Source organism: Priestia sp. JNUCC 25, assembly GCF_053667915.1.
Genome location: NZ_CM132211.1, coordinates 4,891,106 through 4,948,776, shown reverse-complemented (window position 1 = coordinate 4,948,776; position 57,671 = coordinate 4,891,106). Strand labels below are relative to the sequence as shown.

60 protein-coding genes and 1 pseudogene (2 of these 61 running past the window's edge) are annotated in these 57,671 nt (G+C 38.0%); 52 read left to right on the top strand and 9 right to left on the bottom strand.

Going from position 1 to position 57,671, the window contains the following annotated elements:
* The 41 genes from JNUCC25_RS25995 to fabZ all read left to right on the top strand — a co-directional run.
* Nucleotides 1–148, top strand: the 3' end of a protein-coding gene (locus JNUCC25_RS25995) for a response regulator (protein WP_087944205.1). It extends 227 nt beyond the left edge of the window; only the last 148 of its 375 coding nucleotides appear in the window; its start codon lies off the left edge, out of view; the stop codon is at nucleotides 146–148.
* A 224-nt stretch (nucleotides 149–372) separates the two neighbouring features.
* On the top strand, nucleotides 373–1,230 hold the full coding sequence (locus JNUCC25_RS25990) for a class II fructose-bisphosphate aldolase (protein ID WP_013059826.1): 858 nt from the start codon (nucleotides 373–375) through the stop codon (nucleotides 1,228–1,230).
* Between the two features lie 137 nt (nucleotides 1,231–1,367).
* Nucleotides 1,368–2,012 carry a fructose-6-phosphate aldolase gene (gene fsa / locus JNUCC25_RS25985; protein ID WP_013059825.1) on the top strand — a complete coding sequence of 215 codons (645 nt, stop codon included), beginning with the start codon at nucleotides 1,368–1,370 and terminating at the stop codon, nucleotides 2,010–2,012.
* Between the two features lie 207 nt (nucleotides 2,013–2,219).
* A complete protein-coding gene (locus JNUCC25_RS25980; protein WP_013059824.1) occupies nucleotides 2,220–3,506 on the top strand; it encodes a UDP-N-acetylglucosamine 1-carboxyvinyltransferase in 1,287 nt (428 codons plus the stop codon).
* Between the two features lie 527 nt (nucleotides 3,507–4,033).
* A complete protein-coding gene (gene rho, locus JNUCC25_RS25975; protein ID WP_013059823.1) occupies nucleotides 4,034–5,308 on the top strand; it encodes a transcription termination factor Rho in 1,275 nt (424 codons plus the stop codon).
* Between the two features lie 154 nt (nucleotides 5,309–5,462).
* Complete coding sequence (gene rpmE, locus JNUCC25_RS25970) at nucleotides 5,463–5,663, top strand: 50S ribosomal protein L31 (protein WP_013059822.1); 201 nt, start codon at nucleotides 5,463–5,465, stop codon at nucleotides 5,661–5,663.
* Between the two features lie 204 nt (nucleotides 5,664–5,867).
* Nucleotides 5,868–6,482 (top strand): thymidine kinase, encoded by a 615-nt coding sequence (locus JNUCC25_RS25965; RefSeq protein ID WP_153252841.1) that lies wholly within the window; start codon nucleotides 5,868–5,870, stop codon nucleotides 6,480–6,482.
* A gap of 138 nt (nucleotides 6,483–6,620) precedes the next feature.
* Nucleotides 6,621–7,688 carry a peptide chain release factor 1 gene (gene prfA, locus JNUCC25_RS25960; protein WP_013059820.1) on the top strand — a complete coding sequence of 356 codons (1,068 nt, stop codon included), beginning with the start codon at nucleotides 6,621–6,623 and terminating at the stop codon, nucleotides 7,686–7,688.
* Nucleotides 7,688–8,539 (top strand): peptide chain release factor N(5)-glutamine methyltransferase, encoded by an 852-nt coding sequence (prmC, locus tag JNUCC25_RS25955; RefSeq protein ID WP_029319407.1) that lies wholly within the window; start codon nucleotides 7,688–7,690, stop codon nucleotides 8,537–8,539. The genes prfA and prmC overlap by 1 nt, the downstream gene beginning before the upstream one ends.
* Before the next feature lie 120 nt (nucleotides 8,540–8,659).
* Nucleotides 8,660–9,550 (top strand): stage II sporulation protein R, encoded by an 891-nt coding sequence (gene spoIIR, locus JNUCC25_RS25950; RefSeq protein WP_029319405.1) that lies wholly within the window; start codon nucleotides 8,660–8,662, stop codon nucleotides 9,548–9,550.
* Between the two features lie 85 nt (nucleotides 9,551–9,635).
* A complete protein-coding gene (locus tag JNUCC25_RS25945) occupies nucleotides 9,636–10,082 on the top strand; it encodes a GNAT family N-acetyltransferase (RefSeq protein WP_029319403.1) in 447 nt (148 codons plus the stop codon).
* A gap of 192 nt (nucleotides 10,083–10,274) precedes the next feature.
* Nucleotides 10,275–11,315 carry an L-threonylcarbamoyladenylate synthase gene (locus tag JNUCC25_RS25940; protein ID WP_025601926.1) on the top strand — a complete coding sequence of 347 codons (1,041 nt, stop codon included), beginning with the start codon at nucleotides 10,275–10,277 and terminating at the stop codon, nucleotides 11,313–11,315.
* Nucleotides 11,316–11,382: 67 nt separating this feature from the next.
* A complete protein-coding gene (locus JNUCC25_RS25935; RefSeq protein WP_013059815.1) occupies nucleotides 11,383–11,943 on the top strand; it encodes a manganese efflux pump MntP in 561 nt (186 codons plus the stop codon).
* Nucleotides 11,944–11,965: 22 nt separating this feature from the next.
* Nucleotides 11,966–12,121: a hypothetical protein gene (locus JNUCC25_RS25930; protein ID WP_155660731.1), complete on the top strand. Its 156-nt coding sequence runs from the start codon at nucleotides 11,966–11,968 to the stop codon at nucleotides 12,119–12,121.
* 50 nt (nucleotides 12,122–12,171) lie between these two features.
* Complete coding sequence (locus tag JNUCC25_RS25925; RefSeq protein ID WP_013059814.1) at nucleotides 12,172–12,600, top strand: low molecular weight protein arginine phosphatase; 429 nt, start codon at nucleotides 12,172–12,174, stop codon at nucleotides 12,598–12,600.
* A gap of 80 nt (nucleotides 12,601–12,680) precedes the next feature.
* Nucleotides 12,681–13,142, top strand: coding sequence for a ribose 5-phosphate isomerase B (gene rpiB / locus JNUCC25_RS25920; RefSeq protein ID WP_025601414.1), 462 nt, complete (start codon nucleotides 12,681–12,683; stop codon nucleotides 13,140–13,142).
* A 35-nt stretch (nucleotides 13,143–13,177) separates the two neighbouring features.
* The gene (locus tag JNUCC25_RS25915) at nucleotides 13,178–13,729 is read left to right on the top strand and encodes a TIGR01440 family protein (protein WP_029319400.1); all 552 of its coding nucleotides are present in this window, start codon (nucleotides 13,178–13,180) and stop codon (nucleotides 13,727–13,729) included.
* Nucleotides 13,730–13,846: 117 nt separating this feature from the next.
* Nucleotides 13,847–15,091, top strand: coding sequence for a serine hydroxymethyltransferase (locus JNUCC25_RS25910; RefSeq protein WP_013059811.1), 1,245 nt, complete (start codon nucleotides 13,847–13,849; stop codon nucleotides 15,089–15,091).
* Nucleotides 15,092–15,304: 213 nt separating this feature from the next.
* A complete protein-coding gene (gene upp / locus JNUCC25_RS25905) occupies nucleotides 15,305–15,934 on the top strand; it encodes a uracil phosphoribosyltransferase (RefSeq protein WP_013059810.1) in 630 nt (209 codons plus the stop codon).
* 22 nt (nucleotides 15,935–15,956) lie between these two features.
* Nucleotides 15,957–17,108, top strand: a complete 1,152-nt coding sequence (gene wecB, locus JNUCC25_RS25900) for a non-hydrolyzing UDP-N-acetylglucosamine 2-epimerase (RefSeq protein WP_025601419.1) — start codon at nucleotides 15,957–15,959, stop codon at nucleotides 17,106–17,108.
* Between the two features lie 68 nt (nucleotides 17,109–17,176).
* On the top strand, nucleotides 17,177–19,369 hold the full coding sequence (locus tag JNUCC25_RS25895; RefSeq protein ID WP_064472200.1) for a S8 family serine peptidase: 2,193 nt from the start codon (nucleotides 17,177–17,179) through the stop codon (nucleotides 19,367–19,369).
* A 297-nt stretch (nucleotides 19,370–19,666) separates the two neighbouring features.
* Nucleotides 19,667–19,888: an AtpZ/AtpI family protein gene (locus JNUCC25_RS25890; RefSeq protein WP_013059807.1), complete on the top strand. Its 222-nt coding sequence runs from the start codon at nucleotides 19,667–19,669 to the stop codon at nucleotides 19,886–19,888.
* Nucleotides 19,889–19,894: 6 nt separating this feature from the next.
* On the top strand, nucleotides 19,895–20,266 hold the full coding sequence (locus JNUCC25_RS25885; RefSeq protein WP_013059806.1) for an ATP synthase subunit I: 372 nt from the start codon (nucleotides 19,895–19,897) through the stop codon (nucleotides 20,264–20,266).
* Between the two features lie 18 nt (nucleotides 20,267–20,284).
* A complete protein-coding gene (gene atpB, locus JNUCC25_RS25880) occupies nucleotides 20,285–20,995 on the top strand; it encodes a F0F1 ATP synthase subunit A (RefSeq protein WP_013059805.1) in 711 nt (236 codons plus the stop codon).
* A 90-nt stretch (nucleotides 20,996–21,085) separates the two neighbouring features.
* The gene (atpE, locus tag JNUCC25_RS25875) at nucleotides 21,086–21,298 is read left to right on the top strand and encodes a F0F1 ATP synthase subunit C (protein WP_013059804.1); all 213 of its coding nucleotides are present in this window, start codon (nucleotides 21,086–21,088) and stop codon (nucleotides 21,296–21,298) included.
* A gap of 102 nt (nucleotides 21,299–21,400) precedes the next feature.
* Nucleotides 21,401–21,919, top strand: a complete 519-nt coding sequence (locus tag JNUCC25_RS25870; RefSeq protein WP_013085463.1) for a F0F1 ATP synthase subunit B — start codon at nucleotides 21,401–21,403, stop codon at nucleotides 21,917–21,919.
* On the top strand, nucleotides 21,916–22,461 hold the full coding sequence (locus JNUCC25_RS25865) for a F0F1 ATP synthase subunit delta (RefSeq protein WP_013059802.1): 546 nt from the start codon (nucleotides 21,916–21,918) through the stop codon (nucleotides 22,459–22,461). Before JNUCC25_RS25870 ends, JNUCC25_RS25865 begins: the two co-directional genes overlap by 4 nt.
* 15 nt (nucleotides 22,462–22,476) lie before the next feature.
* Complete coding sequence (gene atpA, locus JNUCC25_RS25860) at nucleotides 22,477–23,985, top strand: F0F1 ATP synthase subunit alpha (RefSeq protein WP_013085461.1); 1,509 nt, start codon at nucleotides 22,477–22,479, stop codon at nucleotides 23,983–23,985.
* Between the two features lie 105 nt (nucleotides 23,986–24,090).
* Nucleotides 24,091–24,948 carry a F0F1 ATP synthase subunit gamma gene (locus JNUCC25_RS25855; RefSeq protein ID WP_013059800.1) on the top strand — a complete coding sequence of 286 codons (858 nt, stop codon included), beginning with the start codon at nucleotides 24,091–24,093 and terminating at the stop codon, nucleotides 24,946–24,948.
* A 36-nt stretch (nucleotides 24,949–24,984) separates the two neighbouring features.
* Complete coding sequence (gene atpD, locus JNUCC25_RS25850; protein WP_013059799.1) at nucleotides 24,985–26,406, top strand: F0F1 ATP synthase subunit beta; 1,422 nt, start codon at nucleotides 24,985–24,987, stop codon at nucleotides 26,404–26,406.
* A 26-nt stretch (nucleotides 26,407–26,432) separates the two neighbouring features.
* Entirely contained in the window at nucleotides 26,433–26,837 is a 405-nt protein-coding gene (locus JNUCC25_RS25845; protein WP_013059798.1) for a F0F1 ATP synthase subunit epsilon, read from the top strand.
* 274 nt (nucleotides 26,838–27,111) lie between these two features.
* Nucleotides 27,112–27,348, top strand: coding sequence for a DUF1146 family protein (locus JNUCC25_RS25840; RefSeq protein ID WP_013059797.1), 237 nt, complete (start codon nucleotides 27,112–27,114; stop codon nucleotides 27,346–27,348).
* 160 nt (nucleotides 27,349–27,508) lie between these two features.
* Nucleotides 27,509–28,249, top strand: coding sequence for a YwmB family TATA-box binding protein (locus tag JNUCC25_RS25835; RefSeq protein ID WP_013059796.1), 741 nt, complete (start codon nucleotides 27,509–27,511; stop codon nucleotides 28,247–28,249).
* Nucleotides 28,250–28,280: 31 nt separating this feature from the next.
* The gene (gene murA / locus JNUCC25_RS25830) at nucleotides 28,281–29,585 is read left to right on the top strand and encodes a UDP-N-acetylglucosamine 1-carboxyvinyltransferase (protein ID WP_013059795.1); all 1,305 of its coding nucleotides are present in this window, start codon (nucleotides 28,281–28,283) and stop codon (nucleotides 29,583–29,585) included.
* A gap of 162 nt (nucleotides 29,586–29,747) precedes the next feature.
* Nucleotides 29,748–30,770, top strand: coding sequence for a stage II sporulation protein D (spoIID, locus tag JNUCC25_RS25825; protein ID WP_029319387.1), 1,023 nt, complete (start codon nucleotides 29,748–29,750; stop codon nucleotides 30,768–30,770).
* 162 nt (nucleotides 30,771–30,932) lie between these two features.
* Nucleotides 30,933–31,763, top strand: a complete 831-nt coding sequence (locus JNUCC25_RS25820) for a M23 family metallopeptidase (protein WP_028409695.1) — start codon at nucleotides 30,933–30,935, stop codon at nucleotides 31,761–31,763.
* Nucleotides 31,764–32,038: 275 nt separating this feature from the next.
* Nucleotides 32,039–32,302, top strand: a complete 264-nt coding sequence (gene spoIIID, locus JNUCC25_RS25815; protein WP_013059792.1) for a sporulation transcriptional regulator SpoIIID — start codon at nucleotides 32,039–32,041, stop codon at nucleotides 32,300–32,302.
* 186 nt (nucleotides 32,303–32,488) lie between these two features.
* The gene (gene mreB, locus JNUCC25_RS25810) at nucleotides 32,489–33,490 is read left to right on the top strand and encodes a rod shape-determining protein (RefSeq protein WP_013059791.1); all 1,002 of its coding nucleotides are present in this window, start codon (nucleotides 32,489–32,491) and stop codon (nucleotides 33,488–33,490) included.
* A 114-nt stretch (nucleotides 33,491–33,604) separates the two neighbouring features.
* Nucleotides 33,605–34,429 carry a flagellar hook-basal body protein gene (locus tag JNUCC25_RS25805; protein ID WP_029319385.1) on the top strand — a complete coding sequence of 275 codons (825 nt, stop codon included), beginning with the start codon at nucleotides 33,605–33,607 and terminating at the stop codon, nucleotides 34,427–34,429.
* Nucleotides 34,430–34,452: 23 nt separating this feature from the next.
* The gene (locus JNUCC25_RS25800) at nucleotides 34,453–35,274 is read left to right on the top strand and encodes a flagellar hook-basal body protein (RefSeq protein ID WP_029319382.1); all 822 of its coding nucleotides are present in this window, start codon (nucleotides 34,453–34,455) and stop codon (nucleotides 35,272–35,274) included.
* An 83-nt stretch (nucleotides 35,275–35,357) separates the two neighbouring features.
* The gene (fabZ, locus tag JNUCC25_RS25795) at nucleotides 35,358–35,792 is read left to right on the top strand and encodes a 3-hydroxyacyl-ACP dehydratase FabZ (RefSeq protein ID WP_013059788.1); all 435 of its coding nucleotides are present in this window, start codon (nucleotides 35,358–35,360) and stop codon (nucleotides 35,790–35,792) included.
* 28 nt (nucleotides 35,793–35,820) lie between these two features.
* On the opposite strand, the gene JNUCC25_RS25790 is transcribed toward fabZ, so the two are convergent.
* Both JNUCC25_RS25790 and JNUCC25_RS25785 read right to left on the bottom strand, forming a co-directional pair.
* A complete protein-coding gene (locus JNUCC25_RS25790) occupies nucleotides 35,821–36,243 on the bottom strand; it encodes a helix-turn-helix domain-containing protein (protein WP_013059787.1) in 423 nt (140 codons plus the stop codon).
* A gap of 523 nt (nucleotides 36,244–36,766) precedes the next feature.
* Nucleotides 36,767–37,204: a YwpF-like family protein gene (locus JNUCC25_RS25785; protein WP_014457773.1), complete on the bottom strand. Its 438-nt coding sequence runs from the start codon at nucleotides 37,202–37,204 to the stop codon at nucleotides 36,767–36,769.
* A gap of 96 nt (nucleotides 37,205–37,300) precedes the next feature.
* Here JNUCC25_RS25785 and ssb point away from each other — a divergent pair, with 96 nt between their 5' ends.
* Nucleotides 37,301–37,663 (top strand): single-stranded DNA-binding protein, encoded by a 363-nt coding sequence (gene ssb / locus JNUCC25_RS25780; protein WP_013059785.1) that lies wholly within the window; start codon nucleotides 37,301–37,303, stop codon nucleotides 37,661–37,663.
* Nucleotides 37,664–38,200: 537 nt separating this feature from the next.
* On the opposite strand, the gene JNUCC25_RS25775 is transcribed toward ssb, so the two are convergent.
* The 3 genes from JNUCC25_RS25775 to JNUCC25_RS25765 all read right to left on the bottom strand — a co-directional run bounded on the left by JNUCC25_RS25775 (nucleotide 38,201) and on the right by JNUCC25_RS25765 (nucleotide 43,730).
* Entirely contained in the window at nucleotides 38,201–39,247 is a 1,047-nt protein-coding gene (locus JNUCC25_RS25775) for a C40 family peptidase (RefSeq protein ID WP_029319380.1), read from the bottom strand.
* Nucleotides 39,248–39,544: 297 nt separating this feature from the next.
* Nucleotides 39,545–42,175 carry a DEAD/DEAH box helicase gene (locus JNUCC25_RS25770; RefSeq protein WP_064472198.1) on the bottom strand — a complete coding sequence of 877 codons (2,631 nt, stop codon included), beginning with the start codon at nucleotides 42,173–42,175 and terminating at the stop codon, nucleotides 39,545–39,547.
* Nucleotides 42,168–43,730, bottom strand: a complete 1,563-nt coding sequence (locus tag JNUCC25_RS25765) for a replication initiation protein (protein ID WP_098277599.1) — start codon at nucleotides 43,728–43,730, stop codon at nucleotides 42,168–42,170. The genes JNUCC25_RS25770 and JNUCC25_RS25765 overlap by 8 nt, the downstream gene beginning before the upstream one ends.
* A 241-nt stretch (nucleotides 43,731–43,971) precedes the next feature.
* Between JNUCC25_RS25765 and galU the strand changes: the two genes are divergently transcribed.
* The 3 genes from galU (at nucleotide 43,972) to JNUCC25_RS25750 (ending at nucleotide 47,158) form a co-directional block, all read left to right on the top strand.
* The gene (galU, locus tag JNUCC25_RS25760; RefSeq protein WP_029319374.1) at nucleotides 43,972–44,856 is read left to right on the top strand and encodes a UTP--glucose-1-phosphate uridylyltransferase GalU; all 885 of its coding nucleotides are present in this window, start codon (nucleotides 43,972–43,974) and stop codon (nucleotides 44,854–44,856) included.
* Nucleotides 44,857–45,100: 244 nt separating this feature from the next.
* Nucleotides 45,101–46,384 carry a nucleotide sugar dehydrogenase gene (locus JNUCC25_RS25755; RefSeq protein WP_013059780.1) on the top strand — a complete coding sequence of 428 codons (1,284 nt, stop codon included), beginning with the start codon at nucleotides 45,101–45,103 and terminating at the stop codon, nucleotides 46,382–46,384.
* A 66-nt stretch (nucleotides 46,385–46,450) separates the two neighbouring features.
* The gene (locus JNUCC25_RS25750) at nucleotides 46,451–47,158 is read left to right on the top strand and encodes a WecB/TagA/CpsF family glycosyltransferase (protein WP_013059779.1); all 708 of its coding nucleotides are present in this window, start codon (nucleotides 46,451–46,453) and stop codon (nucleotides 47,156–47,158) included.
* A gap of 36 nt (nucleotides 47,159–47,194) precedes the next feature.
* Here JNUCC25_RS25750 and JNUCC25_RS25745 read toward each other — a convergent pair whose 3' ends face one another.
* Together JNUCC25_RS25745 and JNUCC25_RS25740 are read right to left on the bottom strand one after the other, a co-directional pair.
* The gene (locus tag JNUCC25_RS25745; protein WP_013059778.1) at nucleotides 47,195–48,724 is read right to left on the bottom strand and encodes a flotillin family protein; all 1,530 of its coding nucleotides are present in this window, start codon (nucleotides 48,722–48,724) and stop codon (nucleotides 47,195–47,197) included.
* Between the two features lie 20 nt (nucleotides 48,725–48,744).
* The gene (locus JNUCC25_RS25740) at nucleotides 48,745–49,278 is read right to left on the bottom strand and encodes an NfeD family protein (protein ID WP_013059777.1); all 534 of its coding nucleotides are present in this window, start codon (nucleotides 49,276–49,278) and stop codon (nucleotides 48,745–48,747) included.
* A gap of 630 nt (nucleotides 49,279–49,908) precedes the next feature.
* On the opposite strand from JNUCC25_RS25740, the gene JNUCC25_RS25735 reads away from it, so the two are divergent.
* A complete protein-coding gene (locus tag JNUCC25_RS25735; RefSeq protein ID WP_013059776.1) occupies nucleotides 49,909–50,961 on the top strand; it encodes a glycosyltransferase family 4 protein in 1,053 nt (350 codons plus the stop codon).
* Between the two features lie 40 nt (nucleotides 50,962–51,001).
* On the opposite strand, the gene JNUCC25_RS25730 is transcribed toward JNUCC25_RS25735, so the two are convergent.
* Together JNUCC25_RS25730 and JNUCC25_RS25725 are read right to left on the bottom strand one after the other, a co-directional pair.
* On the bottom strand, nucleotides 51,002–52,000 hold the full coding sequence (locus tag JNUCC25_RS25730; RefSeq protein WP_013059775.1) for an LCP family protein: 999 nt from the start codon (nucleotides 51,998–52,000) through the stop codon (nucleotides 51,002–51,004).
* Between the two features lie 196 nt (nucleotides 52,001–52,196).
* Nucleotides 52,197–52,832: a YigZ family protein gene (locus JNUCC25_RS25725; protein ID WP_029319369.1), complete on the bottom strand. Its 636-nt coding sequence runs from the start codon at nucleotides 52,830–52,832 to the stop codon at nucleotides 52,197–52,199.
* Nucleotides 52,833–53,271: 439 nt separating this feature from the next.
* Between JNUCC25_RS25725 and JNUCC25_RS25720 the strand changes: the two genes are divergently transcribed.
* The 6 genes and pseudogenes from JNUCC25_RS25720 to JNUCC25_RS25695 all read left to right on the top strand — a co-directional run.
* Entirely contained in the window at nucleotides 53,272–54,420 is a 1,149-nt protein-coding gene (locus tag JNUCC25_RS25720) for a sensor histidine kinase (RefSeq protein ID WP_013059773.1), read from the top strand.
* A 77-nt stretch (nucleotides 54,421–54,497) separates the two neighbouring features.
* On the top strand, nucleotides 54,498–55,181 hold the full coding sequence (locus JNUCC25_RS25715; RefSeq protein WP_013059772.1) for a response regulator: 684 nt from the start codon (nucleotides 54,498–54,500) through the stop codon (nucleotides 55,179–55,181).
* Between the two features lie 423 nt (nucleotides 55,182–55,604).
* A pseudogene (gene fliS / locus JNUCC25_RS25710) lies at nucleotides 55,605–56,036 on the top strand (flagellar export chaperone FliS).
* A gap of 119 nt (nucleotides 56,037–56,155) precedes the next feature.
* A complete protein-coding gene (locus JNUCC25_RS25705; RefSeq protein ID WP_013059770.1) occupies nucleotides 56,156–56,593 on the top strand; it encodes a YaaR family protein in 438 nt (145 codons plus the stop codon).
* 106 nt (nucleotides 56,594–56,699) lie between these two features.
* Nucleotides 56,700–57,545 (top strand): DegV family protein, encoded by an 846-nt coding sequence (locus JNUCC25_RS25700; RefSeq protein ID WP_029319365.1) that lies wholly within the window; start codon nucleotides 56,700–56,702, stop codon nucleotides 57,543–57,545.
* Nucleotides 57,546–57,624: 79 nt separating this feature from the next.
* A protein-coding gene (locus JNUCC25_RS25695) for a DEAD/DEAH box helicase (RefSeq protein ID WP_098196942.1) crosses the window boundary here: on the top strand, nucleotides 57,625–57,671 show its beginning. 1,462 nt of this gene lie beyond the right edge of the window; 47 of the gene's 1,509 nt are visible here — the first part of the coding sequence; the start codon lies at nucleotides 57,625–57,627; the stop codon falls past the right edge of the window.

Sequence of the window (57,671 nt, the reverse complement as noted above, 5' to 3'; positions counted from 1 at the left end):
TAAAGTCATCATTATGACCGCTTATGGTGAATTGGATATGATTCAAGAAGCAAAAGATTTAGGAGCATTAACACACTTTGCAAAACCGTTTGATATTGATGAAATCCGAAAAGTTGTTAGGGAATATATACCAGTAAAGTCGAATTAAGGTTTTGGTAGGGTTTTCATCCTAACAAATTTTGAATATCAGCCTAAAAATGTTGCTGTTTTCATTGTTAGTTGGTATCCTAATTACTGTATTCATAATTCGACAATCTATTATGTAAAGATGCGCGTTGTTTCTACATGAAACACTCAATTCAAGAGCATACTATTTGAGTGTGCCTTTTGGTTAGCATCTAATCTAAGGTTGATTTTAAGGAGGATTTCAATATGCCTTTAGTATCAATGAAAGAAATGCTTATTACAGCAAAAGAACAAGGCTATGCAGTAGGTCAATTTAACTTAAATAACTTAGAGTTTACTCAAGCTATTCTTCAAGCAGCAAAAGAAGAAAACTCTCCAGTTATTCTTGGTGTATCTGAAGGTGCAGCACGCTACATGGGCGGTTTCAAAACTGTTGTAGCAATGGTTGAAGCTCTAATCGAAGATTACGACGTTCAAGTACCAGTTGCAATTCACTTAGACCACGGTTCAAGCTTTGAATCATGTGCAAAAGCAATCCATGCTGGATTCACTTCTGTAATGATCGATGCTTCTCACCACCCATTTGAAGAAAACATTGCAATTACTTCTAAAGTAGTTGAACTAGCTCACTTCCACGGAGTATCTGTAGAAGCAGAACTAGGAACTGTTGGTGGACAAGAAGACGACGTTATTGCTGAGGGCGTTATCTATGCAGATGCTAACGAGTGTGAAGAACTTGTTAACCGTACAGGTATCGATTGCTTAGCTCCAGCATTAGGATCAGTTCACGGACCATACAAAGGTGAACCAAACCTAGGTTTTGCTGAAATGAAAGAAATCGGAGATCGTACAGGCTTACCATTAGTTTTACACGGTGGAACTGGTATTCCAACAAAAGATATCCAAAAATCAGTTTCTTTAGGTACTGCTAAAATCAACGTAAACACTGAAAACCAAATTGCTTCAGCTAAAGCTGTTCGTGAAGTATTAGCTGCGCAACCTGAACAATATGATCCACGTAAATACTTAGGACCTGCTCGCGAAGCAATCAAAGAAACGGTTCAAGGTAAAATGCGTGAATTCGGTTCTTCTAACAAAGCATAATTTGAAATCTTCGGATTGCCTGTTTGCAGTTAGTTGAGTCTGAAAAATAAAACCGTCTTATTTTTATTGTAAGGCGGTTTTATTTTTACTATAATTTTCTTATCATTCTGAATACATAACACAGGGGGATGGCATTCATGAAGTTTTTTATTGATACGGCTAATTTAGACGAAATTAAGGAAGCGCATTCATTAGGTTTGTTAGCGGGGGTTACAACAAATCCTAGTTTAGTAGCTAAAGAGAACATCACGTTTGAAGATCGTCTTCGTGAAATTACAGAGTTCGTTGAAGGATCTGTAAGTGCAGAAGTGATTGCGCTTGATGCAGAAGGCATGATTCGCGAAGGAAAAGAGCTTGCTGCGATTGCGCCGAATATTACAATCAAGGTACCGATGACTCCAGATGGCTTAAAAGCAGTAAAAGAATTTACTAGTTTAGGTATTAAGACAAACGTTACGCTTATTTTCTCAGCTAACCAAGCGTTAATGGCAGCAAGAGCAGGTGCTACTTACGTATCACCTTTCTTAGGAAGATTAGACGATATTGGTTTTAATGGTCTCGATTTAATCTCAGATATCGCAGATATTTTTGCGATTCATGACATTCCATCAGAAATTATTGCAGCATCTATTCGTCATCCGATGCACGTAACAGAAGCTGCAAAAAATGGAGCACATATTGCGACAATTCCTTACAAAGTTTTAATGCAATTGTTCAAACATCCGTTAACAAACGCAGGGATTGACCAATTTTTGGCAGATTGGGAAAAACGAAATGTCTAAACATGTATAAATTTGTGTGGCATTTACCATCCTGACAGGTGAATGCCATATTTTTCTTTTATCTTGTCGAAACTATACATGATTTTTTCATTTTCGTGTACACTAGTAGGTAATAGGAAAAATAACCATTCTTTTAGGTATTCTTTGTACCAAAATTTTCCTCAATTACTAGGTGAGAAACTTTCTTTCACTAGAAGGGAGCTATAAATGGAAAAGTTAAAAATACAAGGTGGCTTTACCTTAAGTGGATCCGTCCGCGTCAGTGGTGCTAAAAATAGTGCCGTTGCGCTTATTCCAGCAACAATTTTAGCCGAGTCACCTGTTACAATTGAAGGTCTGCCCGATATTTCAGACGTGCAGTTATTAGGGGATTTAGTTGAAGAAATTGGTGGGAAAGTAACCATTGATAACGACGAATTAACAGTAGATCCATCCGGAATGGTTGCAATGCCTTTACCGAACGGGAAAGTAAAAAAATTACGCGCTTCTTATTATTTAATGGGGGCGATGTTGGGACGCTTTAAAAAAGCGGTAGTTGGGCTTCCAGGAGGCTGTTACCTTGGTCCTAGACCAATCGATCAGCACATTAAAGGCTTTGAAGCTCTTGGCGCTAAAGTAACAAATGAACAAGGAGCTATTTACATTCGAGCTGAGGAACTGATTGGTGCTCGAATTTATTTAGACGTTGTTAGCGTGGGAGCAACAATCAATATTATGCTCGCTGCTGTAAGAGCAAAAGGGCGTACCGTTATTGAGAATGCTGCCAAAGAGCCTGAAATTATTGATGTAGCTACGTTACTGACAAGTATGGGTGCCCGTATTAAAGGTGCAGGTACAGATGTTATTCGAATTGATGGAGTAGATCAATTAAAAGGATGCCGTCATTCCATCATTCCAGACCGAATTGAAGCAGGCACATATATGATCATGGGAGCGAGTATGGGAAAAGAAGTTGTTGTTGACAACGTTATCCCTCAGCATTTGGAGTCATTAACGGCTAAAATGCGTGAGATGGGTATTCATATCGAAACAAGCTCAGATCAGATTCTTGTAGCGACTCGTCAGCTATTGAAGCCCGTAGATATTAAGACGCTAGTATATCCAGGTTTTCCAACTGATTTACAGCAGCCATTTACGACGCTTCTAACAAGAGCGTCTGGTACAAGCGTTGTGACGGATACAATTTACGGTGCAAGGTTTAAGCATATTGATGAACTGAGACGAATGAATGCATCTGTTAAGGTAGAAGGACGTTCTGCTATTATTAATGGCCCCATTCACTTACAAGGTGCACGTGTGAAAGCGTCGGACTTACGAGCAGGAGCAGCTCTCGTAACCGCTGGCTTAATGGCCAAAGGGATTACAGAGGTAACGGGTTTAGAGCACATTGACCGAGGTTACAGTCATTTAGTAGACAAGCTATCGGATTTAGGGGCAATGATTTGGCGTGAAGAGATGACTCAAGAGGAAATTGAGCAATTTCAAAATTCATAGAGGCAAATCGGTGCCACAGTCATGAAAGCAAAGTTTAGAAATGAGCTTTTTAATAAGCTACACAGGCGTAGGAGCGTTCTTCTATGTCTGTGTAGCTTATATATTTATGAATAGGGGAAATAGATAAAAAGGGAAGCCAAAAGATAAATTTCACTTCTTAATTTTAACGTCCAGTTTATTTCCTTTAATGTGAAATTATGAAAAGGTTTTCCTCGCTTCTCGTAAGCTATTAAATTTCCTTTTTTTTATTCATCTTCTAAAGTAAAAAAAAGATTGATTAAAAAGATAGAAAAAGGTTAGAATATAAATTGCTACGTTAAATTTATCAAGATAATATAAATGGTTTTATGTCGGAATTATTCTTCTAAAAGTGTATAGTTAATCAATTGATTCTACTTATTATACTTCAAAGGTTATATTCTCCATTTTCACAGATTTATTCCATCCATATCATCTCTCAATTTTATATTTGAATTTAATATGGGAGGAACGGTTAAAAATTATTCATTATAAAGCGTGGTGTCCTAATGAACTTAACATTATCCAGTTTAGAAAATATGAAATTAAAAGAGCTATATGAACATGCTCGTGAGTATAAAGTTTCGTACTATAGTAAATTAACGAAAAAAGAACTTGTCTTTGCTATTTTAAAGGCTCAAGCTGAACAAGATGGGCTTTTATTTATGGAAGGCGTTCTTGAAATTATTCAGTCAGAAGGATTCGGTTTCTTACGACCAATTAACTATTCACCGAGTTCAGAAGATATTTATATCTCAGCTTCACAAATTCGTCGCTTCGATCTGCGTAATGGAGACAAGGTATCGGGGAAAGTTCGTCCTCCAAAAGAAAATGAGCGCTACTACGGATTATTACATGTAGAAGCAGTAAACGGAGAAGATCCGGAAACGTCAAAAGATCGCGTGCATTTTCCAGCGCTAACGCCAATTTATCCAAATGAGCAAATGCTGCTAGAAACTCAGCCAAGAAGTTTCTCTACGCGTATTATTGACTTGATTTCACCAATTGGATTTGGGCAAAGGGGACTAATTGTCGCGCCGCCAAAAGCAGGTAAAACGATGCTGTTAAAAGAAATTGCTAATAGCATTACAACAAATCATCCTGATGCAGAATTGATTGTCCTTCTTATCGATGAGCGTCCTGAGGAAGTGACGGACATTGAGCGTTCGGTTGACGGTGATGTTGTCAGTTCTACATTTGACGAAGTGCCAGAAAACCACATTAAAGTAGCGGAACTTGTCCTTGAACGTGCGATGAGATTAGTCGAACACAAAAAAGATGTTGTCATTTTGATGGATAGCATCACAAGACTTGCTCGTGCATATAACTTAGTTATTCCACCGAGCGGTCGTACACTATCAGGGGGTATTGACCCAGCTGCTTTTCACCGTCCAAAACGATTCTTTGGAGCTGCTCGTAACATTGAAGATGGAGGCAGCTTAACCATTCTAGCAACAGCCTTAATTGATACAGGCTCTCGTATGGATGATGTTATTTATGAAGAATTTAAAGGTACAGGTAACATGGAACTGCATCTAGATCGTTCACTAGCTGAAAAACGTATCTTCCCTGCGATTGATATTCGTCGCTCAGGCACACGTAAAGAAGAGCTGTTAATTCCAAAAGAGCATTTAGACCACTTATGGGCAATTCGTAAATCAATGGCAGATGCTCCTGATTTTGCAGAAAAATTCTTAAAACGTTTACGTCAAACAAAGACAAATGAAGAGTTCTTCTCGATGTTAACGGAAGAGAAAAAAACGCTTCTAGCAAATAAACGATAAGTTATAAAACATGTGGTTGCAAAAGCATACAACCCTTGTTATAATTTCATCATGTGTGTTGATAAAGTACACAGTGAAATAGTTATTATTTCATCACTATCTTTATCAATAAACTCTGTTTCAGAATGATTCAGGGCGGAAGGAGATGAAACGAATGAAAACAGGAATTCATCCAAACTATAAAACAGTTATGGTTAAATGTACTTGCGGAAACGAATTTGAAAGTGGTTCTGTAAAAGAAGAGATCCGCGTTGAGACTTGTTCTGAATGTCACCCATTCTACACTGGTCGTCAAAAATTCGCTGAAGCTGGTGGCCGTGTTGATCGCTTCAACAAAAAATACGGTATTAAATAATCACATTGTCGAAACAAACAGGCAAGTAGCTTAACTTCTTGCCTGTTTTTTTGCTTATAAAAGTAGAAAAACAGTGTCTGCTTGATAAAAAAGTGGGTACTTTATCATAAGAATAAGATCTACATAGAAGACGTAGATTAAGTTAGTAGCGGTTCGCTCAGAAACGGAACGAGAAGAAGGGAGAGTCCCGCAGTGGTGTACGTAATGAAACAAAGCGGTTGGATAGAAGTAATTTGTGGCAGTATGTTTTCAGGGAAATCAGAAGAGTTGATTCGACGTGTGCGCCGTACGCAGTTTGCTAAACAAAAAGCACAAGTATTCAAGCCTGCAATTGATAATCGATATAGCGAAGAAGCTGTCGTTTCACATAATGGTACATCTGTTATGGCTTATTCAATCTCGGCATCGCGCGATATTTTAAAGCGAGTAAATGAAGAGACAGACGTAGTAGCGATAGACGAAGTACAGTTTTTTGACACAGATATTTTAGAAATTGTTCAATCTTTAGCAGATCAAGGCTTTCGTGTGATTGTAGCGGGGTTAGATCAAGACTTCAAAGGTGAACCTTTTGGACAAATGCCGCAGTTAATGGCTATTGCAGAGTCGGTAACAAAGCTACAGGCCGTGTGCGCTTCATGTGGCTCTCCTGCGAGCCGTACGCAGCGTTTGATTAACGGTGAGCCTGCTTCTTATGACGACCCTATTATTTTAGTCGGTGCGTCGGAATCGTACGAACCAAGATGTCGTCATTGCCACGTTGTGCAAAAGTCTAAAGGACAAGCTGTGTCTGTGGACTCAAGCGAAATGGTCGAAAAATAAAGCAAGAATTTTATGATGATAAAAACAGAACGCGCAGTTCTGTTTTTTTGTTCATATACGTGTATTAACAAGGTTTTGACTCTATTTTAAAGCTATACTATAATTACAATGTTATGGATAAAGAATGAGGTGAATGACGTGTTTGATCGTTTAGAAGCGGTAGAGGCGCGCTATGAGAAGTTAAACGAACTTCTGAGTGACCCTGAGATCGTAAACAACCCCTCTAAGTTGAGAGAATATTCGAAGGAACAATCAGATATACAACAAACGGTAGCCGCTTATCAGGAATACAAAGATGTAAAAGAGCAGCTATCAGAAGCGAAAACGATGCTTGAAGATAAGCTTGATGCAGATATGCGTGACATGGTAAAAGAAGAAATTGCCGAGTTAGAAACGCAGCAAGAAGAGCTAGTTGAAAAGCTACGTATTTTATTAATTCCAAAAGATCCAAACGATGATAAAAACGTAATCATGGAGGTTCGTGGAGCGGCTGGTGGAGATGAAGCAGCATTATTCGCAGCTAATTTGTACCGCATGTATTCGCGCTTTGCTGAATCACAAGGCTGGAAAACAGAAGTAATGGAAGCAACGACTACTGGAGTAGGCGGTTATAAAGAAATTATCTTTATGATTAACGGTAAAGGTGCGTACTCAAAGATGAAATTTGAAAACGGTGCACACCGTGTTCAACGAGTTCCTGAAACAGAATCAGGCGGTCGTATTCATACATCTACAGCAACGGTAGCATGTCTTCCTGAAGCGGAAGAAGTCGAAGTGGACATTCATGAAAAAGACATCCGTGTAGATACATTTGCTTCAAGTGGACCAGGTGGCCAAAGTGTTAATACGACGATGTCAGCCGTTCGTTTAACGCATTTACCAACAAATACAGTGGTATCATGTCAAGATGAAAAGTCTCAGATTAAAAATAAAGAAAAAGCAATGAAAGTATTGCGTGCTCGCGTGTACGATAAGTTCCAGCGAGAAGCACAAGCAGAGTACGATGCAACGCGCAAACAAGCAGTTGGATCAGGAGATCGCTCCGAGCGTATCCGTACGTATAACTTCCCGCAAAATCGCGTAACGGACCACCGTATTGGTCTGACGATTCAAAAGCTAGATCAAATCTTAGAAGGCAAGCTTGATGAAATTATCGATGCATTAGTCATGGAAGACCAAGCGCGCCGAATGGAAGATTCGAACTAATGAAAGTATTTGAAGCCCTTAAGTGGGCTTCTTCTTTTTTGAAAGAGGCAAAGCGAGATGAAAACGCGGGAGAACTCTTGCTTCGCCATCACTTGCAGATGACGAGAACTCATTTGCTAGGTTCTCTGCAGGAAGAACTAGAAGAAGAAATCCTAAAAAGATTTGAACAAGATGTTCATGCTCATAAAACAGGTATGCCTGTACAATATCTAATTGGGACAGAAGAATTTTACGGGCGTTCATTTATTGTAAACGAACATGTATTAATTCCAAGACCCGAAACGGAAGAGCTGGTATACGGAATGATTTCTCGAATAAAAAAAGAATTTCAACACCAGCCTATTGAGCTTGTAGATATTGGAACGGGAAGTGGGGCAATTGCTATCACTTTAGCTTTAGAGCTTGACAGAGTGGAAGTTACAGCAACAGATATAGCTATAGAATCTTTAAGCGTAGCCAAAGAAAATGCTCAAAACTTGGACGCTGCTGTCACGTTTATACAGGGAGATCTATTACAACCATTTCTATTATCGAATCAGAAATTTGATGTAATTGTGTCTAATCCGCCTTATATTCCAGCAGATGATGAGTTGTCCACAGTGGTAAAAGATCATGAGCCAAACCGAGCTCTTTTTGGTGGAAAAGATGGCCTGGATTTTTATCGACGTTTCATGGAAGAGTTGCCATATGTGACGAAGTCAAATAGTATTATTGGATTTGAAGTTGGGGCCGGACAGACAAAAGATGTAGCTGAGATGCTGCAAAAAACGTTTCCGACAGCTTTTGTAGAATGTGTATATGATATTAATGGAAAAGATCGAATGGTTTTTGCACAACTTCGCGAGAACTAAAAAATCAGAGGGAATAATTTTCCCTTTGATTTTTGAAAATCATGCATTTTTTTACTAAATTACTAGTTTAAGATATCTTGCTTTCGGCCATACTGTTCCTATGAAAGGGCGGTGGCCGAAATGAAGAAATATGCTATCATTTATTTTATTTTATTAATTATTGGAGCAAATGCTCAACTTATATATACACATAACCAAGTGCAGGCAGATCAGCCTGCAGTCATTCCAGACGAGGCAATTCGACTGCGTATTTTAGCAAACAGCGACGGTGAAAAAGACCAGTACGTAAAACGTCTGATTCGTGACCGCGTGAACGAACAAATCACAGAATGGGTAAAAGATTTAACATCTGTAAGTGTAGCTCGAAAAACAATTAAAGAAAATTTGCCGGCGCTTGAAACAATTGCGAAAGAAGTGCTAAAAGAAGAAGGCGTAAATGAATCTGTTCATGTTAAATTCGGAAAAGTAGAGTTTCCTACTAAGTTGTACGGTCAGTTTTTATATCCAGCAGGTGAGTATGAAGCCGTGCTTATTACTCTTGGCAAAGGAGAGGGAGCAAACTGGTGGTGTGTACTATTTCCTCCTTTATGCTTCTTAGATTTCTCAAACGGTGAAGCGGTAAAAGCGCCGGAGCCATCTGAAGAAGAGCCAAAGGAAGAAAAAGAGAAACCAGCAGCTTCTGAATCAAAATCTGCAGACAAAACAGATGACAAATCGGCTGAAAGTAAAGAGCCTGCAGTGAAAACAGAAATTCAATCTGCAACTATTACATCGGATTCTATTGAGCAGAAAGCTGAGGAATCTTCTCAACCAACAGTATCTTCTAAAGAAGCGATTGCAAAAGATACAAGTACAGTAAAGGAAGACACAAGTGCTAAGGCTGAAAAAAAGGAAAGTAAAGAAGCTGAAAAGTCTGTTTCATCTAAGAAAAAAGCTGATTCTAAATCAAAAGAAGATTCTGTAGAAGTTAAGTTTTTTGTAGTAGAATGGGTATCGTCAGTATTTAATTAATAGAATCATTAAAAATAAAATTCAGTTCTACTTTTTTTAATTATCTCATAGATTTGTTACTAGAAAACAAGTTGAGGTGATTAAAATGAGAGAACAATTAAAAATTGCCAGTGAAAATGATTATATTCGAATTCAGCAGTTTTTACAAAAAGCGGGCATCAGCACAGCAGGTGTGGAAGAGCATATTCATCAATTTGTCATAATGGAAAATGAAGAAGGCGAGCTGCTAGCAACAGTTGGGTTTGAAAAAGAAGGTGTGGATGGAATTCTCCGCTCCCTTGTCGTGTCTCCTTCTTTAATTCAATCTGATATTCTGCTGCTATTTAAAAGCATCGTCCAGCTGGCTCAAAAGCATGGCGTGAAGCAACTATATTTACTAACAAATAAGGCATCTTCTCTACATTTTTTTCAAATGATGAATTTTCAGCAAACATCTTACAGTGCACTGCCTGAGTTGTTAAAAGAACATTCTTATTTAAAAAAGTTACCAAACCCTCAGGATGTCTATGTGATGTTTTATGCAGCTAGTTAAAAGAAAATGTGGATAAATCATTTTAATGGGGTATCCACAATGTTATTCACAAAAACATAAGCTTTATCCACATTTTGTGGATAAAGCTTGTTTGTTGATATAATGAATGCATGTATTTTACTATCTTTGATACATATTGTACTTTTAAAGTAAAAAAAACCTAGATATAGAAAGAAAAAGGAGTTGAAGAAGATGGAAACTAAGTTATGGGTTGTGGATAATTTTACGAACGAAAAAGATATTTATCCACAGATAGAAGAAGCAGCAGATTTGCTGCGCAATCACGAAGTGGTTGCTTTTCCTACAGAGACGGTGTATGGATTAGGAGGAGACGCAACATCGGATAAAGCTGTGGATAAAATTTTTGCAGCGAAAGGACGTCCTAGTGATAACCCTCTTATTGTTCATATTGGAGATAAAGAGCAGCTTCATACATTTGTAGAGTCGATTCCTTCAAAAGCAGAGAAAGTGATCGATGCTTTTTGGCCGGGTCCTCTTACAGTAATCTTACCCAAAAAAGATCGAGTTTCAGATAAGGTTACGGCTGGTTTAAACAGCATCGCAGTGAGAATGCCCTCACATCCAGTAGCCCTCGCATTATTAAAAAAAGTGGCTTTGCCTATCGCAGCTCCTAGTGCAAACCTTTCCGGCAAGCCAAGTCCCACTCTAGCTCATCATGTGATGAATGATTTAGAAGGGCGTATTAGCGGAGTTGTAGATGGAGGAGCAACAGGGGTAGGAGTAGAGTCAACTGTCCTTGATTGTACAGAAGAGATTCCTATCATTTTACGGCCGGGCGGCATTACTCAGAAAGAGTTGGAAAATGTCATTGGTCCCGTAAAAGTAGATCGAGCGTTACTAAGTGATAAAGAAGCGCCAAAATCTCCAGGTATGAAATACACGCATTACGCACCTGATTCACCGCTTGTCATCGTTGACGGCAGTTCAGATTTTTTCCAGTCTATTATTGATGGCTATAAAGATCAGGGTAAGCGAGTGGGGGTATTAACGACATCTGAACATGAAGATGCGTATAAAGCGGATGCGGTTATCACATGTGGATCTCGTTCAAATTTAGAGACGGTTGCTAGCCATTTATACGAGTCGCTTCGTTCATTTAATGAGTGTGACGTAGATATTATCGTTAGTGAAAGTTTTTCTGAAGAAGGAGTCGGTCATGCCGTTATGAACCGATTAATGAAAGCTGCAGGACATCACGTGATTAAGCAATAAAATTCATCTTCTAAACCTTTTCGAATGTGCATATTTTGAAATAGGAGCACGTCCGAGGAGGGTAAAGATGAATGTATCTCAGTTAATTAGTGAAATGATCACGTTAGTCATTATGGCGTTTGCCTTAGGAATGGATGCTTTCTCAGTTGGTTTGGGAATGGGATTAATTCGTTTACGCTTTCGCCAAATTTTCTACATTGGTGTTGTTATCGGTGTATTTCATATTTGGATGCCGCTGTTAGGCATGTTTATTGGACGACTTTTGTCTGATAAACTTGGAATGTTTGCTACCTATGGCGGTGGAATTTTATTGCTGATTCTTGGGGCGCAGATGATTTATTCCTCCTTTAAGCATGACGATACGCCGTTTATCAAACCAGTTGGCTTTGGACTGTTATTTTTTGCGCTCAGCGTGAGTCTAGATAGTTTTTCTGTTGGACTTAGCTTAGGTATTTTTGGAGCAAGAACGTTTTTGACCATTATTGTTTTTGGCGTAGTGAGTATGCTATTAACTTGGTTAGGACTGCTGTTAGGCAGAAGAGTGCAAGGCTGGCTTGGTTCATATAGTGAGGCACTGGGCGGAAGCATTTTATTAGCTTTTGGAATCAAATTGTTACTACCTTTTTAACTATATAAATAGGTAAAGGGTCATGACCATTCAGGTTATGGTCTTTTTTTGCTTCTTTTGGATTGCAGCGATAAAAGAAGGAAAGCGAAGTCGTTTTTTCGAGATGGATGAAGCGGTAATGGATAAAAAATACCCGGAAAAGCTAACTGGATTTATGCAAGCAATAGAGATACAATAGGGTGGAATATCAACATAGTCGAACATAGTGAAAGCAAGGGAGGATGTATCTTGAAAAACATCTTATTTGTATGTACAGGAAACACGTGCCGCAGCCCTATGGCAGAAGCGTTGCTCAAAGCTAAAGAGATAGATGGAATAAACGTGAAGTCTGCAGGTGTATTCGCTTCAAATGGAAGTGAAGCTTCTGTTCATGCACAAGTTGCCCTTCACCAGAAAGGCATAGCTTGTTCTCATGCTTCGGCAGCATTAACGGAAGAACAATTGATGTGGGCTACTTATATTTTTACGATGACGGATCAGCATAAAATGCTGATTTTGAACCAAGCTCCATACGTAAGTGATAAATTATTTACGCTAAAAGAATTTGCCGACGAGCAAGGTGAAGTATCTGATCCGTTTGGCGGATCATTGCAGACGTACGAACAGACTTTAGAAGAGTTAGAGCGTATGATTAACAAAATAGTCGACAAATTATAAAAGGTTCCATAAATTTTTGCTGACTTAAAATGAACAGAAATTTAATATAAGACGAAGGTATGTATGAGGAGGAAACAAAGATGAAAGTAGCTATTGCATCTGACCACGGAGGTATAAATTTGCGACAGGAAATTATCTCTTTAATGGAAGAATTAAATATTGAATATGTGGATTTAGGGTGTGAATGCACAGCGTCTGTCGACTATCCGGATTATGCACTTCCCGTTGCTCAAAAAGTGGCGAGCCAAGAAGTAAGTCGAGGCATTCTTATTTGTGGAACAGGCATCGGTATGAGTATAGCAGCTAATAAAGTAAAAGGAATTCGCTGCGCTCTAGTGCATGATACGTTCAGTGCAAAAGCAACAAGAGAACATAATGACAGCAATATTTTGGCAATGGGTGAACGTGTCATTGGGCCGGGACTTGCACGTGAAATTGCGAAAATTTGGTTAATGACAGAATTTGAAGGCGGCCGACATGAAAATCGCGTGAATAAAATTAAACAGTATGAGCAGCAAAGCGATGCAACAGTAACTGTATAATGTGAACGTATTCAATGAAAGAAAGGAAGAAAAACGTGTCTGAACTTACGAAATGGAAAGAGCAGTTGGAAACAGTTTTATCTGATTTTTTAGCACAAGTGCAGTTGTCTTCAGAACATACACTTGTCATCGGATGCAGTACAAGCGAGGTAATTGGTGAAAAAATAGGAACCGCAGGCGCCATGGAAGTCGCAGAAATGATTTTTGATACACTAGCAGATTTTCGAAAAAAAACGGGTGTCCACTTAGCATTTCAATGCTGTGAACATCTCAATCGAGCACTGGTAGTAGAAAGAGAATTAGCTCGCAAAGAGCGTTTAGAAATCGTTAGTGTTGTTCCTATCCATAAAGCAGGCGGAGCGATGGCTACACAGGCCTATGGCCAGCTTAAAGATCCTGTTTTGGTAGAGTTTATTAAAGCTGATGCCGGTATTGATATTGGAGATACATTCATTGGTATGCATTTAAAGCATGTCGCAGTACCCGTTCGTTGTACGTTAAACGCAGTTGGACACGCTCATGTTACTGTAGCAAAGACGCGTCCAAAACTAATTGGTGGAATGAGAGCGTTTTACGAACTTTCGTAATTAAATATATTAAAATAATACACATTTTTTCTTTTTTATTCTAAATAAATCATGTTACAATGTAGTTGAATCAACAAATAACGAACATTGCGAATACGAAATGAGGAGAGGATTTTGATGGAGAAACAACTAATGCAACAAGATCCAGCAGTTTATAATGCGATCAAGGATGAATTACAAAGACAACGTACTAAGATTGAGCTAATTGCTTCAGAAAACTTTGTAACAACAGCGGTAATGGAAGCACAAGGTTCAGTTTTAACAAATAAATATGCTGAAGGCTATCCAGCTAAACGTTACTACGGCGGTTGTGAACACGTAGACGTGGTAGAAGACTTAGCTCGTGATCGTGCAAAAGAAATTTTCGGAGCAGAGCACGTGAATGTTCAACCTCACTCAGGTGCACAAGCAAACATGGCTGTATACTTCACTGTTTTAGAGGCTGGAGACACAGTACTTGGTATGAATTTATCGCACGGCGGTCACTTAACGCACGGAAGTCCTGTTAACTTTAGTGGTGTTCAGTACAATTTCATCGAATATGGCGTAGATCGTGAAACACATCGTATTAACTACGATGATGTATTAGAAAAAGCTCGTACACATAAGCCAAAATTAATTGTGGCTGGTGCAAGCGCATATCCACGCGCAATCGACTTCAAGCGTTTCCGTGAAATCGCTGATGAAGTAGGCGCTTATTTAATGGTAGACATGGCTCATATTGCTGGTCTAGTAGCTGCAGGACTTCATCAAAATCCTGTGCCACATGCTCATTTCGTTACAACTACAACACATAAAACACTACGCGGACCACGCGGCGGTATGATTTTATGTAAAGAAGAATTTGCGAAAAAGATTGATAAGTCAATCTTCCCTGGTATTCAAGGTGGTCCATTGATGCACGTTATCGCTGCAAAAGCAGTAGCATTTGGTGAAGCATTACAAGATGAATTTAAGCACTATGCTCAAAATATCATCGACAATGCTAATCGTTTAGCAGAAGGATTAAAGAAAGAAGGATTTGCTCTTGTATCTGAAGGAACAGACAATCACCTTGTGTTAATCGACGTAAGTTCAATGAATTTGACAGGTAAAGTAGCTGAAAAAGCACTTGATGATGTAGGTATTACAACAAACAAAAATACAATTCCTTACGATGAGCAAAGCCCATTTGTAACAAGCGGTATCCGTATTGGTACAGCTGCGGTTACAACTCGCGGATTTGGCTTAGAAGAGATGGATGAAATTGCTTCTATCATCGGATTAACGCTTAAAAATATTGAAGATGAAGAAAAGCTAGCTGAAGCTAAAACACGCGTTGAAGCTTTAACAAGCAAGTTTGAAATGTATAAATCACTTTAAGAGAGACAGGCCTTTGTGCCTGTTTTTTTATGGAGAAAGTGGTAGCAATTCAATCATTTTTTGAATAATGCTTGAACTCAAAAACTTTTTTCTGTAAAATGAATGCAATGTATAAATTTAATTAGCAAGAGATATGTTTTTACTAGTACGTACCATTCAATTCGTTGAATGGTATTTTAATGTGTACATCTTTATATATAAGGAGAGATATCAATGGGCAAAGTATACGTATTTGATCACCCGCTTATTCAACACAAATTAACTTACATACGCGATGTAAAAACGGGAACGAAAGAGTTTCGTGAATTAGTTGATGAAGTGGCAAGCTTAATGGCTTTTGAAGCGACACGTGATTTACCGCTAGAAGACGTTGAAATTGAAACACCGGTTTGCAAAACAAAGTCAAAAGTTATTGCAGGGAAAAAGCTTGGTATCGTTCCAATTCTTCGTGCTGGTATCGGCATGGTAGATGGATTTTTAAAACTAATGCCAGCTGCTAAAGTTGGACACGTTGGCTTATATCGTGATCCAGAAACATTACAGCCTGTTGAATATTATGTAAAGCTGCCTAATGATGTAGAAGAGCGTGACTTTATTGTAGTAGATCCTATGCTTGCAACAGGAGGGTCAGCTGTAGAAGCAATCAACTCTCTTAAAAAAAGAGGCGCCAAAAACATTAAATTTATGTGTTTAATTGCTGCTCCTGAAGGCGTGGAAATCGTAAAAGAAGCACACCCTGACGTAGATATTTACATTGCAGCATTAGATGAAAAGTTAAATGACCATGGATATATTGTTCCAGGTTTAGGTGATGCAGGGGATCGTTTATTCGGTACAAAATAATTTGTAGATTCGGGTGATGAACATGAAGCAGCCAATTAAAGTAATGACGATATTCGGGACAAGACCAGAAGCAATTAAAATGGCCCCTCTAGTGCTAGAGCTTAAAAAGCGGCCGGAGGAGTTCGAAGCGATTGTTACAGTAACGGCTCAGCACCGTGAAATGTTAGACCAAGTATTGAGCATTTTTGACATTCAGCCTGACTATGACCTTAACATTATGAAAGATCGCCAAACTCTTATGGACGTAACGACCAGAGGATTAGAAGGTTTGGACGACGTAATGAAAAAAGTAAAGCCGGACATCGTACTTGTACACGGCGATACAACTACGACGTTTATTGCCGGACTAGCAGCTTTTTATAATCAAATTCAGGTGGGACATGTTGAAGCAGGTTTGCGCACATGGAATAAATATTCTCCATATCCGGAAGAAATGAACCGTCAGCTTACAGGCGTTCTCGCTGATTTGCACTTTGCTCCGACAGATAAGTCTGCAGCTAATTTGCAAGCAGAGAATAAAAAAGAAGAGCGAATCTTTGTGACTGGAAACACAGCTATCGATGCGTTAAAAACGACAGTAAAAGAGACATATGAGCATGAAGTGTTAACGAAATTGGGAGATGATCGTCTTATTTTATTAACGGCTCATCGCCGCGAAAATTTAGGCGAACCAATGAAAAACATGTTCCGTGCTGTTAAACGTATTGTGGATGAACATGAAGATGTGCAAGTTGTGTATCCTGTTCATTTGAATCCGGTAGTTAGAGAAACAGCAAACGATATCTTAGGAAATGACCCACGCATTCACTTAATTGAACCGTTAGATGTAATTGACTTCCATAACTTCGCTGAGCGCGCTCATATTATTTTGACAGATTCGGGCGGTGTTCAAGAAGAAGCTCCTTCATTAGGCGTACCTGTATTGGTACTTCGTGATACAACAGAGCGACCGGAAGGAATTGAAGCAGGAACGCTCAAACTAGCAGGAACGGAAGAAGAAACGATTTATGCGCTAGCAAAAGAGCTGTTAATAGATGAAGACGTATATAAGCAAATGTCACAAGCATCGAATCCTTACGGAGACGGCTTAGCTTCTAAACGCATTTGTGATGCTATTAGCTACTATTTCAACCGTCGTGAAAACAGACCGGAAGCTTTTAATCCGCTTTCGTAAGATTTCTAAACACCTTTCACATGAAAAGTGTCTCTTTGAGACACGATAGTGTGAGAGGTGTTTTTTTTATGTGGATTAAATGGTTAATGATTAGCTTTATATTGGGAAGCGGGGGAGGGCAAATGTCGCTCAATCCCACATTTCCTTCTATAAAACAAGAAATGCATCATCAAGAAAAATCAATAATTGTCATGATTAAAAAAGAAAAATTCGCCAAATTTAAAAGTCAGTTACAAAAAAATTATCCTAATATAAAGATTAAGAGCGAATTTCATACGGTGTTTACAGGACTTTCGTTAAACGGCTCCATTTCGGATTTGGAAAACCTATCTCATAATCCTTCTATTATTAGTTCACATTCTATTAAAAACTACCAGGTTGCAGAAGAAAATAGCGTAACCTTCATTGGCTCAGAACAGGTAAGAGGCTTATTTGATACTTATAATCAGCGCTTAACAGGAAAAGGGATCAAAGTAGGCGTCATCGATACGGGTGTTGATTATTCTCATCCCGATTTAAAACAAACCTACAGAGGAGGGTATGATGTAATAGATAAAGATTATGAGCCGATGGAAACCACTCGGGAGCAAGGAGAGCCTACTCTGCATGGCACTCATGTAGCTGGTATTATTGCAGCAAATGGAAATATTAAAGGTGTAGCACCTGAAGCAGAGATCTACGCATACCGAGCTCTTGGACCTGGAGGAGCTGGAACGTCTGAAAGTGTTATTCTAGCTATCGAAAAAGCAATTCAAGATGATGTAGATATTATTAATTTATCATTGGGAAATGATGTGAATGGTCCTGATTTACCAACAAGCTTAGCATTAGATCGGGCTGTTGAAAAAGGAATTGTAACGGTCACATCTAGCGGCAATTCAGGTCCAGGTTTATGGACCGTGGGCTCTCCAGGTACAGCGGGAAAAGCTATTTCCGTTGGCGCTTCTGTTTCCCCGACAACAGTTCAATTTCTAACAATTGGATTTAACAAAGAAAAAATTATGATGGCGCCAGTAGAAGGGTCTCGTCCATGGACGTTTAATCAAACGCTGCGTGTAATAAATGAAGAATATTCCAAAGAGCAAAAGCATGCGTTGGGTAACGTCATTTTGCTAAAAGTAGAAGGAAATGCGGTTGAAAAAAAGATTAAACAAGCTGAACAGGCTGGAGCAAAAGCTGTTCTTTTATATAGCCCGACTGAAAAAAGCATAATCGGTAAACTACAAGAGTCAGTAAATATTCCAGTGATATGGGTAAGTAAAAAAAGCGGTGATACCATTAATCAACACATTCAGTCTCAACAGCCATACTTACGCACTGGCAAGCAAGTGGTACAAGACTTGCTCACATCTTTCAGTTCAAGAGGACCTGTAACGACTACTTGGGGAATCAAGCCGGACGTCGTCGCACCTGGTTACTTCATTAATAGTACAGTTCCTGGGGGATATGAACGCATGCATGGAACAAGTATGGCTGCGCCCCATGTAGCTGGAGCGTGCGCTCTTATTTTACAAGCTCACCCGAACTGGTCTCCTGAACAAGTCAAAGCTTCATTGATGAACACAAGTAAAGTAATGCAGCAGCTAAATGGCCAAACGTATCGCGTATATGAACAAGGAGCCGGGAGAATTCAAATAGCAAAAGCTGTCACAGCAGACTCTTTATTTTATCCATCTTCTTTATCTTTCGGTATTTTTACTCGCCCATCAAAGAAAGTCTTATCATTTAAAATTGATAACCAGTCTGATAAAGCAAAAACGTATCGCTTAAACGTTCCAAAAAGGGATGAAGGAGTGAACTGGGATGTTCCATTACCCGTCACGGTGCAGCCCCATCAGACAAAAGAAATAGCTGTCACTTTATCGGTGCAGCCCCGTTTTAAAAATAAAGGTATATATGACGGATATTTGGAAATAAATGATTCACGTGAAACATTTTCGCTTCCTTATATGTACATGGTTAGCATTCCAGATTATCCTCGTGTCATGGGATTGCAAGTAGCAGCGGAAAAAGAGAAAAATACGTATAGCTATGAACTGTTTTTGCCTGAAGGAGCAGATCAGTTAGGCGTGGCTCTTTTTGATAAGCAGTCTTTACAGTTTGTATCGTATTTAGATGTTGACGTTGATGTAGAAAGAGGCATGAGAAAACGAAAAATAACGATTGATGAATCGCTTGTACCGGGGTCGTACCAAATATTTGCATTTGTGAAAAAGCATAGACAAGAGCAGGTTGTACAAAGTACAATAACGATTGAATGAACCTCTTTAAATGTTTTCATTTGAAGAGGTTTTATGTGTGGCAGAAATGTGAACAATAAGAAGAGATTGTGAAGTTTTTAGCTTAAACACATTGACATTAAATATACGCTATTGTATGCTTACAGGGAATATAAATGATAAGGTTTTCAACCTGTGAAAACCGTTGATATTTCTGCGTATTTTATTAGCTGTTTTTACCTTTTTTAGCAATTTTTTTTGCCTTTCTATCATATATTGAGCTATAAAAACGATAGAGAATTCGGAAAAAAGAAAATTTTGCAAAAGGGGTATGAGCTTATGAAAGATCGCAACCGTCATCCTTTGCAAGCGATGGCATTAGTGTCAATCATTCTATCACAGTTAGCAGGTTCAGTCTTAATTGGCTTATTCTCTGGAAGATGGGCTGATCAATGGCTTGACACCGAACCACTATTTTTGATTTTAGGCCTTCTTTTAGGGCTAGCAGCAGGTGTTTTTATGATGCTGCGGACAGTCCACCATTTTTTTTCAGGAGATTAATAATTCATGCAGGATTTGCAGCACGTTTTTCCAAGACTTCGTTCATACATATTGTATTTGTTAGCATTATACGTTCTCGGCTGGGGATTTACAAGTTATAAGGCTGTTTTTGCAGGTTTAATTTTAGGAACCGCCCTGAGTTTGTATAATTTGTGGAACTTAGTAAGAAAGTTTGAGCAGTTTGGACAGGCGTTGGATGAGGGGAAAAAGCCCCGTTCAATTGGGACTGTTGTAAGATTTGCAACAGCTGCTCTCGCAGTTGTGATTACCATCTCTTATCCAAAAACCTTTCATATTATTAGTGTAGTTGTGGGATTAATGACGTATTACGTTGTCATTATCATAGATTTAGTTGTTCAAAATATGCGTAGAAGATAGAAAGAGAGGTGAACACAGTTGGGTCATGAATCACCAACTATAGAGTTTCTAGGCCTTACTTTTAGTCAAAGTAACTTGCTTATGGTTACCGTAGCTTCTGTTATTGTATTCTTAATTGCAGTTTTATGTACTCGTACTCTTGCTATGAAGCCAAGCGGTGCACAAAACTTTATTGAATGGGTCTTAGATTTTGTTAAAGGACTCGTTAATAGCAATATGGATTGGAAAACAGGTGGCCGCTTTTTGACGCTAGGTGTAACTTTACTTATGTACATTTTTGTGTCAAATATGTTGGGTCTTCCATTTGCCATCGTGATTGACCATAACTTATGGTGGAAATCGCCAACCGCTGATCCAGCAATTACGCTGACGTTAGCCGTTATGGTAGTTGTACTATCACATTATTATGGTATTAAAATGCGAGGTTTCTCTGCATACACGAAAGATTACTTCAAGCCAATGGCATTTTTATTCCCGCTTAAGATTATCGAGGAGTTTGCCAATACGTTAACGCTTGGCCTTCGTCTTTACGGTAATATTTATGCTGGGGAAATTTTGTTAAGCTTGCTAGCTGGTTTAGCAACAACAGGCTTCTTAGGTACAATTGGAGCTGCTATTCCAATGCTTTTATGGCAAGGATTCAGTATTTTTGTAGGCGCAATTCAGGCCTTCATTTTCACAATGTTAACGATGGTTTATTTATCTCACAAAGTGAGTAGCGACCATTAATTTATAAAGCTTTGTTCAAGTAATACCCAATTTGGACAAAACAAAAATTAGTTAAACAAAATCATATATATTAAGGGAGGACTTTATAAAATGGGTTTAATAGCATCTGCAATTGCGATTGGTTTAGCGGCACTAGGTGCTGGTATTGGTAACGGTCTTATCGTTTCTAAGACGATTGAAGGCACAGCTCGCCAACCAGAAGCACGTGGTACATTAACTTCAATGATGTTCGTTGGGGTTGCCTTAGTTGAGGCGCTTCCAATTATCGCCGTAGTTATTGCATTCATGGTACAAGGTAAATAATAATGTGTTACATGTGGCGAAGATCATTCAAAAGAACCTTCGCCATTACTTTATGTCTTTAATAAGTAAATTATATATGTGGAGTCTCTGAAGGGAGTGAACATGGCCGTGTCGAACATGTTTGTGTTAGGAGCAGCAGGCATTAATGGTGGAGATATTCTTTTCCAATTAGTGATGTTCCTTATCCTACTTGCGTTACTTCAAAAATTCGCGTTTGGTCCTGTAATGGGAATCATGAAAAAACGTGAAGAGCATATTGCCGGTGAGATTGATGAAGCAGAAAAGCAAAATGAGGAAGCGAAGAAGCTTGTTGAAGAGCAGCGTGAAATCTTAAAGCAATCTCGTCAAGAAGTGCAAGTAATGATGGAAAACGCTAGAAAGTCTGCAGAAGATAAAAAAGAAGAAATCATTGCGGCAGCACGCGAAGAGTCTGAGCGTCTAAAAGCTGCAGCAAAACAAGAAATCGAACAGCAAAAAGATCAAGCAGTTGCTGCGTTACGTGAGCAAGTTGCTTCATTATCTGTTTTAATTGCGTCGAAAGTTATTGAAAAAGAACTTTCTGAACAAGATCAAGAGAAGTTAATTCATGAATATATCCAAGAAGTAGGGGATGTACGATGAGTCAACCAGCTGTAGCCAAACGCTATGCACTAGCTCTTTTTCAATTAGCAACAGAAAAACAGATGATCGATGAAATGCAAGACCAGCTACAAATAGTTGAAGAGGTGTTTGCTAAAACACCTGAATTAATGGATGTATTAACTCATCCAAAAATTACAATTGAGCGAAAAAAACAGTTTGTAAGTGAGGCATTTGCTGAACTTTCACCAACTGTTCAACATACGGTTCTTCTATTATTAGAGCGTCACCGCATTCAAATTGTTAGCGAAATGGTAAAAGAGTATCGTTTCCTAGCGAACGAAGTACGTGGCGTGGCAGATGCAACTGTTTATTCTGTCAAACCTTTAAGTGCAGATGAGAAAAGAGCAATCTCGCAATCATTTGCTTCTAAAGTTGGAAAACATACGTTAAATATTTCAAATATAGTAGATAAAAGCCTAATCGGCGGCGTGAAGCTTCGCATTGGTAATCGTATCTATGATGGCAGCATTAGCAGCAAATTAGAAACGATCCACCGAGGACTTCTTGCACACAGATCGTAGATAGGGGTGAAATTCATGAGCATCAAAGCTGAAGAAATTAGTGCGCTGATCAAGCAGCAAATTGAAAACTATCAGTCTGAGATTAAAGTGAGTGATGTAGGTACTGTTATCCAAGTTGGGGACGGTATCGCACGTGCTCATGGCCTCGACAATGTCATGGCTGGAGAACTGGTTGAATTTTCAAATGGTGTCATGGGAATGGCACAAAACTTAGAAGAAAACAATGTAGGTATCATTATTTTAGGACCATACACGGAAATTCGTGAAGGTGACGAAGTTCGCCGTACAGGACGCATCATGGAAGTTCCAGTAGGGGAGCAGTTAATCGGTCGTGTTGTTAACTCATTAGGTCAGCCAGTAGACGGCTTAGGCCCAGTAGAAACAACAAAAACACGTCCAATTGAAGGTGCTGCACCTGGCGTTATGGATCGTAAATCAGTACATGAGCCGCTTCAAACAGGTATCAAGGCGATTGACGCACTTGTGCCGATCGGTCGTGGACAGCGTGAGTTAATTATCGGTGACCGTCAAACGGGTAAAACATCGGTAGCAATCGATACAATCTTAAACCAAAAAGATCAAGATATGGTATGTATCTATGTAGCGATTGGCCAAAAAGAATCAACAGTTCGTAACGTAGTAGAGACATTACGTAAACACGGTGCTCTAGATTACACAATCGTCGTAACAGCATCAGCTTCACAACCAGCTCCACTATTATTCTTAGCACCATACGCTGGAGTAACAATGGGTGAAGAGTTTATGTATAACGGTAAGCACGTACTTGTTATTTACGATGACTTAACAAAACAAGCATCAGCTTATCGTGAACTTTCATTACTATTACGCCGTCCTCCAGGTCGTGAAGCGTATCCAGGGGATGTATTCTACCTGCACTCTCGTTTATTAGAGCGTGCGGCAAAGTTATCGGACGCAAAAGGTGGAGGTTCATTAACAGCTCTTCCATTTATTGAAACGCAAGCAGGAGACGTATCTGCTTATATCCCAACGAACGTAATTTCGATTACAGACGGACAAATTTTCTTACAGTCAGATCTATTCTTCTCAGGTGTACGTCCTGCGATTAATGCTGGTCTTTCTGTATCACGTGTAGGTGGATCTGCACAAATTAAAGCGATGAAAAAGGTAGCAGGTACACTGCGTCTAGACCTTGCATCGTATCGTGAGCTTGAATCATTTGCTCAGTTCGGTTCTGATCTTGACCAAGCGACTCAAGCAAAATTAAATCGAGGAGCGCGTACAGTTGAAATCTTAAAACAAGGTTTACACAAACCGCTTCGCGTAGAAAAACAAGTAGCTGTGCTTTACGCATTAACAAAAGGCTTCTTAGATGATGTTCCAGTATCAGATATTACACGCTTTGAAGACGAGTACTTAACATGGTTAGAATCAAACCGTAAAGAAGTACTTGAATCAATCCGTACAACTGGTGGCCTTCCTGAAGCTGGCGTATTCGAATCAGCACTTGAAGAATTCAAGAAAACATTTATTGCATCTGAATAATATATTGTCAGCATGGTATGTTAAGACAATCTTTCAATAAGGTGAAGGTGAACATTTGTTCACCTTTCATACCACGTGATCTTCTAAAACAAGGTGGTGAAACCTTTGGCATCATTACGTGATATACAAACTCGAATCACATCGACGAAAAAAACGAGCCAGATTACGAAAGCAATGGAAATGGTTTCAGCTGCAAAGCTGAATAGAGCGGAACAAAATGCAAAATCGTTTGTTCCATATATGGAAAAAATTCAAGAGGTAGTCTCAAGCGTAGCCCTTGGCAGCAGAGGCGCTTCACATCCAATGTTAACTGCGCGCAGCGTGAAGAAGACTGGTTATATCGTAATCACTTCAGATCGCGGTCTAGCAGGAGCATATAACAGTAATATTTTGCGAAAAGTATCTCAAGCTATTGAAGAACGCCATCAATCACCTGATGAATATGGTGTGATTGCAATTGGACGAGTAGGGAGAGATTTCTTCGTAAAACGCGGTATTCCGGTTTTGCTTGAAATCACAGGCTTAGCAGATCAGCCAGCTTTTGCTGACATTCAAGGAATCGCTTCACAAACAGTTCAAATGTTTGCGGACGGTACGTTTGATGAACTTTACTTATACTACAATCACTTTATCAATACGATTTCACAAGAAGTGACGGAGAAGAAGCTATTGCCTCTAACAGATCTTCAACCTTCTGGTAAACTTGTTGGTTATGAATTTGAACCATCACAAGAAGAGATTTTAGAAGTATTACTTCCTCAGTATGCAGAGAGTTTAATTTACGGCGGCCTGCTTGATGGAAAAGCAAGTGAGCATGCTGCTCGTATGACAGCGATGAAAAGTGCAACAGACAACGCAAAAGATCTTATCAATAATCTTACATTGTCATATAACCGTGCACGTCAAGCGGCAATTACCCAGGAAATTACGGAAATTGTTGGCGGAGCGGCAGCGTTAGAATAGAAAGTTTAATGGAAAAGCAAGTTAGGAGGGAACACGATGACAAAAGGACGCGTTACTCAAATCATGGGTCCAGTTGTAGACGTAAAGTTTGACAACGGACACCTTCCGGCAATTTATAACGCCCTTAAAATTTCACATAAACCGAGCAGTGCAAGTGAAGTTGCAATCGAATTAACATTAGAAGTTGCGATTCACTTAGGTGATAACACAGTTCGTACAGTAGCAATGTCATCCACTGACGGCTTAGTTCGTGGATTAGAAGTAGAAGATACAGGTGCAGCAATCTCAGTACCAGTTGGTGACGTTACGTTAGGTCGTGTATTCAACGTATTAGGTGAAAAAATCGACTTAGACGCCCCAATCGATGCAGGTGCACGTCGTGATCCAATCCACCGTCAAGCACCAAAGTTCGAAAATCTATCTACACAAGCTGAAATTCTTGAAACAGGTATTAAAGTAGTAGACTTATTAGCTCCTTACATTAAAGGTGGAAAAATCGGTCTATTCGGTGGTGCCGGTGTAGGTAAAACAGTATTAATTCAAGAGTTAATCAATAACATTGCTCAAGAGCACGGCGGTATTTCGGTATTCGCTGGTGTAGGTGAGCGTACGCGTGAAGGTAATGACTTATACCATGAAATGACAGATTCCGGTGTTATTAAGAAGACGGCTATGGTATTTGGACAAATGAATGAGCCACCTGGTGCACGTCAACGTGTTGCATTAACAGGATTAACAATGGCAGAATACTTCCGTGACGAACAAGGTCAAGACGTATTATTCTTTATCGATAATATCTTCCGTTTCACACAAGCGGGTTCAGAAGTATCAGCATTACTTGGCCGTATGCCATCAGCAGTAGGTTATCAGCCAACATTAGCGACGGAAATGGGTCAGCTTCAAGAGCGTATCACGTCAACAAGCGTAGGTTCTGTAACATCGATTCAAGCGATTTACGTACCAGCCGATGACTATACGGATCCAGCTCCAGCGACAACATTTGCTCACTTAGATGCAACAACAAACTTAGAGCGTAAATTATCAGAGATGGGTATTTACCCTGCGGTAGATCCATTAGCATCTACATCTCGCGCTTTATCTCCTGAAATTGTTGGAGAAGAGCACTATGCAATTGCGCGTCAAGTTCAACAAACGTTACAGCGTTATAAAGAGTTACAAGATATCATTGCAATCCTAGGTATGGATGAGTTATCTGATGAAGATAAACTTGTTGTACAACGTGCTCGTCGCGTTCAATTCTTCTTGTCTCAAAACTTCCACGTAGCAGAACAATTTACAGGTCAAAAAGGTTCTTATGTTCCTGTAAAAGAAACTGTTAAAGGATTTAAAGAGATCTTGGAAGGTAAATACGATCATTTACCTGAAGATGCGTTCCGTTTAGTTGGTCGCATTGAAGAAGTTATTGAAAATGCGAAACGTATGGGAGTAGAAGTTTAATTTAAGGGACATAGGAGGTTTTTTAAATGAAGACAATCCATGTCAGTGTAGTGACTCCTGATGGCCCAGTTTACGAATCAGAAGTGGAAATGGTAAGTACCCGAGCACAGAGCGGTGAGCTTGGTATTTTACATGGCCATATTCCGATGGTTGCTCCTTTACAAATTGGAGCCGTCCGCTTGAAGAAAGCAAGCAGTACAGAACTTGTGGCTGTTAGCGGAGGATTTCTTGAAGTAAGACCTGACAAAGTAACAATTCTTGCACAGGCTGCTGAAACAGCTGAAGAGATTGACGTAGCTCGTGCAGAAGAAGCGAAAAAGCGCGCTGAAATGCGCCTTGATAGCAAACAAGATGACGTTGATGTTAAGCGTGCTGAAATTGCCTTGAAACGGGCAGTCAATCGTTTAGATATTAGTCAACGTAAGTTCTAAAAAAAGCCCTCTCAAACGAATGAGGGGGCTTTTTTGCTCTATTATGCACAAGGGGAAGAGCAAATAGCATTGATCTATGATTATATATTCCATTTAACTAAGCGCATCCATCTTCTTTATTTTGTTCAATAATGGAAAAGGATCTTAAAATAGGGAATAAAATAAATGTTTTTCATGTTACCGTTTACGAATTTGCATAAGTGTGCTTTAATATGAAAAGAAGAGACGATGATCGTCTCTTCTTTTCATATGGTGTTTAAAAGGAGTGCTTTTATTGTTTGGAGGAATTGAACAGCAAACGTTACTAACCATGATTTCACATTTGATTTTTATTGTGATTACTTGGTATGCTTTGCAGGGCTTTCAAATTGAAAAGCTGATGAAACCTAATCATGTGTTTCAAGCAAAATTAATGCTTATTTTATTGACCATTACGATTTCATCAACAGTAAGTAATTTCTTTTTGGATTATTTATTTTGGTCACAGCGCATTCCCTCATTTTTTCAATGATTGGCAAGCTATGAGTCTATGATAAAATAGACGTTCATTCATTGAAGATATACGAATTTATACGCTAATGTATGTCGCTATGTCTAAATATGACGACCCTTTTCATGTATGTATCATCGCCTTCTGGAAAGACTGATGAGTACGGAGAGGGAGTGGCGAAATGTTTAAAAAAATTAGTGTCTTTTTGGCTATTTTCATTACTGGCTTATTCGTATATCATGGAAGTTATGTGAGCAATGCCCAAAACAATGAAACTACTATTGAGAAGATTGTTCACACCTTAAATAAGCAGCATGTTTCGTTAACTGAAGTATCGTTGTATGCAAGAGAAGAAGTAAAAGCTGTTACTGACCAAAAAACCTTTTATTCGCAAGCTAAAAGTATTAAAAGTAATTTTAGAGGTTTTAAATGGGAAGTGAAGAGGGAAAGAGACCTATGGAAAGCAATAGGTACACGCAAAAGTGAAGATGTGAACGAAGTCATTCTGTTAACTTATGCGATCGATGAACACAGCAATGCGTACATATCGTATCATGTAACGGGACAAGGTTTAAAAGAAAAAAATATGACCCATTTTCAAAATGTATTTCAGACAAATTATGAAAAAATTTTCCTATCAGAACCCATAATTTTCTCTTGTGCAACGGGGGAAATCAATGATAAGATGGAAAGTGTTTTGTCTGTTGAAATTCAAGACCTATTACGAGCTTTCAATGCTAAACCAGTGGAATCTCTAGTGGAAGAGTCATTTACCTCTGTTTCAGCATATACTGGACTGTGGAAAGAAGCTCTTCAAACGAAAAAGCAGGAAATGAACTTACAAATTGCATTACGCAAGACAAGAATGGGCGGTCAAACAACCATAGTTGTTGGCACACCTATCATTACGTCTGAATATTAATATAGAGAAAATGGACGCGGAGGGGAATACCTTGGAAAAAATCATCGTCCGCGGTGGAAATAGATTAAGCGGTACAGTTAAAGTTGAAGGAGCAAAAAACGCCGTTTTACCTATTATCACTGCAACCTTATTAGCTAGTGAAGGAAAAACAATTCTAAATGATGTACCAGCTCTCTCCGATGTATTTACGATTGGCGAAGTTTTAAGACATCTGAATGCAGAAGTAGATTTTGAAACAAATCGTGTAGTTGTAGATGCATCAAGAGAGTTAAAAACAGATGCACCTTTTGAATATGTAAGAAAAATGCGCGCTTCAGTACTTGTAATGGGTCCTTTATTGGCGCGTACAGGTGAGGCTCGTGTAGCTTTACCTGGCGGATGTGCGATTGGATCAAGACCGATTGATCAGCATCTTAAAGGCTTTGAAGCAATGGGTGCTAAAGTTCAAGTAGGAAATGGTTTTATTGATGCAAAAGTTGAAGGAAGACTAAAAGGTGCTAAAATTTATTTAGACTTCCCAAGTGTAGGTGCCACAGAAAATATTATGATGGCAGCAGCATTAGCGGAAGGCACTACAATTATGGAAAACGTAGCAAAAGAACCTGAGATTGTCGACTTAGCAAACTTCTTAAACGCAATGGGCGCTAAAGTTCGCGGTGCAGGAACTGGTACGATCCGTATTGAAGGTGTTAATAAATTATATGGTGCAGAACATGCAATTATTCCAGATCGTATCGAAGCTGGAACATTCATGGTAGCAGCAGCTATTACAGGCGGAAACGTACTTGTACGCGGTGCAGTAGCAGAGCACATCAGTTCACTTGTTGCTAAAATGGAAGAAATGGGTGTTGAAATTACTGAAGAAGGCGACGGCTTACGTGTTGTAGGACCTGAAAAGCTAAAATCAGTAGATATTAAAACAATGCCTCATCCAGGGTTCCCTACGGATATGCAATCTCAAATGATGGCATTATTATTAGCAGCAGAAGGCACAAGTATGATTACAGAAACAGTTTTTGAAAACCGCTTTATGCACGTAGAAGAGTTTCGCCGCATGAACGCTGATATTAAAATTGAAGGGCGCTCTGTTATTATTAACGGACCTTCTCAACTACAAGGCGCTGAAGTAGCAGCAACAGATCTTCGTGCAGCAGCAGCGTTAACATTAGCAGGACTTGTAGCAGACGGCTATACGCGTGTAACGGAATTAAAACACCTTGATCGTGGTTATGTAAATTTCCACAATAAATTAGCCGCTTTAGGCGCTGATATTGAACGTGTAAATGACGAAACAAAGCAAGTAGAACAAACTCAACAGGCTTCAGACGTCAAATAAATATGTCATAAAAAAAGCATCTCATAGCGAGATGCTTTTTTTGTCGTTGGACGACCCTTATGGCCGGTTTGCTGTCATAAAAGGTTGTCCACCTCCATACATATGGAATATAGGGATATAGGTGTTCCTTGTCAAAATAATAGATATGGAGGCTAGGCGTTCATGAAACAAGCAAAGCCAATCGTCGTACTAGGAGTCATCTTTTTTTTCGTTGTGTTACTCATCCCAACACTTCTCGTTGTTCCTTTTACTGAAAAGACAGATGGAAAGCTACATGAAAATGTCAAACAGACCCCAAAAACCGGAAAACTACAAAAAGTGACAGCGTCTCCTCTTGACGTCAGTGTTTATCGTACGGAAACGAAAAAAGTAGAAAAACTGCCGCTTGAAGACTATCTTGTAGGGGTAGTAGCAGCTGAAATGCCTGCTACTTTTGAGCTTGAAGCACTTAAGGCTCAAAGTTTGGCAGCCAGAACCTATATTGTGCAAACTATGATGAATGGAAATAGTCATCTTCCCCAAGGAGCGGATGTGACTGATACCGTAGAGTACCAAGTATATTTAAATAAAGATGAGCTAAGAAGCAGATGGAACAAAGACTATGATTGGAAAATCAAAAAAATTCAAGAAGCAGTGAAGGACACCCAAGGTCAAATTCTTACGTATAAAAATAAGCCAATTAATGCTACGTTCTTTTCTACCAGCAATGGTTACACTGAAAATTCAGAAGCGTATTGGAAGAATTCCATTCCTTATCTAAAAAGTGTAGCTAGTCCATGGGATAAAAAGTCCCCTGAATTTACAAATCAGAAAGTAATGTCTGTTGCTAGCTTTGAACAGAGGCTTGGAGTGAAATTAACAAACAGTGGATCAGTAGGTGAAATCGTCTCTAGAACGCCGGGGCAGCGCGTAGATTACGTAAAGATAAACGGCAAAGAACTGTCGGGAAAAGATGTTCGGGAAAAACTGGGTTTATCGTCAGCCGACTTTCATTGGACAAAAAAAGGTAATGAAATTATCATCAACACAAAAGGATATGGACATGGTATTGGGATGAGTCAGTACGGAGCAAATGGTATGGCACTGGAAGGAAAAACGTATAAAGATATTGTTACTCATTATTATACAGGTGTTGCGATTACCCCTAACGATCAGTTTGTTGCACAATTGACAGCTAAACGCTAATTCAAAGACCCTTATAGCAGGGTCTTTTTTTATGGTTTTCACTTTTTTTAAATAAAATGTATATTTTAGATTCATCTGTTGAAAAATAATCGAAAAAAATTTTTTATCGCTGTGTATATATTCATTCAATTGTGTTCAGACTGATTGCTGAGGTGATGATATATGAGAGAGGAAGAAAAGAAACGTACTTCTCCAAAATCGAAAGTTCAAAAATTAGTTAGAAAGCGTTGGGTGTTCCCGGCTATCTATTTAGCGAGTGCAGCAATTATTCTTACAGCAGTCCTTTGGTTTCAAGCTAATGGAAACGATATTAGCAAAGAAGACAAAAGCGGCTATAGCCAAGACGGTACGGCTTATCGAGACGACGCTGTAGAGGTAAATGCTTCGCTTGAAAATTTAAAAATGCCAGTTGCTAGTGAAGCATCAGCTATCGTGAAAAAGCCTTTCTACGACGATCAAGCATCTGAAAAACAGCAAGAAGAAGCACTAGTTTTCTACAACAATACGTATCATCCAAATACAGGTGTTGACTTAGCTGTTAAGGGAGATAAATCATTTGATGTTGTAGCAGCAGCTAGCGGTACAGTAACAAAAGCAACAAAAGATCCTTTACTAGGTTATGTAGTAGAAATTGATCATAAAGATGGTTTAGTCACACAGTATCAATCTCTTGAGAAAGCTGATGTAGAAGTAGGAGATATTGTTAAACAAGGCCAAACGATCGCAAAAGCTGGAAAAAGCTTATATAATCAAGAAGCAAAAACACATGTGCATTTTGAAGTTCGTAAAGATGGTGTAGCAATTAATCCAAGCAGTTATTTTGGAAAATCTGTTAGTTCTATCAAAGAAGTCAAAGCAGCTGAAGTGACAGAACCAAAAGACGACTCTTCTTCTGAAGAATCAAAGGATAGCGAAAAATCATCTGATGAAAAGACTAAAGAAGATAAAGATTCAAAACAACCTTCAACAGATACGTCTAAACCAAATGCATAAGGCAAGACCATAAATATGAAAAGAAGCTGGATAAAATCGAGCTTCTTTTTTTATGAATTTTTCTAAAATGAGATGCATTATGTTAAAAAAGTAAATAAAAAACACTAAATTTTCAAAAAAATATAAGAAATCACTTGTCCTTACTGACTTTTCTAGCATATATCTGCACACAAGCTAATAAACTGTTACAAACCTATAAAGAGAATGTTAGAAAAGGGATAATATATACATTCCCTTGGATACTTCTCATATCCAATTTGGGGAGGGCGAGTAGTGTGCACGATTACATCAAAGAGAGAACTATCAAGATTGGAAAGTATATTGTAGAAACAAAGAAAACAGTTCGTGTAATTGCGAAAGAATTTGGCGTTTCGAAAAGTACTGTCCATAAAGATTTAACAGAGCGTCTACCAGAAATAAATCCTGAGTTAGCAAATGAAGTAAAAGAAATTCTTGATTATCATAAATCTATTCGGCATTTGCGTGGAGGAGAAGCAACAAAATTAAAGTACAAAAAGGAAGAAGAAACTGTAAAATGAAAAAATGCCCAATATTGCCTTTTTTATAGAGGTAGTATAGGGCATTTTATTTTTTGGATAAAATAGGTATATAATAAATATTTTTGCTAATAACAACATACATATACAAATTGTGATAAAATAGTAAATTAGGAAAAAAGAATGGTTATCATGCAAAGATATGTAAATAGAAGGAGGATTTAAGGTATGTTAGCAAAAGACATTGGTATCGATTTAGGTACAGCTAACGTCTTAATTCACGTTAAAGGCAAAGGAATTGTGTTAAATGAACCGTCTGTTGTGGCGATTGATAAAAATACAAATAGAGTGCTAGCAGTAGGGGAAGAAGCGAGACGTATGGTAGGAAGAACGCCCAGTAATATTATTGCCATTCGTCCCTTAAAAGATGGTGTTATCGCTGACTTCGAAATTACAGAGTCTATGCTCAAACACTTTATTAACAAATTAAATGTAAAAGGTTTTTTATCCAAGCCGCGCATTTTAATTTGTTGTCCAACAAATATTACTTCTGTTGAACAAAAAGCAATTCGCGAAGCTGCTGAAAAGAGCGGTGGAAAAACTATTTATTTGGAAGAAGAACCAAAAGTCGCGGCTATTGGCGCTGGAATGGATATCTTTCAGCCGAGCGGAAATATGGTCGTAGATATTGGTGGAGGTACAACCGATGTGGCCGTCCTTTCAATGGGCGATATCGTAACAGCAGCTTCTATTAAGATGGCTGGTGATCGTTTTGATGCCGAAATTTTGCAGTACATTAAGCAAAAATATAAGCTCTTAATCGGAGAGCGTACAGCAGAAGAAATTAAAGTGAAAATTGGTACGGTGTTTCCTAAAGCTCGTAATGAAGAGTTGGACATTCGAGGGCGAGACATGGTTTCAGGCCTACCTCGTACGGTTACTGTTTATTCTGAAGAAGTAGAGGAGGCACTTAGAGAGTCTGTCAGCGTAATTGTACAAGCTTCGAAAAGTGTATTAGAGCGTACACCTCCCGAACTTTCTGCCGATATTATAGACAGAGGCGTTATTTTAACTGGCGGTGGAGCATTGCTTCACGGTATGGATCAGCTGTTAGCGGAAGAATTAAAGGTGCCTGTGCTAATTGCAGAAAATCCAATGGGTTGTGTAGCTGTTGGAACAGGTATTATGCTCGATAATATTGATAAACTATCTCGTCGCAATATTGTTTAAATAAATGAAGACTCCTCTATTGGCTCGTTTCATACAGAGGAGTCTCTTCTTTTATCTATTATACTCTGTGAGCTGGCTATAACGAACAACGTTTACTTGTAAGGAGGATGAAGTATGTTTAAAGGGTTTTACACGGCAGCAGCGGGTATGCTGTCTCAACAGCGTCAAACTGACTTATTAACGAATAACATAGCAAATGCTAATACGCCAGGATTTAAAGCAGATCAAGGTACGTTAAAGGCATTTCCTGATATGTTGCTGCAGCGAATGGAATCTGAAGATTTACCTACTGACCGTAGCATCTCTGTTCAGAACAAAAAAGACATAGGTGCGATTAATACGGGCGTGTATATGCAAGAAACAGTTCCAAATTTTACACAAGGTGATCTTCAGCAAACGTCTCAATCAACTGATATTGCATTGATGGAGCAAAATATGCCTACAAAAGAGGGCGGACTATTTTTTGTGGTACAAAGCCCTGATAATACGCCTCAATATACAAGAAACAGTAATTTTACATTAGATCAGGAAGGGTTTTTAACTACGTCTACCGGAGCTTATGTATTAAATACAAATAATCAACCAATTCAACTAAAAAGTGAAAACTTTACAGTTGATTCACAAGGTAACGTAACGGAAAATAATCAGCAGGTTGCACAAATCGATATTGCTTATGCTAGTGACTTACAAACGATTAAAAAGGCAGGGAATGGATTGTATGAAACGCTGAACAATCAGCCCTTGCCTTCAGCAAGGAATAATCCAGGCATTTCTTATCAGTTAAAGCAAGGATTTGTTGAACGTTCCAATGTAGATGCTGCTCAAAGTATGACTGATTTACTAACGGCTTACAGAGCTTTTGAGGCAAATCAAAAAATAATGCAAGCTTACGATAGAAGCATGGATAAAGCGGCAAATGAAATTGGGCGTGTGCGCTAAAAGCAACGGGGGAGATGAGAAGGATGAACCGTACAATGATAACAGCGGCCAATACGATGGGACAGCTGCAGCAGCAGCTTGATGTCATTGGTCATAATCTATCTAATACAAATACGACAGGATATAAAGCGAGAGATGCTTCATTTAATGATATGCTGTATCAACAAGTAAACAATCAAGAAGATAAGGGAACAGAAAAGCGGCTTACGCCAGCCGGAATTCGGCAAGGCACAGGCGCTTATTTAGATCAAACGAGCTTGAATATGACGCAGGGTGCTTTTCAGAATACAGATAAACTATTAGATGTAGCTGCATCAAATCCAAACGTTTATTTTCAAGTTGCCGTAAACGATTCCCAACAGCCTGTACAGTATACGCGAGATGGTTCTTTTCATCTTAGCCCTGAAGGCCCGAACGATGTTAAATTAGTAAACGGTTCTGGTCAGGATGTGCTGGGGGAAAATGGTCAAGCTATTATTTTCAATAACGCGTTCAAAGATATACAAATTGATCGAAGTGGAACGATAACGGTTACTACGAATACGGGCGTTGACCAGTTTACACTTGGGTTAACAAATGTCCAAAAGCCGCAGGTGCTAGAAGCTAAAGGAGAAAATCTATTTGCCTTTCCAGCAGGGATGAACCAACCGAATATGTTTACAGATTTGACTGGAAAAGCTCGAGAAACAGCAGGCGTAGAGCAAGGGAAATTGGAACAGTCAAATGTAGATTTGAGTAAAGAACTTACTGATATGTCCATTGCTCAACGTGCGTATCAATTTAATTCCCGCTCTATTTCAATTGCAGATCAAATGATGGGCTTGGTTAATGGAATCAGAGCCTAAGCAAGTAGTTGCTTCTCAATTGAGCATTCTGTATATTGATAATAGTATCGTATGTTACATGCGGTTTGAAAGGAGACTTATTTATGCTTGATATTGAACAAATTAAAGAAATTATTCCACACCGATATCCATTTTTATTGGTCGATCGCATTTTAGAAGTGGAAGAGGGAAAAAAAGCAGTTGGTTTAAAAAACGTATCTGCCAATGAAGAATTTTTTAACGGGCATTTCCCTGACTATCCTGTGATGCCAGGGGTTTTAATTGTAGAAGCTTTGGCTCAGGTAGGAGCAGTAGCTATGCTAAAAAAAGAAGAAAATCAAGGACGTTTAGCATTTTTTGCAGGCATTGACAACTGCCGTTTTAAAAAGCAAGTAAGACCTGGTGATCAACTGCGTTTAGAGGTTGAAATTGTACGTGCGCGTGGATCTATTGGCAAAGGAAAAGGTATCGCAACTGTAGATGGAGAGTTAGTCTGCGAAACAGATATTATGTTTGCTTTAGGTGATAAAAAAGAATAGTACATAAGAGCTGCTGATGCAGCTTTTTTTATTGACGCTGCAAAGCAGAAAAAAGTTTCTTTAATAAAGGTATAATATCCATTAGCAACTCTTTTTGAAGTGTTGGTGACAGAGATGAAAATTGTAAGAGCACATGTTTCAATAAGGGCTGTTTATCTATGAGGGTTAAAATGGTCTCGTCGTGTGAATCCGATTCACATTTTCTTGTTAAGTAAAGAAGTTGGAAGTCATGTAAATGATCTTGTTTATAAGAGGAAGGCTCAATAAGTTGGTCCAGCGTAATTTGAAAACAATTACATAGAGATAGAAAATCAAAAATGGAAGGCGTTTGTTTCGAACATTCCCATTTTGAAATAGTTGTACGAGAAACATTCAACTGATTTGCTAATTCTTCTTGTGAAAATCCTCCTTTTAGTCTGAAATGTTTAATTCTTTCTCCAAAATCCTTCATATGCATCACCTGATTTCGTAAAGATAAGTATATGTCTTATTGTTCGAATGTAGTTCATGTTCTTTGTAACATGCTAAATTCGCACAATATGAAACATATACACTTTACCTTCTGCAATAAAGGGAATAAAACCTGTTTTTATTTCTTTTTTTTCTCTAAAAAGATTCATTTTTCTGCATGGATATAAAAAAAAGAACAAAAATAGAGGTTTTTATAGTAAAAAAATCCTATTTTTTGTTCGGTATATTGAAAAAAATGGTTGAATAACGGGGGAAAATGCATTAATATACGAATTACAAAGAAAAAGGAGTGAAAAAATGACAAATTTTTATTTGAAAAGGCAAGGCGCTCGCATAAGAGATAATCGCTTCAAACGTTCTAGTTGTGCTCATTTATTTTTAGGAAAAAAAGAAAGGTACCTCTCCAGTGAGTTCTCTTTTCTTTACCCTTCTCATGGACCAACGAAAAAGACCGCAAACAATAATCCTCTCTTTTAAATCCAGACACCTTGAGATGACTTGACTTATTTTTTAGATGTACTTTTTATCGGTCTGTTTCGAAGCTGCAGTTTGAACTGTTGAAGTAAATCTTGACCTGATAACCCTTGGTTAATTAAATCCTCTAAGAGCATTTCAGCATAATGAAGTCTCCGTTCTTTTAAAACACCTTTCATCAACAAACTAATACGATTTTCACCAATTGAAGTAATGGAAGCCACGGTAGCTATAAAGGTAGCCGGATCATTTGTTTCTTTCGTAATTTTAGCTTCTACCGTCATTTTTTGTTTATCTTTCAACAAAACATGAAATTCATCGTACCATTTCTTATCGATAACTGCTTCTAAAATCCAGTTATTTTCGCCGTCTTCTTTATTAATAATAAGGCCATTAGTTAGTGAGACAGACTGACGCTTTTCTTGATCATCAACCAATTGAAATGACACAAGTTTAAATGTTTTCATTGATGTTTCCTCCTTTACGTAAATAGTAGGTTATCCATATTATAACATGAATGAGCTTAAAGATTCCCATTATTCAATCAGTTGGAGTGGTAGACTATGATTAACCATATTATTCTTGTAGGAAGACTGACAAAAAAACCTGAGCTTCGATATACCCATGAAGGGATTGCAGTATCTACTATTACTTTAGCAATTAATCGAACGTTTCGAAATGTTGAAGGTGAATATGATGCTGATTTTGTCAACATTACTCTGTGGAGAAAAAATGCAGAAAATACGGCTGCTTACTGTGATAAAGGAGCGGTTGTAGGTGTGGTAGGGCGTGTACAAACGCGCACATTTGAAAATAATCTTCAGCAACGAGTATATATGACCGACGTTGTGGCTGATGCTGTTAAGTTTTTAAGTGGAAAGCCATCCGGTTTTTCTTCATTTGATTCAAATCAACAAGAAGAATAAAGTTATCTAGTATGAAAGGGGGTGATTAGTTCAGCTAAGGTTTTAATTCCTCTTATCTATCATAATAGAAGATAGATCCTTTTTAAGAGCAAGGCTCTTTCTATGTTCTCAAGAGAGAAAACTAAAGTATTCACTACCCCCGAACTATTCCTCTATTTCAGCCGTTAAATCATTTAACGGTTTTTTTGCTGTATATAAGAGGTTGAGACATAACTGAATTAATGCAATCTAAAGACAAACAAATGGGGTGAGCTAGTATGGATCACTTGTTACACCACTGTTGATTTCCGTGCAAGGATTCGCTTTCCGCGGACGGCCGATGAGCCTCCTCGTCACTTGCGCGCGGTCTCATCTATTCTGCTTTTCTCGCAGGAGTCTTCGCTTTGCCCTCCGCTCAACAGCTAGAAGAACCTACATATATGAAACCTACGTCCACCCTACCAATGAAAAAATCCGAACGAGTTTGATTCTCCATCAAGAATCAAACTCGTTCGGATCTTCCTCCAACTAAAATACTTTTGTTTCAGCTTCTATCAATTATTTAGAAAATCTTTTTGCCCCTAAGTAGCGCTTGCTCCAGTAGCTGTTATCTAAGCTTGCGATGGTTACACCCGTAGAAGATCCAGCATGAATAAATTGACGATTACCAAGGTAAATGCCCATATGTGTAGGACCGCTAGAATATGTATTAAAAAACACTAAGTCTCCAGGCTGTGGATTACTGACGGGTGTTGATACACTCCAATAACCAGCCGTCGTATAGCGCGTTGTAGAAATTTGTTGTTTCATTACGTAATAAATGAATCCGCTGCAGTCAAAACCAGAAGGAGTTGTGCCACCCCATTTGTAAGGAACACCTATATAACGTTTTGCATCTGAAATCATTTGCGATACATTTAATGTTCCGTTAGAAGTTGAAGGTGTGGGTGTACTTGGTTTTGTTGTTGGCGTAGTTGTTTGGCTGCTTTTTGATACCTTTAATTGTTGATTTACATAAATCGTATTAGACGTTAATCCGTTTATTTGTTTTAGCTCACTGACGCTCATGTGAAATGTCGAAGCTATTTTAGATAGGCTATCTCCACGCTGAACTTTGTAAGTTCCGTTTGCATCCTTAGAAGGAGTTTCTGCTGGTTTACTCGTAGTTGGAGTCGATGCGCTATTGCTTCCATTTACTTTTAACGTTTGGTTAATATAAATAATGTTAGAAGAAAGAGCGTTCAAACGTTTTAATTCTTCTACGTTCATATTAAAACGAGTAGCAACTTTCCAAAGGGTATCGCCGCTTTGAACTTTATAGGTCGAACCAGTAGCAGGAGCTGAAGGCTTTTCTTCCTTATTAGATGGTTGAGAGGTTGAAGCGGAAGGAATCGATAACGTTTGTCCTATGTGAATTGTATTTGAAGATAACTTATTTACGCTTTTTAAAGCTTCTACCGTTGTATGGTATTTGGTAGATAATGACCAAAGTGTATCTCCAGCTTTCACTTGAACAGTTGAAGCAGATGCTTCAGCTGAAGCTTGATATAAGAATGTCCCGCCAACAATGGCGCCTAGAGATAAAGCGAGCTGCCTTTTTTTCATTAATAAATCCCCCTAATTATGTAAATGTTTCGTGTTTATTTTTCCAATATGTCTATTAAATTACAAAAATATTATATGTATAAATATGCTGGAATTTAAAGAGAAAGTAAAGGGTCTTTTTCGCTATAAAAATACCTTTTTATTCAAAAAACGCTATTTATTGCGCTTTTTGTATCTTTATCAGTAGCTGGAGAATGATTTGCACTTATTTTTTTGTGTCGAATGATCTAATAAAAAAAGAGGACAAGTAAAAAAGTCCTCTTTTTAGTAACGTTGTAACACATTTTATAATTTTTCTTATTCATTTCTGTATGCAAGAAGCTCTTGTAGTTCTTTATTAGAAAGTTCTGTTACCCATTGATCTCCTTGGATGAGTTCATTGTTTAGATGTTGTTTTTGATTCATCACTTCATCAATTTTTTCTTCAATCGTTCCTCTTGTAATAAACTTATGAACATGAACAAATTTATTCTGCCCAATTCGATGGGCGCGATCGGTTGCTTGGTTTTCAACGGCAGGGTTCCACCATCGGTCAAAATGAATAACGTGATTTGCAGCTGTTAAATTCAATCCAGTTCCACCTGCGCGAAGAGAAAGGATAAAGATGGCTTTTTTCCTTGCTTGAAATTGAGCAACCATCGCATCTCGTTGTTCTTTTGACAAACTTCCGTGAAGGAATAAAACCGGCTCGTTGATTTCTTTTTCTAAGGTTCTTTGCAGCATGAGTCCTGTTTCAATATACTGAGTAAAGATTAAACAGCTTTCTTGCTGTGTGCGAATGCTCTCTACGAGTTCAATAATTTTTTCACTTTTATGAGATCGCCGTACCGTTTGTTTAGCTGCACTTTCCTTTAAGTACAAAGCTGGATGATTGCATAATAATTTTAGCTTATTTAGTGTTTGCAAAATCATGCCTTTTCGTTCAAATCCTGTTTTTTCCTCTGTTTCTTGAAGCATTCCTTGAACTAGCTCTTGGTAAAGTGAAGCTTGTTCCGCTGTCAGGGGGATATATTCTTTTTGTTCTTGTTTATCAGGCAGTGAGCGGGCGATGTTTTTATCTTGTTTTGTTCTTCTCAATAAGAAAGGCTGAATGAGTGCTTTAAGCTCAACAGTTCGTTCAGGTTTCTCGCCTTTTTCAATGCCTGCTACAAATCGGTTTTTAAATGAATTGATTGTTCCTAAGTAACCAGGATTGATGAATTCAAATAATGACCATAGTTCCAGCAGACGGTTTTCAATTGGAGTTCCAGTAAGCGCAATTTTGTGTCTTCCTTGCAGCTGACGGATGGCTCTCGCCTGTTTAGTCTGCGGGTTTTTAACATGTTGTGCTTCGTCTAAGGAAATGCTGTTCCACATAAACCCTTTCAACAATTCGACATCCAAAAGAGCAACTTGATAAGTCGTGATCACAACGTCAGTACTTTCACATATCTTCTCAAATGCGTATCCGTTGGTTCTTTTCGGCCCGTAATGAACATGAACACGAAGAGAAGGGGCAAATTTCTGTAATTCTTTTTCCCAGTTTCCAATTAAAGAAGTTGGGCAAACGATAAGAGAAGGAGAGCTATGTAACTGATGAATATTTGTTAAATAACCAATTAATTGAATGGTTTTACCTAGCCCCATGTCATCTGCTAGACATCCTCCTAAGTTAAACTTTCTCAAAAACATGAGCCAATTCAAACCTTGCTGCTGATAAGGTCTTAATGCACCTTTAAATTCAGAGGGAGGCAGCACTTCCGGCAGCCGTTCTAAATCCGTTAAGGATGTAATAAATGATTGAAAGGAAGCGGGGAGTTGGAACTCAACTTTTACCTCTTCTTCATCGGTTTTACTGTCTGCCATGTAGGTTAGCTTCGTTTTTAAAATTTCATGAATTGAGACGCCTTTTTTACTAGCTTCTTTAACAATTTTCTGCGCTTGTTTAATTAATCTAGAATCCAGTTGAATCCACTGTCCGTTAATAGATAATAATCGGCGTTTTTGTTCGACTAATTTCCGAAACTCTTCTTCTGAGAAAGTTTGATCGCCAATAGAAAATGACCAGCGGAAGCTGCTGATAGCTTGCTTACCAAACAATGCAGATGAAGTATTTTCTATAGCGCCAGATACTTTGATGGTGGCTTTTTTTAATGATTCCCACCAGCTTGGCAAATGGATAGAGACACCTTGTTTAATCAATGCTGGACTATCTTGAGTTAGAAATTCCCATACTTCCTCATCTGTTAGGACAGACTGAATAAACGCGCCTTTTTGGTATAAAGTAGGAGCCAATGCTTTCCATCGTTCGTGTTCGTAAGCGATATATGATTCGTAGTGGTTCCACTCTTTAGGAAGCGTTCTTCCCAGTATAAAAGGTTCTTTGGCTTCATCGTGGGGAATCACGAATGTTTCAGCCGTCCATACATCTCCATCGGTCGTTGGCTCTACAATACGCAATGAAAGGTCAAAGGGAGGATTATAGCTCTCGCCTTCTATGCTTATTAAAAAGTCCTTTCCTTCTTTTTTTAACAGGCTCTCTTTAATTTGTGCTCGCCACTCTTGCTCATCAGCTTGTGAAAGCGATCCAGTCATTTGTTTTTTTAAAGGAAGAGAATGAAATTTCCCTTGGATAATCCTCTTTGTCATATCGACTGCAATTTGCTGATAAGCTTCCGCTGAAGCGGACAAAGCCGGTTTCAACACATGCTGTTGAATAGGTAGTTGTATGAAAGTGAACATTTGCCATGCAGAAAGAAGAATTCCTTTTTTTCCATTAATCTCAACCTGTGTAGCTTCGCTTCCGTAATAGGTCTGTTCATGCCATAGAAACAGCGCATCTTTCCATGTATCAGGGAGCAAAATTTGGCCGCTAGGTGATACACAGTAGAGAAAAAAGTCACCGTGTACAGGTTCGACTTCAAGTGTTAAATGAAACAAATCAAACATTCAGTAAATCTCCTTTTTCTAATAGTTGTTGAAACGCGCGCTGTTTCTTCGTTTTTATCGCTAATTCTTCCATATAATGTTCCCATAGTAGAGAGCGATTCATTTGTAGATAAAGTCTCTTTAATTCTTGTAAGTAGATATAGGCTTCTTGATAACTGCTTTTCTTTTTTTCATAAATCAGCTTTGAAATCATTTGATGATAAAGAGGAATAACCAGCTTTTCATCTTTTTGTTTTAAGGCTTCTATCGTTTGCTCGTCATATTTGATGCTGTCATATTGAAGAAGCACCTGTAATTCAACCCACTTTTTCAATTGGTCAGAAGCATATAGAAAATCACTGTATTCAATAAAACTATAGGGAAGTAATGTTTGTAATGCTTCAGTATACAAAGTTTGATCGTTCGTTAAGTCTTTATAGTGCTGAAATAAATTTACAATCATGGAGACCATGTTTCGGCTTCCTTGATAAGTAGTCGGAACGGTGCGTACGTAATCTCCTATATAGGCCATTATATAAGAGCCCCACTGAGCAAAGCGGTCAGTTTCTTTTTCGTGCAATAAATCATTTAACCAAGGAATAAGATAGGGAATCATTTGTAGTGTTTCATCGCTCAAACGTTCTTTTGCTTCGCCATCTTTTTCTTGAAGGAATAAAAGATAGGAAAGAGCTGTATTGTTTATAAAAGAAACGTGCTTGGCTTTTAATTCGCTTTCCTCAGTTTTTCGCCACTTTTCTAACGTGAAGACTTTTTGCCAAATAACGCGATAAATCTCAATACGTTCGTATTGTAAAGGCATATCTTTATGCAATAATTCTCGGATGTATGGAATGCTGTCCTCTATAATAGATAATGCATCTCCATCGTATTTCGTTTGCTTTAATGAATCAGCGGTAGCATAAATTTCATTTGTTATTTTGTAGACGTGACTATATACAAATGATTCCTCGATGTTAGTAGAAAGCTGATGTGCCTGTAATTGAGCTGATAGTTTATAGAATGTATGGACCGCTCCATACATACAAAATAAAGCATAAAGCAATGGGTGCTCAGGAGCCTTTTTCACTAAAGCACGGTAATAGTACTGATAATATTCGTGATAAATGGAACGGTCATTTTCGTTCCGCCCCTGCATAAAAAGCGTATACTGCTCCTCAAAAGTTTGTCTCCACTCTTGAAAAGTTGCCTTCGGCTTTTTTAACACTTGTTTGGCAGATAGCATAGTCAAAGCTGCTTTTTCATGATTTCGCCATTCTTTGAATAGGGGCGCAAGCGGTTCTATTAATGAATACATATAAAAAAACGCTGCAAAGCAGTGTTCACAAAATCCGTTATGCTGACAAGAACAGGTACTTTCAGGGAGCAGCTGCTTGTTTAGTTCAACATAAAACGAATCGATTTTAACGTTTAATATCTGTTCATCATTGTGCAAAATGAAGAATGAATGGGTACGGTAAAGGTCTAATCCTGCTTGGGCATTCGTACGATAGCTTGCATCACTGTACGGGAAATGATGTATAAATTGGTGCTGTAAGTGATCTGAAAACGAACTCATAATCCCATTCCTTTCTATACATAAGTGGAGCATAAAATTATATTTATAAGTGATTAATTTTCTTTTCATTATAAATGATAAAAATAGAATTATACAAAATCTTTTGTTATGATAAAGCAGAATCCAACATGACTCTTTATAAAAAGAAATGGACTCAACATGACTTTGTGTACATACTCAATCGCAGACTTACTATACTATAACCAATAAGCACGATTGACATTGACAGGAGGAAAAGTAAGTGAAAATTCGTAAAGCTATTATTCCAGCAGCTGGATTAGGGACACGCTTTTTGCCGGCTACAAAAGCACAGCCTAAAGAAATGCTGCCAATTGTAGATAAACCAACGATTCAATACATTGTGGAAGAAGCAGTAGCATCAGGTATTGAAGATATTTTAATTGTAAGCGGTCGCGGAAAACGAGCAATCGAAGATCATTTTGATAAATCATATGAGTTAGAAGAAACATTAGCCGCAAAGGAAAAGTGGGACATGCTCGAAGAAGTGCAGGGGATTTCGAATTTGGCTAATGTTCACTACATTCGTCAAAAGGAACCCAAAGGATTAGGTCATGCCATTCACTGTGCAAGAAGTTTTATCGGAGATGAACCTTTTGCTGTTATGCTAGGCGATGATGTAGTTCAATCAGAAACACCTTGTTTGAAACAGTTAATGGACGTATACGAAAAATATGAATGCGCTGTAGTTGGTGTACAGGAGGTGCCTAGGAAAGAAACTTCAAAGTACGGAATTGTAGGTCCTAAAGGAGAGCCTCTTGAAAAAGGATTATTAGACGTAGAAACGCTCGTTGAAAAACCGAATCCAGAAGAGGCCCCTTCAGGCTATGCAATTATGGGGCGCTATATTTTAACACCAGAAATTTTTGATATTTTAAGTAGAGAAGAGATTGGCGCAGGAGGAGAAATTCAATTAACAGATGCTATTTTACGTCTGAATGAATTTCAACGTGTTCTTGCTTATTATTTCGAAGGAAAACGTTATGATGTTGGAGATAAATTTGGATTCATTAAAGCAACAATTGATTTAGCTCTGCAAAGAGAACCGCTGCGAGAAGAGTTAGTGAGCTATTTTAGAGAAATTGTCGAAAAAGAAGGGCATATGTAAAATATATTTACTAGGGAACTATTGGGAATCAAGGAGATTTTCAATAGTTCTTTTGGGTTAGAGATCGTTGTACAAAAGATGGTTATATCATTTATTGATGAATTCTCATAAAATGTTACATAATAATAAGTAAAAGAAATTATTTCATGTTTTTATATAAATGCTATCATGAAATGACATTTTTCGATATAATATCAGATAGGTTTTATTTATTAAGCATGTCATATAAAGGAGATTTTCTGCAATGACAAAGAAATTGTGTGTAGTTGGTTTAGGATATATAGGTTTACCGACAGCTGTTATGTTTGCCAATCACGGCTTATATGTACATGGTGTCGACGTAAATGAAAAAGCAGTAGAATTAATTAAAAATAAGCAACTTCATATAGAAGAAAACGGCTTACAAGAACGTTTAGAATCAGCAGTTGACAACGGACACTTCACGGTAGGCACAACAGCTGAAGAGGCGGATATTTTTATTATTGCTGTACCATCACCAATTAATGAAGATAAAACGGCAAACTTGAACTATGTTCGAGAAGCCACAAAATCGATTGTTCCTTACGTTCGTAAAGGAAATTTAGTAATTTTAGAATCCACAGTTCCTCCGCGTACAGTAGAAGACGTTATGCTACCTGTGCTAAAAGAAACTGGTTTAGAATTAGGCAGTGAGTTATTTGTTTCTCATTCACCTGAACGCGTTATTCCAGGAAAGGTATTTGAGGAACTAGTAAATAATGACCGTATTGTCGGTGGTATTAACGAAGAGTCTAGTCGTTTGACTGTTGAGCTTTATAAAACATTTGTAAAAGGAAATATTCACGTAACGGATGCTACAACAGCTGAAATGGTGAAAGTAATCGAAAACACATATCGTGATGTGAACATTGCGTTTGCAAATGAGCTGGCAAAAATCAGTGAAAAAATTGGTGTAAATGCGTGGGAAGCGATTAAGTTAGCGAACTATCATCCACGTGTAAACATTCATTTACCAGGTCCTGGTGTAGGCGGCCACTGTATTGCTGTTGACCCTTGGTTCTTAACGGAGCTTCAGCCAGAACTGGCAAAAATTATTTCTCTTTCTCGTCATACAAATGATTCAATGCCTGAATATACAGCATTGAAAACGAAAAGCCTACTAGATGAAAAGGGCATTCAACATGGACGTGTAGCTGTTTTAGGTTTAGCTTTTAAAGGAAATATTGACGATATGCGTGAAAGTCCATCAACAGATGTACTTCATCATTTAGAAAAGCTGGGCGTTGATTACACAGCATTTGATCCTCATATCAAAGAGAATAAAATCGAACGTCAGACGCAAAGTTTGGATGAAGCTGTTGCACATGCGGATGTGATTCTTATTTTAACAGATCATAATGAGTTCAAAGAGCTTCTTCCATCAGCTGTTGAAAATCACATGCGTACAAAAGTTATTTTTGATACGAAAAACTGCATTCAGCGTGATCAATGGAAAGCAGCAGGCTTTGACGTAGTGTTACTTGGTGATTCAAAAGTTTCTACTTTATAAAAAGACGGGCTGAACAGCCTGTCTTTCGTTTGTAAAAAACTAAAAAATCAACATACGGGTGATTTAATGAAGGAAAACATCTTAGGAATAGACGTTTGTAGCGACACGTACGATGAGCTAGCGGTAAAGTTACTTCAGGATATAGATAAAGGCCGAAAATCATTTATTGTAGCAATCAACCCTGAAAAAATTATGAAAGCACAAGAAGACAGGGAATTAAAGTCACTATTAAATCAAGCGACTTATCAAATTCCAGATGGAATCGGTGTGATTTTAGCTTCAAAGCTCAAAAAGGGACGTATTCGTGAGCGTGTAACGGGTATTGATATGATGCTGAAGCTGTGTAAAGAAGCAACGAATAACGGTAAAAGAATTTTTTTATACGGAGCCAAGCCTGGAATTGCAGATGAAGCCAAAGCTAAGTTGGAAGAGATGTTTCCAGGGATTTTAATTGTTGGAACATTAAATGGCTACGAAAAAAATGAAGAAGTCATTGAACGTACGATTAATGATTCAGGAGCAGAAATTGTTTTTGTGGCTTTAGGCAGTCCAGCCCAAGAAAATTGGATTATTGCTCATAAAGAGAAACTCAATCCTTCTGTTTATCAAGGCGTAGGGGGCTCGTTCGATGTTATTTCAGGACGATTGAACCGAGCACCTGCTGTTTTTCAAAAGTTTGGTTTAGAGTGGCTTTATCGACTGTTAAAAGAACCATGGAGATGGAAGCGTCAGTTAGAATTACCTAGGTTTCTTCTCCGAGTGTTAAGAGGTTAAAAAAGCATGCGGATTATGTCCGCATGCTTTTTATTTTTAGATATCTTCTTTCTTGTTTTGTTGCTTGATTTCATCCGTTAGTTCGTGCAAGCTTTGTCGCACATTTCCTTTTCCAGAAAAGTTTTCAATCAATTCCTTCACATCTATACCTGAGGATGCTTTCAGCGATTCTTGAAGAGAAGACATTAAGTTTGTTGCATAGCCAGTCACTTTATTAGCTCCGCTGTTTTCACCGTTGCTTCCTGTATCCACAACCGTAATTTTGTCGATATTTGCTAAAGGACTTGCAACTTGTTTTGCATATTCAGGAAGCATCTTGATAATCATATCTAAAATAGCCGCTTGACCGAACTGCTCGAATGCTTCAGCTACTTTTTGTTTAGCTTCTGCTTCAGCTAAACCTTTTAAGCGGATAATCTCAGCTTCAGATTCACCTTGGGCACGCTGAGCTTCAGCTTTTGCTAAACCATCAATTCGAACGCGTTCAGCTTCAGCTTTAGCCATTGCTTCAATTCGATATTTGTTGGCGTCTGCTTCAGCAAGCTGTTTTGCTTTTTCAGCTTCTGCGGATTGCTCAACAGAGTAACGATCTGCATCAGCTTTCTTTTTTACTTCAGAATCGTATTGACGCTCACGACGAAGAATTTCTTTTTCTTCTAATTCAATTTGTTTCTGACGTTCAATAATGCGGATTTGCATTTCTTGTTCTGTTACATCTTGTTTCGCGCGAGCTGTTTCTAGATCATATGCCTGGTCAGCACGAGCTTTGGCAATATCTTGTTCGCGACGATATTCAGCGGTTTTTAACTGATTCATTTTTTCAGCTTCCGCGATTTCTGTATTTCGCTCAAGCTCCGCTTTTTGGGCATCTTTATGAGCCTCAGCACGCTTGATTCTTGTTTCTTTTTCAGCTTCCGCTGTTGCGATGTCAGCATCTCGCTTAACTTGAGCAATACGAGGTTTCCCTAGAGATTCTAGATAGCCGTTCTTATCCCGAACGTCTTTAATTGTAAACGATACAATAATTAACCCCATTTTAGCTAGATCTTGTGAAGCTACGCGCTGTACTTCTTGAGAGAATTTTTCACGGTTTTTGTAAATTTCTTCTACCGTCATAGAACCAAGAATCGAGCGAAGGTGACCTTCTAAGACTTCTCTAGCTTCGGTTTCACGATCTTCTTTTGCTTTGCCTAAAAACTGCTCAGCGGCCGTTGCAATTTCTGAAATAGAACCTCCAATTTTGATGATTGATACCCCATCAGCCATAACAGGAACACCTTGTTCTGTATATACTTCAGGTGTAGATACTTCCAGTTTGCTTGACAGCAAGCTCAGAGGCTCAGCCTGCTGAAAAACTGGCAGCACAAACGTACCGCCGCCGCGAACAATTTTAATGCGGTTTCCGGATTCATCGATGTGCACGTTTTTGTTTCCCAGATAGCTTCCTGTTACAATTAACGCTTCATCTGGACCTGCTGTACGGTATTTTGTAATAAATACGGCAATCAGCGCAATTAATAAAAAAACAACAATTCCAACGACAACTAATATAGGTGTTGAAAACATAAAACTCCCCCTAATACTATTTATAATGAGTGATTGGTCATAACTTCTTCATAAATCACAACGAGTGCGTTGCCCCTTTGTATATCTACAACAAGCACTTTGCTGCCTAAAGGTATAGCAGTGTTTTTAAAGCTGGCTGCGGGTTTGGAGATAGTGCCGCTAACGCCTTCGATAAATACTTCTCCATAACCATCTGCAGGAACGGAAGTAATAATGGTACCAAGTCTTCCTTTTAACGAATCTTCAGTAAAAGCAAGAGACTCTTCAGCCGATGATAAAGGAATCAATACAAAAACGTTGAGCAAAATAACGAGTAGAAGGGCAATAAGAGCGGAAATCGAAATAATCCAATAATTTTGCAATGACGTATAGGTGAACAAATATCCACTGGCACTAAAGAATGTTAAAAAAGAAAAAAGAAGAGTGGGGTTAAAAAAAGGTATCGCTTCAGATAATCCATCTAACAAATCGCTAAATAAAATGTATAAGAAGGTGAGACTTCCGCAGATAATTAATCCATACAAATACACTGTTTGAACAGATAGACCGAACATAGTTCATTCAACACCCCCTTTATGTAAGATGATTGATGCTGTTCCTACTATGTATTACGAACCGTATCGAAAAAAGTTTCATTTTTTTGATAAAATTCCTTTTTTTGTTCAATTTCATCTCTATCCATTTCACTATATTTTAACTTTTAAATGATATAAGATAAGGACAACGATTCAGTGAATGTGGTTTGAAATAGTGGACATGCATAGGTCAAAAGTTTGTTCATATAATGAGTGGGGCCATGTGAAATAAAAATAAAGGTTTAAATATGCTTAATAAAAAGGAAAAAGAGTTAGAGATGACGAATAAATTAGACGAAAAAGGGGGGAGTTCGCTTATATTTTCATAAAGTATAGTAAAGAAAATGTTCTACATAAAATAACCACATAAGAATAAAGTAAATCAGCTGTTTATACACCAAAAAATACAGTTCTTTTCTATTGATAGTTTGTAAATGTGCTAATTTTTGAGAATAAATTTCTATTTAAGTAGTAGAATCATTGTGATATAATCCATTTTGGGAATAAGTAAGTAATTATTGTTATACACAATTTGAAATACTATCCAATTATATAAAGTTGGATACATTTTTTATGGTTTTGGTTAACATAAACCTGAGGAGGGTCTCCATGCTATATTTGACCTTGTTTATTTGTTTTATTACATCTATTCTGATCACTCCGCTGGTTAAGAAGCTGGCGTTTAAAATAGGTGCAACGGATAAACCAAATCAACGAAAAGTTCATCAAAAAATTATGCCTCGCCTTGGAGGTTTGGCGATATTTTTTAGTTTTCTTATTGGATACCTCGTTTTACAGCCTGACAGTAAATATGCGCTGCCGATTTTAATCGGAAGCATCATTATCATCATTACCGGTGTCTTAGATGATATGATTGAGCTATCCGCTAAAATCAAATTAGGCGGTCAGCTAGTAGCGACATTAATTGTTGTTGTATACGGTGGAGTCCAAATTGACTTCATTAACTTGCCGTTTGGGGGAAAATTAGAATTCGGAATGTTAAGTATTCCAATTACGGTATTATGGATTGTAGGAATTACCAATGCTATTAATTTAATTGATGGATTGGATGGATTAGCTGCCGGCGTTTCCTCTATTGTATTGATTACCATCTCGGGTATGGCTATTATGATGGGCAATGTATTTGTGACAAGCATGGGTTTCATCGTATTGGGAAGTACGCTCGGATTTTTGTTTTACAACTTTCACCCCGCTAAGATTTTTATGGGCGATACAGGAGCACTGTTTTTAGGCTATATGATTTCTGTGTTGTCTCTGTTAGGATTTAAAAATGTAGCGGTTATTTCCTTCATTGTTCCAGTTATTATTTTAGGGGTACCAATTTCAGATACGTTCTTTGCTATTATTCGCCGAATCGTAAAAAATCAACCGCTATCGGCTCCTGATAAATCTCATTTGCATCATTGCTTGTTGCGCTTAGGGTACAGCCATAGACAAACGGTTTTAATTATTTATGGAATGAGTGCGATATTTGGTTTAGCGGCAGTTATCTTCTCAAAGGTACAAACAATGTGGGGGTCTTTTCTTGTACTAGCTATCCTCCTTGTAGCCATTGAAATTATTGTTGAAAAGATAGGACTAGTTGATAAGACATATAGGCCAATTCTTAACATGGTTCGTGGACTTCGTTTAAAAAATTAATTAAAAAGAGACCTCTTGGATATCCAAGAGGTCTTTTTAATTATTCTGTTGTATCTGAAGTTGATTCAATGCCTAAATGCTTGCGGAGCTTTTCACTTACTTTTTCCACTGAATCATTGTCTAGTTTAAAGTAGTACACGCCGTTAATTTTTTCATCGCTACCGTCTAAGTTAATGGTTTCGATGTCTACTTTTTTCGAAGCATAATCATAAAACGAAAGCATTTCACCGAACATTAAATTCGTTTTCATATTATCGCCAACAGCTTCGATAAGATTTCCATATTTATTTAGTGATCCAATGGAAGCAGCTTTTTTAATCATGGCTTCAATCAACTGCTGTTGTCTTTTTCCTCGCTCAATATCGTTGTCTTGTTTTCGTGTTCGAGCAACAGCTAACGCTTCTTCGCCATTTAAATGTTGATTTCCTGGTTTTAAGACAATAGCATTATGACGATCTTTTGAGTCCTTTTCACTCATCGCATAAGGTACATCAAAATCGATTCCCCCAAGTGAGTCTACAATGTCTGTGAAAGCTTTAAAATTCACTTTAACATAGTAATCAACAGGGACATTAAACAGCTGTTCTACCGTTTCTACAGTTGCTTTTGGACCTCCGTAAGCATGTGCATGAGTAATTTTATCTTTTCTGTTCACTTCAGGTATATAAACCCGCGAATCTCGAGGTATGCTTACAAGCTTTACGGTTTTATTGGTTTCGTTAAAGGTCGCCAAAATTAAAGCATCCGTACGGGCTGATTTTCCGAATTTCCTGGTTTCACTATCATCTACGCCCATAAATAAAATAGATATATCATCTTTTTTGGGATCGATTTTACGATCGCGCATAGGAGAATTATCGCGATCTCCAAGTCCTTCATAAGAATCAGAAGCTACTGTTTTAGCTTTAACAAATAAATAAGAGCCATAAGCGGTTGCAGAAAGCCCTAAAATAAGGATAGGTAACAGAAAAAATGTAAAAAGCCTTCGTTTTCTTTTCCGTTTGTTTACTCTTTTTTGAAAACGTCTATATTGAGCCATACGGTTTCTCCTTTTATTCGTATATTCGAACACTTATTGTGACACTTAGTATGTGTTATAAATTGGAATGTATGAATCAAACTCGTCAAAGCTATGCATCTGTACGAGGTTTTTTACTCATTGACAAGTAGCGCAACCATCAGAATAGTTGCGCTATTTATCAATTGTACAATGTTTTTTAATAAGAGTAAATAATTCATTCTACATCTTCTTCTAAATAGGTCGTCTCACCTGCTCGAATGTTTGCTTGGCCGTTTGTTAGCTCGGTCATCCATTCAGTAAATGCTTCTGTTTGAGCTTCCTCTACAAATGTTTCAATCTCTACCATATCTGCGTAGTGGATTTCTTTTAATAGATAAACGGAACTGCGAAGCTCATTTTCTAATTTTCCAAGCCATGTATAGTCGACGGTTGTATGCATAACCGCCATGAGAGTTCGTTTGACTGTACCTAGTTCATTTAACGCTTCGGAAACGGATTTTCCATACGCGCGCACCAAGCCACCTGCGCCCAATTTAATGCCTCCGAAATAGCGCGTAACGACGACCACGGTATCTTTTAAGCCTCTTTTTTTGAGCACTTCTAACATTGGTACGCCTGCTGTTCCACTTGGTTCTCCATCATCGTTTGCTTTTTGAAATTGATCTCGTTCTCCAATTAGGTAAGCTGAACAGTTATGAGTAGCATTCCAGTGCTGTTTTTTAATGTCTTGGATAAATTGCTGAGCTTCTTCCTCAGTTGTTACACGTTTCATATGACAAATGAATCTAGATTTTTGAATAGTGATTTCATGTGAACCTTCTTGTTTTACGGTATAATATTGTGATAACAATCAAAAAATCCTCCTTAGCGTTATAAATAGAAGAAAAACGGGTATTTACGTACTGTTTACTTGCTATTAGTATAAAATGTTTATGAAAAGACATCAATTAATCAAATTCAACATCACTTGAACAAGCTATACAGAATATACGTTATAATAAAAGAGTGTGCAGGCTTGTATAGCTAAATAATGAAATGGTTTAAACAGGCAGTTAGTCACTGTTGAAGAGTGAGCGTAAATGGTAATCTATTCAAATAACGCGAGTCAAGCGTCGATTGATGTCGAGTTTGAGGGTACTAAAAACAACCGTTACTTTTTGGATATAAAAAGTCAGATAGGGAGAAAATATGGATCTTATCCTCACAATTCAGATAGGTCATACGAATACTATATATAGCATGAACGTATAGACATTTCTCCGAATGTGAGTATAGTTTGGGGTGAGTAAATGTCGAAACATAAATTAACAAGCAAGGCACTTGATGAAATTTTCGAGAAGATTATTGGCACAGTGGGAGATAGTAAAAATGAAGTCTATCGCCTTTCTGAAGATGCCAGACAAGAATATCAGCAAATAAAAGAAGAGTTAGAAGTGTTAAAAGGGAAAGTTCTTGAGACGATAGAGCAAGGCGATAAATTGGAAACTCAGGCAAGGTTGGCTCGAAAGCGTTTGTCTGATGTGAGCCGACATTTTCAAATTTATTCAGAGCCTGAAGTAAAAGACGCTTATGAAAAAGCACACGAATTACAAACCAAGCTGCTGATGAATCAGCAAAGCGAATATCAGCTGCGTAATCGTCGAGATGAACTAGAAAGACGCTTGCTTACATTAGAAGAAACGATTAAACGTGCAGATCACCTAGTAGGTCAAATTTCCGTTGTGTTAAATTATTTAACAAGTGATTTAAAACAAGTAGGGGAAATAGTAGAAGATGCCATTCAAAAAGAGTATTTTGGCTTTCGGATTATTGAAGCTCAGGAAGAGGAACGGAAACGTTTGTCAAGAGAGATTCATGACGGCCCAGCTCAAATGCTTGCAAATGTTATGATGAGATCGGAATTAATTGACCGAATTTACCGGGAACGTAGTGCAAAAGAAGCAATGGAAGAAATTCGAGATTTACGAAAAATGGTTCGTTCTGCCCTATACGAAGTGCGTCGAATTATATATGATTTAAGACCGATGGCACTTGACGACTTAGGTCTAATTCCGACGCTGCGTAAATATCTTGATACAATCGAAGATTATAACGAAGGCAAGCCTCGGATTACGTTTATTTCCATTGGACAAGAGAAGCGAACTGCTTCAAAATTAGAAGTAGCACTGTTTCGTTTAGTGCAAGAAGCTGTAACGAACGCATTAAAACATGCAGACGCGACGGAAATCCAAGTGAAGATAGAGTTCAACAATGAACACGCTATTTTGCTTGTCAAAGATGACGGCTGCGGTTTTAATCAAGAAGAGAAAAAAGAGAATTCGTTCGGCTTAATAGGAATGAAAGAGCGTGTTGATTTGTTAGATGGGACTATTTCTGTTCATTCGAAAATTAACCAAGGCACGCTTGTTATGATTAAAGTACCGATTATAGCCGCTTAAAAAGGCAGAGATATGTATATAAATAGGGGTCAATATAGAGTAAAACATTTGTTGTTCGATTTGGGGAGGAATCAAACATGCAGACAAGAATTATCATAATCGACGATCACCAATTATTCCGTGAAGGAGTAAAAAGAATTTTAGATTTCGAAAAAGATTTTGAAGTAGTTGCAGAAGGTGACGACGGTAGCGAAGTTATTGACCTTGTAGAAGAACATCAACCTGATGTTGTAATCATGGATATTAACATGCCGGCTGTAAACGGTGTAGAAGCTACGAAAAAGCTTGTAGAAGTAAATCCGGACGCTAAAGTTATTATTTTATCTATCCATGATGATGAGACATATGTAACTCATGCCTTACAAACAGGTGCACGAGGCTATCTACTAAAAGAAATGGATGCGGATGCGTTAATTGAGGCGGTGAAAGTAGTTGCAGAAGGTGGTTCATATTTACACCCTAAGGTAACGCATAGTTTAGTAAAAGAGTACCGTCGACTAGCAGCTCAAGGACAATCGTCTTCTTATCCGCACGAACCAATTGAGATTCGCCGTCCACTACATTTGTTAACACGTCGTGAGTGCGAAGTGCTACAACTGTTAGCTGATGGTAAAAGTAACCGAGGAATCGGAGAAGCATTATATATTAGTGAAAAAACCGTTAAAAACCATGTGAGTAATATTTTGCAAAAAATGAATGTAAATGATCGTACTCAAGCTGTTGTTGTGGCAATCAAAAACGGTTGGGTAGAAGTAAGATAAGTTCAAAAGTCCGATATACCACTAGGTATATCGGACTTTTTTTTTCTTTTTATAACTTTTTTTGAAATTGTAGGTAAAAAGTCATGTTTAATGAGAGAGGAAAACAACCGATAAATTAAGGGGAGAAAATATCTTTTAGGAAGGCAAAGGATGATACCTTTACACATTTACTCGTCCTTTAACTTCGTTTAAGCATAAAGGGAATCTTGAGGATCCTACAACCTTCGACGAAAGCATCCATACCTCAAAACAATGTCCATCAAGTTGATGCATGCTCTTGTAAAAAAAGGTCTTTAATACATTCAGATACATATGAGGTCGTAGAAGAATTTATTCAAACCTCAACTGGTGTCCTTTAAAAAATTTAAAAGTTAGCTTTTAGTGAAATAAATAGAAAACTGATTTAAAGAAGACAAGAAGGTGATGAAGCTGAATTTTATAACAGAAGAATTAATCTATCATAAATCTCCGCAAGAGCTAACAGCTATGATATATGAAAAATTTATTCAAAATATTGATGAAGCTGTTATAGCAATTCAACACAGCGATTATTTTACAGCGAATGAAAAAATTAAACAGTGCAACGATATTTTATATCGGCTAGGAATTGGCTTAACATATCAAGCAGGTATCATTGCAGAGCAGTTAGATACCCTATACAACTATATGTCTGAGTGATTAATTAGGGCTAATTTAAAAAAAGATACATTTATTTTATGTGAAGTTCAACAAATGATGAAGAAGCTTTCTAACGCTTGGAATGAAGTGTTAAAAGCGACGCCTAAAGTTACCTCTTCGCTCCGAAAAAACAAGCTGTCTTCTTATGAACAGCACATAAGTATCATTCTTAGCTAAAGGATAATCATCATATCCACGCATCAGATGCCTCTCGAAACTTTCAGCTAATCAAGCTAGCACATCTAAAAGTCTAAATTGAATGGAGTGTATACTAACAGAGAAAGGAGAGATACATAGTGGAGGTACAGCGAATTAACAGTCTTTCTTCTTCCATGAATCTCATTAGAGAAAAAGAAGTAAGTGGTTCGGTTTCATTTACAGGAGTAATGGCCAAGAAGCAAAAAGAACTAACCTATGAACATTTAACTCAAGTGATAAATAAAATTGAAGAACAGGGAAAGCAGTTAGTGAAAAGTCAAACTATTGATTCTTTGCGGAAATACAAGACGCTTGTGAAGCAGTTTATGAACGAAGTGGTTAAAAATGGTTTTGAACTTCATGAAGAAAGAGGATTTAATCATAGAGGAACGACTAAAGTATATAAGTTAGTGAAAGAAGTGGATACGAAACTAGTTGACTTGACAAATGATATCCTTCAAAAAGAAAAAGACAGTTTAAATTTACTCAAGCGGGTTGGAGAAATTCAAGGTTTGTTAATTAATATGTATACGTGAGGGAGCTTTTACTAATAGGTAAACCTCTCGTTACATGCATTTTAATCCTAAATGTTGTAGAATAGAGTGAAATTATTTTATATAACAAAGGATGGATCCCTATCTTATGAAAACAGCAATTATTACAGATAGTACCGCCTATATATCAGAGGGAATTCGATCAAACTATCATATACATATGGTGCCGCTAAGCGTTATTTTCGGTGAAGAAACATATCGTGAAGAAGTAGATATGACTGCAGATCAATATTTTGAAAAAATTAAAGAAGCAAAAAATCTTCCAACCACTTCTCAGCCTGCTATCGGAGAATTTGTAGAGTTGTTTGAACAGTTAAAACGAGATCAATTCGATGCTGCTATCGTTATTACGTTATCTAGTGGAATTAGCGGAACGTATCAGGGTGCTTTGACGGCAGGTAGCATGGTAGAAGACTTTGACGTGCACGTATTTGATTCAGAAATCAGCTGTATGGTTCAAGGCTTTTATGCGATTGAAGGAGCCGAGATGGTCCAATTAAATAAACATCCTGACGAAATCATTGCGCGTTTTGAAGAGATGAAACTATCAATGCGTGCGTATTTTATGGTAGATGATTTATCTCACTTGCAGCGTGGAGGTCGTCTAAATGCTGCTCAGGCTATTATTGGAAGTCTGCTTCAAGTAAAGCCCGTGCTCCATTTTGAATCTAAAAAAATTGTTCCGTTTGAAAAAATTCGTACGCGTAAACGAGCATTAAAACGAATTACCGAGCTTCTTGATGAGGATGCAAAAGAAAACGTACCTATGAAGGCTGTAGTTATTCATTCTAATCGTGAAAATGAAGCAAAAGAAATTCAACGAGAGTTAGAACAAGAATATCCTCATATTGAATGGAGCCTTTCTTATTTTGGCGCTGTCATTGGCACACATTTAGGTGAAGGTGCCATCGGTATAGGCTGGTATAAAAAGTAATCGAAAACCAAATCATTTGATTTGGTTTTTTTGCAGGAAAAAACACCTTTTTTTGCGTATATAGATGTGTACGATAAAAATGGAAAGGAATGAAGATATGCTTTTTACTGTTAAACAAGAATTGCT

Coding starts and splice junctions, on each gene's coding strand:
- JNUCC25_RS25990 (WP_013059826.1), top strand. CDS start 373: ATGCCTTTAGTATCAATGAAAGAAATGCTTATTACAGCAAAAGAACAA.
- fsa (WP_013059825.1), top strand. CDS start 1,368: ATGAAGTTTTTTATTGATACGGCTAATTTAGACGAAATTAAGGAAGCG.
- JNUCC25_RS25980 (WP_013059824.1), top strand. CDS start 2,220: ATGGAAAAGTTAAAAATACAAGGTGGCTTTACCTTAAGTGGATCCGTC.
- rho (WP_013059823.1), top strand. CDS start 4,034: ATGAACTTAACATTATCCAGTTTAGAAAATATGAAATTAAAAGAGCTA.
- rpmE (WP_013059822.1), top strand. CDS start 5,463: ATGAAAACAGGAATTCATCCAAACTATAAAACAGTTATGGTTAAATGT.
- JNUCC25_RS25965 (WP_153252841.1), top strand. CDS start 5,868: ATGAAACAAAGCGGTTGGATAGAAGTAATTTGTGGCAGTATGTTTTCA.
- prmC (WP_029319407.1), top strand. CDS start 7,688: ATGAAAGTATTTGAAGCCCTTAAGTGGGCTTCTTCTTTTTTGAAAGAG.
- spoIIR (WP_029319405.1), top strand. CDS start 8,660: ATGAAGAAATATGCTATCATTTATTTTATTTTATTAATTATTGGAGCA.
- JNUCC25_RS25945 (WP_029319403.1), top strand. CDS start 9,636: ATGAGAGAACAATTAAAAATTGCCAGTGAAAATGATTATATTCGAATT.
- JNUCC25_RS25940 (WP_025601926.1), top strand. CDS start 10,275: ATGGAAACTAAGTTATGGGTTGTGGATAATTTTACGAACGAAAAAGAT.
- JNUCC25_RS25935 (WP_013059815.1), top strand. CDS start 11,383: ATGAATGTATCTCAGTTAATTAGTGAAATGATCACGTTAGTCATTATG.
- JNUCC25_RS25930 (WP_155660731.1), top strand. CDS start 11,966: ATGACCATTCAGGTTATGGTCTTTTTTTGCTTCTTTTGGATTGCAGCG.
- rpiB (WP_025601414.1), top strand. CDS start 12,681: ATGAAAGTAGCTATTGCATCTGACCACGGAGGTATAAATTTGCGACAG.
- JNUCC25_RS25910 (WP_013059811.1), top strand. CDS start 13,847: ATGGAGAAACAACTAATGCAACAAGATCCAGCAGTTTATAATGCGATC.
- upp (WP_013059810.1), top strand. CDS start 15,305: ATGGGCAAAGTATACGTATTTGATCACCCGCTTATTCAACACAAATTA.
- wecB (WP_025601419.1), top strand. CDS start 15,957: ATGAAGCAGCCAATTAAAGTAATGACGATATTCGGGACAAGACCAGAA.
- JNUCC25_RS25895 (WP_064472200.1), top strand. CDS start 17,177: ATGTGGATTAAATGGTTAATGATTAGCTTTATATTGGGAAGCGGGGGA.
- JNUCC25_RS25890 (WP_013059807.1), top strand. CDS start 19,667: ATGAAAGATCGCAACCGTCATCCTTTGCAAGCGATGGCATTAGTGTCA.
- JNUCC25_RS25885 (WP_013059806.1), top strand. CDS start 19,895: ATGCAGGATTTGCAGCACGTTTTTCCAAGACTTCGTTCATACATATTG.
- atpE (WP_013059804.1), top strand. CDS start 21,086: ATGGGTTTAATAGCATCTGCAATTGCGATTGGTTTAGCGGCACTAGGT.
- JNUCC25_RS25870 (WP_013085463.1), top strand. CDS start 21,401: ATGGCCGTGTCGAACATGTTTGTGTTAGGAGCAGCAGGCATTAATGGT.
- JNUCC25_RS25865 (WP_013059802.1), top strand. CDS start 21,916: ATGAGTCAACCAGCTGTAGCCAAACGCTATGCACTAGCTCTTTTTCAA.
- atpA (WP_013085461.1), top strand. CDS start 22,477: ATGAGCATCAAAGCTGAAGAAATTAGTGCGCTGATCAAGCAGCAAATT.
- atpD (WP_013059799.1), top strand. CDS start 24,985: ATGACAAAAGGACGCGTTACTCAAATCATGGGTCCAGTTGTAGACGTA.
- JNUCC25_RS25845 (WP_013059798.1), top strand. CDS start 26,433: ATGAAGACAATCCATGTCAGTGTAGTGACTCCTGATGGCCCAGTTTAC.
- JNUCC25_RS25835 (WP_013059796.1), top strand. CDS start 27,509: ATGTTTAAAAAAATTAGTGTCTTTTTGGCTATTTTCATTACTGGCTTA.
- spoIID (WP_029319387.1), top strand. CDS start 29,748: ATGAAACAAGCAAAGCCAATCGTCGTACTAGGAGTCATCTTTTTTTTC.
- JNUCC25_RS25820 (WP_028409695.1), top strand. CDS start 30,933: ATGAGAGAGGAAGAAAAGAAACGTACTTCTCCAAAATCGAAAGTTCAA.
- mreB (WP_013059791.1), top strand. CDS start 32,489: ATGTTAGCAAAAGACATTGGTATCGATTTAGGTACAGCTAACGTCTTA.
- JNUCC25_RS25805 (WP_029319385.1), top strand. CDS start 33,605: ATGTTTAAAGGGTTTTACACGGCAGCAGCGGGTATGCTGTCTCAACAG.
- JNUCC25_RS25800 (WP_029319382.1), top strand. CDS start 34,453: ATGAACCGTACAATGATAACAGCGGCCAATACGATGGGACAGCTGCAG.
- fabZ (WP_013059788.1), top strand. CDS start 35,358: ATGCTTGATATTGAACAAATTAAAGAAATTATTCCACACCGATATCCA.
- JNUCC25_RS25790 (WP_013059787.1), bottom strand. CDS start 36,243: ATGAAGGATTTTGGAGAAAGAATTAAACATTTCAGACTAAAAGGAGGA.
- JNUCC25_RS25785 (WP_014457773.1), bottom strand. CDS start 37,204: ATGAAAACATTTAAACTTGTGTCATTTCAATTGGTTGATGATCAAGAA.
- ssb (WP_013059785.1), top strand. CDS start 37,301: ATGATTAACCATATTATTCTTGTAGGAAGACTGACAAAAAAACCTGAG.
- JNUCC25_RS25775 (WP_029319380.1), bottom strand. CDS start 39,247: ATGAAAAAAAGGCAGCTCGCTTTATCTCTAGGCGCCATTGTTGGCGGG.
- JNUCC25_RS25770 (WP_064472198.1), bottom strand. CDS start 42,175: ATGTTTGATTTGTTTCATTTAACACTTGAAGTCGAACCTGTACACGGT.
- JNUCC25_RS25765 (WP_098277599.1), bottom strand. CDS start 43,730: ATGAGTTCGTTTTCAGATCACTTACAGCACCAATTTATACATCATTTC.
- JNUCC25_RS25755 (WP_013059780.1), top strand. CDS start 45,101: ATGACAAAGAAATTGTGTGTAGTTGGTTTAGGATATATAGGTTTACCG.
- JNUCC25_RS25750 (WP_013059779.1), top strand. CDS start 46,451: ATGAAGGAAAACATCTTAGGAATAGACGTTTGTAGCGACACGTACGAT.
- JNUCC25_RS25745 (WP_013059778.1), bottom strand. CDS start 48,724: ATGTTTTCAACACCTATATTAGTTGTCGTTGGAATTGTTGTTTTTTTA.
- JNUCC25_RS25740 (WP_013059777.1), bottom strand. CDS start 49,278: ATGTTCGGTCTATCTGTTCAAACAGTGTATTTGTATGGATTAATTATC.
- JNUCC25_RS25735 (WP_013059776.1), top strand. CDS start 49,909: ATGCTATATTTGACCTTGTTTATTTGTTTTATTACATCTATTCTGATC.
- JNUCC25_RS25730 (WP_013059775.1), bottom strand. CDS start 52,000: ATGGCTCAATATAGACGTTTTCAAAAAAGAGTAAACAAACGGAAAAGA.
- JNUCC25_RS25720 (WP_013059773.1), top strand. CDS start 53,272: ATGTCGAAACATAAATTAACAAGCAAGGCACTTGATGAAATTTTCGAG.
- JNUCC25_RS25715 (WP_013059772.1), top strand. CDS start 54,498: ATGCAGACAAGAATTATCATAATCGACGATCACCAATTATTCCGTGAA.
- JNUCC25_RS25700 (WP_029319365.1), top strand. CDS start 56,700: ATGAAAACAGCAATTATTACAGATAGTACCGCCTATATATCAGAGGGA.